Source organism: Kitasatospora sp. NPDC059648 (assembly GCF_042734825.1).
Taxonomy (GTDB): domain Bacteria; phylum Actinomycetota; class Actinomycetes; order Streptomycetales; family Streptomycetaceae; genus Kitasatospora.
In genome coordinates this window covers 1-54,156 of the sequence record NZ_JBHWDU010000059.1, presented here as the reverse complement: position 1 = coordinate 54,156, position 54,156 = coordinate 1, and the positions used below count along the sequence as shown (strand labels likewise).

Here is a 54,156-nt window from a genome sequence, read left to right as displayed (position 1 = left end):
GGTCCGGGAGTCGAGTCCTTGCCGCCGTCCCAGGCGTAGGGGATGTACTGCAGGGTGGCGTTCTGGGCGAGGCTGACGACCGACGCGTAGAGGCCAGTGCCCTGGGAGGGCGGGGTCGCGGGGGCGGGGAGGTTGTACAGCGAGGCCTTGGTCGCGGGGCCGACGTAGCCGTCGGCGGCGAGTCCGGCGGAGGTCTGGTAGTTCTGCACGGCCGTGGTGGTGGCCGGGCCGAAGGAGCCGTCGGCGGTCAGGTTCGCACCGTGCGCGTTGAGCAGGTTCTGCAACTCGGTCACGCAGCCGTCGTGCTGGCCCGCGTGGATGGTCACCGGGCACCGGAGCGAGGTGAGGGTGACCGGCGTCAGCGAGAGTGCGTACAGCGCGCTCTTGGTGGCCGGCCCGACCTGGCCGTCGACGCCCAGCCGGGCAGAGGTCTGGAAGTTCCGCACCGCGGTGGTGGTGGCCGGGCCGAAGGAGCCGTCGACGGTCAGGTTCGCACCGCGCAGGTTGAGCTGGTGCTGCAGCTCGGTGACGCAGCCGTCGGACTCGCCGGCGGACAGGACCGAGGGGCACGAGGGGTAGTTGAGGTTGAGCGCGGGCGGCGGGGTGATGGCCGCGGCGGCCCCGGTCGCCGAGCCGAGGCCGAGGGCGGCGGAGACGAGGAGCAGCGCGACCGCGCGGCGGGCCCGCGCCGGAATCCGATGCCGAGTCCGTGAGGTGACGCGAGAACGCAAGAGTTCCTCCAAGGGGGGATCCGCCGACCGGCGGCGGGTGGACATGGATCAGCCCGTCTGGGCAGAACCGACGATCGATCAACACTGTCTCCTCGCAAGACCCTGGGGTGGAGGCAACCGCCGAAGTCTTCAACGAGCAGCTACCGTTGATCCAACAGGACGGTGTTGTTGCAACGACCGGTTGAACCTGGGGAATACACCAGCGCGGCCTACAACGAGCTGTGTGACCGGCTCGGCGTTGCCCAGTCCATGGGACGGGTCGGGCCGGCGGTCCGCCGCCCCCGCGTGTGGAGGGCGGGGGCGGCGGTGTCAGTGCCGTGCCGGGTGGTTACCAGGTGGTGGGCAGGTACGTGTAGCAGTAGGAGGTGCTGGTGCCGCCGCCCGCGCGGTAGGGCATGTCCGAGCCGGTGTAGGCGGGGTCGCCGTGGGCCATGAGGGCGTTGCCGGTCTGGGGGCCGAGGACGCCGTCCTGCGGGAGACCCATCTCCTCCTGGAAGTCCTTGATGGCCTGCTTGGTCTCGGGACCGAAGCTGCCGTCCTCGGCGGGCTCGCGGTGGTCGGAGCCAGAGGTGTGGAACCAGTAGGAGATGTTGTGCTGGGCGCACCAGACGCCGTGGGGGTTGTTGGTGTAGCCGGCGCCGATGTATCCGGCGCTCGGGCTGGCGTTGGCGGTGCCGGTGCCGAGGGTGGCGGCAAGCAGCGGCGCTGCGGCGACGGCGGCGATCTTGGCTATGCGCTTACGGTTGGCCATTGTGTATGGGCTCCTTTGGTCGGGTGTTGAATGGGCGGATTCAGACAGCAGGGGCGGTTCTCGTCGGGATGTCCATGCTGTGCGCGGCACGGACAGGCTTCCGGGCCGGTGCCGATTTCGTCAGGTCTATGGTGTCTTCGCGAAGTCGTCGGGCGGCTTTGATATGTGACGTCGGCCGCAGTCGGTTCGGTGGTCTTCGGGTGGGCGGCCGGTCATACGTCTCCCGGCCACCGTGCAGTGGAGACGCTATTGCGATATGTGGTGCCGCCAGCGGGGCGCCACACGACAGAAATCGGACCGTGCGCGTCAAATGGACGCATCCCGCAGTGGAGGCTGGCGGCACAATGGTTGAGCCGGACCCGCCTGACTGCGCGGCGGACTGGATCCGTTTCCATTAGGAGTCGGTGTGATCAACAAGAAGGTCGTGTCCCAGATCGGCACGATGGCAGCCGTCGCGGCTCTTGCCCTGGGTGCGTCCGTCGGCAGCGCGAGCGCTGGCGATGTCGGCCGTGTGGGTCCGAACTCGTCCAACGCGGATGCCGTCAGTTTGTCCAGGTCGCGCTGAGCGCGTGGGGCGGCAACGGCGCCGTCGACGTTGACGGTCGTTACGGTCGTTACGGTCGGCAGGCCGGCCGTGATGGACTACCAGAGCGCCAATCACCTGGAGGGTCGCAGGTATTTTCCGTGGGGAGATCGGCCTTCGTTCCGGGCACGGTAGGCTCCCACTGAATTTCGACATCGAGGTCGGACAAGTCATTTACGGCGCTTTCCAGCTGCATCACGGTCACAAGTAGCTCCTCATAGATGAATTGAGGTTTGGCGGACAAGCAGGCTGCTTGGGCGACTCAGAGGATCGACACGGCCTGCCGGTCTGGTCACAGTCGGCTATCCGGGTCGCTTTGCTGCCAGCCGGGAGGATCAGCCCGAGCCGGCGCCGATCCAATCCGATGCCCAGTCCGAGGACGGCGCCTGCGTCGAGGGTGGTGGCAGCGCGAAGCCCCCACTTCTTCCGCATGGTTGAGCCCTCTCCAGCCGCGGCCGTCACGGGAGGGGCGTCTCGCCTCTCCTGTCGCAGCACCAGGGAACCCGATCGCAGGGCGCTGGTCGAATCCTTCGACGAGATTCGAATATGATCATGAAAAAGTCGGGGGAACAACGTGATCCGTATCGGACTGACGGCGGAGGCCGTGGCGCGTACGCGCTTCGCGATCTCGCCGCTCTTCCAGGCCATGCACCTGCTCTTCATCCTGGGGCGGCGGCCGCAAGCCCTACCGCGCGAGCGGCGGTTACGGGCCCGGGACGTCATCGCCGAGCGTCGGCTCTGGCTGCTGGCCGCCCTGGCGGTCGGCCCGCACGGCTACACGCCCGACTTCCTCACTCCGCAGCCAACCGCCTACCGGCCACCGGTCTGCGACGAACTGCACCAGGTCGCGACCGCCGCACCAGGCCAGGTTCGGCAGGAGATGATGATGGTGCTCAACGGGCTCACCGAAGCCGGGCTGTCGGCCCATATCCCGAGCCGGCTGGTGCTCGACGCCATCGATGCCGGCGAGGACCGCTTCGCCGAGCGGCTGGCGGGTGAACTGGACGCCTTCTGGACAGGCGTGTTCCTACCGGACTGGCCCGACCTGTCGGCCCGACTGGAGCGCGACATCGGCCGACGCTCCGAACACACCGCACGCCACGGCCTCAGCGCCATGGCCGCCGGCCTCCACCCACGACTGCACTGGGCGGACGACGCCCTGGCCATCGCGTACGGCGACCACTCCGACTTCCAGATCACCGCGCCGGGCGTCATTCTCGTCCCGGGCGCATTCCAGCGCGGCCTCATGCTGTCCCTCTATCCCGCCGAGCCGCCCATGCGACGCACGCCGGTACTGGTCTACCCCGCACTCGCCGACGAAAAGGCTGCCGCCGACCGCCACCTCGGCGAACTCATCGGCGGCTCACGCGCCTCGATCCTCGCGGACCTGACAGAACCACGGAGCACCGCCGAACTAGCCGACCGGCTCGGCCTCAGCCCGAGCACGGTCTCGTACCACCTCCAGATACTCCACCGCACCGGCCTGGTACGCCGAACCCGCCGCTCCCGCCAGGTCCTCTACCAGGCGGTGGGCGACCCAAGGAGTCGATAGCCGCTACCCGTGACCGGGAACGTCCACCGGGCTGGGCAGCCCCCCCCCGATGCAAATCACCTGGCCGTGCCTTGCGAGGGTGGGTGATCGAGTCAGCGGGGTGACAGGTGATTCAACCAGTCCCGGCCCTTGGATACGTCCGTGGAGATGACGACAGGCTCGGGTTCGCCGTGAGGATCTTGAGGACGACCCCCTTCCTCACGAGAGCTTTGGGGGTCACATGTGGTCGCTGGGGACGACGAGGACGACCTTCGCGCCGAGCGTGTTCGGATCGCCGTCGCCCTACCGACCCGACCCGACTGATGATCACCACCATCGCCAGACACGAGAACAGTGCAGTCGCGGGTCAGCTGGCGACGGTCTTGGCGGTGCGTCCGTGGAGAGCGTTCAGGAGCGCGGACTGCTGCTGGGTCAGCTTTCCGTCTGTGCGCGCCTTGTCCTGCTTGCGCAGCCAGGTGCCGGGCCGGAACTACGGGCCCGCCTCGCCGCCGGTGCGGTTCGCCGACCCAGTCAGGGTTCCGCCGGCGGCGAGGTAGGCGAGCAGGCGCCGCTAGGAGCGGTTCCAGTCCGGCTCCAGGCACCACAGCTCGTCTTCGCCGGGCTGGTCGTACGTATCCTGACCATGCGCCCAGCGACCCGGACCGCCCCGGCCGCATTCCGCGACTATGAGGCGACTCACCAATGGGACGCTGCCGGGGCCGACAGGCCTGAGGACCACACCTGTCGGTCACACCATCACGCCGCCGCACGCTCGGCCAAGGGCCGGCGGCGGGCAGCCGGGACAAGGGACGGCGGGCGCCAGGCGCCATCCGGATGGTAGAGGTTGGTGCCGGACGGGACGAGTTCGTCAATGCGGTCGAGGGTCGCGTCGTTCAGGGTGAGGGCGGCTCCCTTCAGCAGGCCGGTGAGCTGCTCCATGGTGCGCGGCCCGATGATCACCGAGGTGACGGCCGGGTGGGCGATGGGGAAGGCCACGGCGAGTTCGGGCAGAGTGCAGCCGATCCCGTCCGCGAGCTCGATCAGCTGCTCGACCACCTCCAGTTTCCGGACGTTCTCCGCGAGCGCCGGATCGAACCGGTGCGGGGTGAGCGCGGCCCGTCCCGTGGCCAGATCGACCGGACCATCCTTGCGGTACCGGCCGGTCAGGAAGCCCGAGGCGAGCGGGCTCCAGGTGAGCACACCCATCCCGTAGCGCCGGGCGACCGGCAGCACCGAGGTCTCGATTCCGCGGGCCAGGATCGAGTACGGCGGCTGCTCGGTGCGGAAACGCGGCAGCGCGCGCCGCTCGGCGACCCACTGCGCCTCGACGATCTCCTCGGCTGGGAAGGTCGAGCAGCCGAACGCCCGGATCTTGCCCTGCCGCACCAGGTCGCCAAGCACGCCGAGGGTCTCCTCGATGTCCGTGTGGTGGTCCGGCCGGTGGATCTGGTACAGGTCGATCCAGTCGGTACGCAGCCGCCGCAGGCTCTCCTCCACCTCCCGGACGATCCAGCGGCGCGAGTTGCCTCCCCGATTGGGCCCCTCCCCCATCGGGAAGTGCACCTTGGTCGCCAGCACCACCTCGTCACGCCGCCCCTGGAGCGCCTTGCCGACGATCTCCTCGGACTCGCCCGCCGAGTACATGTCCGCGGTGTCGACGAAGTTGATCCCCTGGTCGAGCGCGGCATGGATGATCCGCACGCACTCGTCGTGGTCCGGATTGCCCACCGAGCCGAACATCATGGTCCCGAGGCAGTGCACGCTCACCTCGATGCCGGTGCCGCCGAGTATTCGGTAACGCATGGTCATCTCCTCTTCTCCGATCGGGCTGTGCGGCACTCTAGGAGCTGGAGTCGGGTCTAGCTCAAGTCCTAGGCTGATCGAATGGACACACCGACCTTGAGCATCGGTCAGGTCGCCGAACGCACTGGCCTGAGCGTGCACGCGCTGCGCTTCTACGAGCGCGAGGGCATCCTGGCCAATCCGGTGCAGCGAGCCGTCGGCGGCAGGCGCCGCTACACCGAGGGCGACGTGGAGTGGCTCAACCTGTGCATCATCCTGCGCGCCTCCGGGATGCCCCTGCCCGAGATACGCCGCTACACCGACCTCGTCCGCACCGGCGCCGGTACCGAACCGCAGCGCCTCGCCCTGCTGCGCGACCACGAGCAGCGCGTCCTCGCCCAGATCGCCGATCTCCACCGCAGCCTGGACCTCATCCGCCACAAGGTCGCGGTGTACGTGGACTACCTGGAGGCACAGGGACGACCGTAGTTCCGCGCATTCCCGCACTCCGCCGATCTGCCGCTTCAGCAGCAGCACCGTGGGTGCCGAACGATCATCTGCGCTGGTCATGCGGCAATGTTGGTGCTCGTGGAGTATGCCGCCGAGTCGGTGCCGTCGGCGGATTTCCAGCCTTGTGGCCGGAACCACCACCGCCATCGCCGCGTCGGTGGCCCTGTTCATCGTGCTCGCCACCTTCGCCTTCGTCACCGACCAACGGCGCCGCGAACTCGCCCTGCTGCGCCTGGTCGGCGCGACGCCCCGGCAGGTGCGCGCACTAGGTGGTTCCGAGGCCGTCCCGGTTGGGCTGGGCGCCTCCGTCGTCGGCTGCGTGCTGGGCGCGCTCGGCTCGGGGCGGCTGTGCGACTGGATGACCGGGCACGGGGTGGCGCCGCGCTGGTTCGAGATCGGGGCCGACCCGCTCGCACTGCTCATCGCCTTCCTGCTCGGGACCACGGCCGCGGCCGCCGGCGCCGGGACGGTCGCACTCCGGGCCGCGAGTGTCCGACCGGTGGAGGCGCTGCGCGAGGCCCGGACCAGCAGGCGGCCGATGACTCCGCTGCGCCGGGTGCTCGGCCTGGCGATGCTGGCCGGTGCGGTCGTCACCGGCCAGGTGATCGCCGCGGACAGCCCGGTGGACGCGGTCAACCCGCGCGAGTACGGCATGGTCCCGCTCCTCTTCACGGGTGCGTTCGCCCTGCTCACCCCAGTGGTGTTGCGACCGCTCGCCCGCCTGGCCACCTGGCCGCTCGGACGGCTGGGTGTGGTGCCGCTGCTAGTGCGGCAGAACGTCCTCACCGCGCTGCGCCGCACGGCCGCAACGGTGGCGCCGGTCGCGGTCGCCGTTGGACTGACCGCCACGATGCTCTGCGTGCAACAGGCGGGCGATCGCACCCGACTCGACCAGGCCCGCGAGCAGACCCACGCCGACCTCGTCGTCCTGCCCGACCACGGCGCGAAGCAGCTGAACGCGGCCACGCTCGACGCCCTCGCCGGCATCCCGGGGGCGAGGGTGACCACCGTCGCCACCGCACGGATCTACCTGGGCGGTTCGGACGGCCAGGTGATCGACACCCTCACCGGTCAAGGCCTCACGCCCGACCTCACTCGGCAACACGCTCACTCCGAAGGTGACCGAGGGCTCGCTGGCCACCTGGCCGAGGACTTCCTGGTGGTCGACCAGCACATCGCCCGAAGCGACGACCTGACGGTCGGCCAACGCGTGCCGGCCTGGCTGCCGGACGGCACGCGAACCGAGCTGCGGATCGCCGCCGTCGTCCAGACCGGGATCGGCGGCGACGCGACCTTCCTCTCCGCCGCCCACACGGCGGACGGGACCGCGGCGCACGCCGACCGAGCCTGGGTCACCGTCGAGCCGGGCGCAGACCGGGACGGCACCGCCGCCGCACTGGCCGCCGCGCTCAAAGGCCAGCCGGTCAAGACGGCTCCGGTGAGCGACTACTTCGACGCGCTGAGCGCCAAGCAGCACCGGCAGACCCCGGCCGCAGCTGTGGTGGTCCTCGGGATCGCGGTCGGCTACGCGCTGATCTCGGTGGCCAACACCCTGCTGATGGCGGCTGCCGGCCGCCGCCGTGAACTCGCCGCGCTCGCCCTGGCCGGTGTCACCGGGCGCAGACCCCGCGCGTGGTGGCCGGCGAGACGGTGCTCGCCGTCCTGATCGGCTCGGCCCTCGCCGCGGTGGCCGCCATATCGACCGTCGTTAGCAACGGCTCTCGCTGACCCGGATCGTCACACGGGTGCCGCTCTCGGTGCCATGGGCATCGATCGGCCAGGTCGCGCTCCTCTGCGCGATGACGGCAGTGGTCGCGGCCGTCATCGCTGCCTGGCGGGCAGGACATGGCCGAGCCGTCGAGGTACGCCGCCCGCGAGTGACCACCGCACCCGGGGAGGCACGAGGGTCGGACCCGTCGCGTGTTTGAGACCACCGGCGACGTTCGGACGGCGAGGAAGGCCGCGAACCAGAGCTTCCCGTGGACATCCGCTCGGTCGCGACGACGGTCCGGGGGTAAGGCGAGTCAGTCATCGTACGGGCTCGGAGCACTGGGGCGATTCCGAAGCCACGAGCCGGTGGGCAGGGTGACAGGTCAGGGCGCTGGACGGGGCGGCGAACGCCTCGGCGATGGCGGACGAACCAACCAGCACGACACCGGCGCGGGCCACGCGGACCAAGCCGTCCACGTTCTCGGCCGCAGGGCCGAACGCGCAGCCGGTGTCGACGGTGCCGTAGACCTGGTAGCCGTCCGAGGCGGCGGCCAGGGCCGTGAGCGTCAGGCTGGTCTCGGTGCGAAGGCCCGCGACGACCAGCTCGGAACGCTCGGTGGCCGCAACAGCGGCTCGCACCTGGGGCGTGTCCCAGGCGTTCGCGGTCGCCCGGTCGAGCACCTCGAGGCCCGGCGGCAGCGCGGCGGCGAGGGCGGGCGAGATCCGGCCCGCACCGGAGAGGGCCGCCCGAGTCGTCACGACCAGCGGCACCCCCTCGGCGCGGGCGGACCGGGTGAGGGCGAGGACGTTGCCCATCACCATGCCCGGCGGCACACCGCGAGCGGCCGGGAGCCGGTGGGCGGCAGCGAGCAGACCCACCTGGTAGTCCGCCAGCAGCACGACGGCGTTTGCGGGCGAGAACCGGACGGAGGGCAGACGGATGGGCGGAACGCCGGACACGGGCGCCTCCGGGGGAGGGGTCTGAGGACGTCAGCCACGATCTGCGAAGGGAATCCAGGGCCGACGCTCAACGATTGCCGCAGGCCGGGAACGGTGACAACGGCAGAGATCGCAACACCCGGTAAGCGCGGCTTACCGCACGTGTCCGGCACTGCCGAATGACCTCCCGCCGCCGAAGGTCCGACCGGAACTGAGATCATTCAAGGGGACACCAAAGCTCAGGGGGAACAACGATGGCGGAACGTCACGAGATCGAATGCTTCCTGGCGGTCGCCCGCGAGTTGCACTTCGGACGGGCCGCAGACCGTCTGCTGGTCACCAGAGCCCGGGTCAGCCAGACCATCCAGAAGCTCGAACGCCGCATCGGCGCACCGCTCTTCGAACGCAGCAGCCGCCACGTCCGGCTGACCCCGCTCGGGCAGCAGCTGCGCACCGACATCGAAGGCCACCACCAGGCCATCCTCGACGGCTTCGCCCGTGCCGCCGCGACCGCGCGCGGCATCACCGGCGTGCTGCGGATCGGCGTCCTCGGCTCGTACGGACACCTGATGCTCGACGTCTTCGAGACGTTCCGATCCCGCCACCCGGACTGCGAGATCGACATCCGCGAGGTCCAGCTCAACGACCCCTTCGGGGCGCTGCGCGCCGACGAGCTGGACCTCGTCGTGCCCTGGCTGCCGGTACGGGAGCCGGACCTGACGGTCGGCCCGACGATCGGCACGGAACCGATCGCGCTGGCCGTGGCCCCGCACCACCGTTTCGCGGGCCGTGAGTCCGTCTCGCTGGAGGAACTTGCGGACGAGCGGACGGTCACGGTGGCCACCAAGGCGCCCGATTACTGGCTGGAGGCGCACCGTCCCTCGCACACCCCGAGCGGGAGGCCTATTCAGGGCCCGGCGGTGACCACCTTCGAACAGATCCTCGCGACTGTCGCCACCGGACAGGCGGTCTCCTTCGTCTCGGCGCACGCGCCGGTCTACTTCAGTCGCCCCTCGGTGGTGTATGTGCCCATCAGTGATGCCCCGCTGGTGAGTTGGGGTCTGGTGTGGCGTTCCAGCGGGGTGAACGACCGGATCCGGGCATTCTGCCAGGTCGCCCGGGAGGTGCTGACCGACCGGGACCGGCGGTAAGCACGGCTAACGGGCCGTTCCGATCTCGGCCATTGTTCAAGTCGCCTTCCACCGTGAATGGTTGCGGTCATGGAGACACGCGAAACCGCCCTCCGCGGGCAGTACGGCGGCGTGGCCGGCCGTGATCAGCGCGCCCACCACCGGCCTGCCGTGCTTCATCTCGTCGTGGTCCGCCGTGACTCGTCGGGCTACCAGTACGTCCACTCCCGGCTCGACGGCGACGGCACCTGGCGGGTCGCCGTCCCGCTCGACCGGTCGGCTACCTACCATGCCTTTGCCGATTTCGAGTCCGGGGCCGGGGATCTGTTCACGCTGGGCGTGGAGGTCACCGTGCCCGGCGCGGCCGGGTACCGACCGCTGCCCGAGCCGGCCACGGAGGCCGACACCGACGGCTGCAGCATCACGTTGGACGGGTACCTGGTCGCCGGTGAGGGTGCGCAGCTCACCTTCAGCGTGCACCGCGACGGCCGATCGGTCGCCGATCTACAGCCCCATCTCGCCGCGTTCGGGCATCTGATGACGCTGCGTGGCGGCGATCTGTCGCATCCGTACATGCGCCGTGACGGTGAACCCGGCGATGGTGTCCCTCGGCCCGGCCCCGAGATCACCTTCCGCGCGATCAGGCCAACCGGCGGCGCGTATCGGCTCCGCCTGGACGTCAGGTACGGCGACCAGATGCGCGTGGCCGAATTCGCCGCCGTCGAGCCGGCTGACCTGGATCCGCGGCGGGCTGCATGACGGTGAGATCGGGCGCCAGGTCCGGCCGCGGATCGCCGTTTCGACGTTGCCTTCGTACGACGGGCACAGGCACGGACCGTACGGACGCGTTCGCTGCGGCACACCGAGCACCAGTGACGCGCCGGCCGCCCGGAAGGCGAGGGCAGCGTCGGCTATGGAAAACATCACAACAAACCGTGAGGCAATGATGAACGAGACCAGCGCACCCACCGAGCAGATCCCCGTCAGCGTCTTCGGCGGCCCGAGTGCCCTGATCGAGTACGGCGGTCTGCGGTTCCTCACCGACCCGGCCTTCGACGCCCCGGGCGAGTACCCCCGGGGCCCCGGCTATGCCCTCGTCAAGACCGCACCCGCCGCCGTCGACCCCGCCGACCTCGGCCCCATCGACGTGGTCTTGCTTTCCCACGACGAGCATCCCGACAACCTCGACCACTCGGGCCGCGCACTGCTCGCGGGCATCCCCCTGACCCTCACCACGCGTGGCGGCGCGGGCCGCCTCGGCGGCACCGCCCGGGGCCTCGCCGCCTGGGAGTCCGTCGAGCTGCCCCGCCCCGGCGGCGGCACGCTGACCGTGACCGCCACTCCCGCCCAGCACGGGCCCGAGGGCTGCGAGCCCGTCACCGGCGAGGTGATCGGCTTCGTGCTGACCGCTCCCGGCCTGCCCACCGTCTATGTCAGCGGCGACAACGCCTCCCTCGCCCTGGTCCGGCAGATCGCCGACCGCTTCGCCCCCGTGGACACCGCCGTCCTCTTCGCCGGCGCCGCCCGCACCCCGCTGTTCGACGGCGCCCTGCTCACCCTCGACAGCGCCCAGGCCGCCGAGGCCGCCGGCATCCTCGACGCTCGCCGCGTCGTGCCCGTCCACTTCGACAGCTGGGCCCACTTCACCGAAGGCCGCTCCCACCTCGTCGACGCCTTCACCACAGCCGGGCTGCTGGCCCGCCTGGAGCTGGGCTCGGCCTGAGGCGGAGACTCGGAGAAGGATGATGAATCAGAGCAGCGTGACCCAGGGGTATGCGAGGGCTGTGGGGAGATTGCCCGCTCCTGGGCTGGTGCTGGGTGGCGTGTGCGGAATCCAGTTCGGCGCGGCCTTCGCACCCCGGGTGTACCCGCAGGTGGGTGCCGCGGGCGTGGTGTTCCTCCGGCTGCTGTTCGCGGGTGTGCTGCTGTGCCTGTGGTGGCGCCCACGGCGGGAAACGCTCAGCTCGGTGAAGGGTGCCAGGGGGACGGTGATCTGCGCCGGAACCCTGTTGGCGGGGCATCACCTGGCTTTCTACGACGCGGTGAGCCACATCCCCCTGGGGGCCGTGGCCACGATCGAGTTCCTCGGCCCGTTCGCCATCGCCCTGGCCGGATCACGGCGGGCAGTCGACGCACTGCCCGCATGCCTGGCGGCCGGCGGTGTCCTCCTGCTCAGCGGGGGCGGCGTCCCACTGGCCCCGCGCGGCCTCGTCCTGGCCGCGGTGGCCGCGTGCTGCTGGGCCGGCTACATCCTCGTCTCCGCCCGCCTGGCACGAAGCCTCAGCGGGGGCCAGGGCCTGGCACTCGCGATGCTGTGGGCGGCATTGCTGAGCGCTCCCTACGGCGTGGCCCGCGCCGGGAACGCACTCCTGGACCCACGGGTGCTGTGGGTCGCCGCCGTGGTGGCCACGGCGTCCAGCGTGCTGCCGTACTCGCTCAACCTGGAGGCCCTGCGCCGGATTCCTCCGCGCGTGTTCGGCGTGCTGACGAGCCTGGAACCGGCTGCCGGCGCCCTGTTCGGCCTGGTCATCCTCGGGCAGCGGCTTGCCTGGACCCAGTGGCTCGGCATCGCCGCAGTCGCCTTCGCCTCCGTCACCGCCACGGCCCTGGGAACCGGGGAGCGGCGGAGACCCCGATCTGTCCGCCGCCGACCACGGTTCACTCCCCTCGGGACGGAGGACCGATCCGTCTGCGCGGTCGGGGCCATCAGCCCGCCCCCATCCGCATAGCGCATACCAACGGCATAGCGCCCACATGGCCGTCAGTCAGCTACACAAACAGGCCAATCACCTCGAAGCGCCAAGATCATTAATGGGCCTTCGCGTCCAGGCATAACGCACTACAATCCGTGTCCTGCCAAGAGCCCCAGGCGGCGGTCGCCTCAATCCATCGGCCGCTCGAACGAAAGTTGCTGGTCATGCGCTGGTCTCAGATGCACATTCCTACCCTTCGCGAGAACCCGGCGGAGGCTGACGCGCCGAGCCACCAGCTGCTTCTTCGCGCGGGCTTCATCCGACAGCTCATGGCTGGCCACTACTCGCTGCTGCCACTCGCCATCCGGGTGCGCTCGAAGGTCATCAACATCATCCGCGAGGAGATGACGGCCATCGGAGCGCAGGAGTTCACCCTGCCGGCCATGCACCCCGCCGAGATCTGGCGACGCAGCGGCCGCTGGGAGGTCATGGGCGACGAGATGTTCCGCCTCAAGGACCGCAAGGGCGCTGACCTGGCCCTGGGCATGACCCACGAGGAGATCTTCACGTCGCTGGCCACGGAGCTGAAGTCCTACCGTGAGCTCCCGCAGATGTGGTACCAGTTCCAGACGAAGTTCCGCGACGAGCCCCGTGCCAAGGGCGGCTTGATGCGGACCCGGGAGTTTACGATGAAGGACTCCTACAGCTTCGACCTCACCCAGGAGGGGCTGGACCGCTCGTTCGACCTGCACCGCGAGGCCTACGTACGGATCTTCGCGCGGCTGGGCATCCCCGCCATTCCCGTGGAGGCGTCGAGCGGCAGCATGGGCGGGTCGGCGTCGACGGAGTTCATGTGCCCGGCCGAGGTCGGCGAGGACTTCGTCGTCCATTGCCCCTCCTGCGGTTACGCCGCCAACATCGAGAAGGCCACTTCCCGGCTGGCCCCGGCCGCGGACGCCGCCGACCCCGGCACTCCCGAACGGTTCGACACCCCCGAGGTGCGGACCATCGACGACCTGGCCTCGCGCTTCGGCGCGCCGGCCGACCGGCAGGTAAAGACACTGGTCTACGTCCTGGACGAGCAGTTGACCCTGGTCCTGCTGCGCGGCGACCACGCTCTGGCGGAGCAGAAGCTCGCTGACGCAACCGGCGCGACCGCGCTGCGGCCCGCGCGCCCGGAGGAGATCCAGGAGGCCCTTGGCGCGCTTCCGGGAAGCCTCGGCGCTGTTGGGGTCACGTCGCTCACCGTCCTCGCGGACGATGCGCTGCGCGGGCGCACGGACATGTTCACCGGCGCGAACGTGGACGGGGTCCACCTGCGGGGCGTCAATGTGGAGCGGGACATCGCCGTCTCCACCTGGGCGGATCTGCGCGAGGTCGCCTCCGGTGAGCCGTGCGTGCAGTGCGGGGAGCCGCTGCAGGTGCAGAAGGCGATCGAGGTTGGGCACATCTTAAAGCTCGGCACGAAGTACACCGACGCCTTCGACGTGACGGTCCTGGACACCGACGGAACGCCGAAGAAGATCATCATGGGTTGCTACGGCATCGGTGTCGAGCGGACGATCGCCTCCGCCATCGAGTGCCACCACGACGACAAGGGCATCGTCTGGCCCATGTCCATCGCCCCGTTCGAGGCCGTGGTCACCGTGGCCCAGCCCGACGACGAGGCCACCGCCTCGGCCGGCGAGCAGGTCTACCAGCAGCTCCTCGCTGCGGGTGTGGAGACGGTCATCGACGACCGCGCCGAACGCGTGGGCGTGAAGTTCAAGGACGCCGAACTCGTCGGCATCCCCCTGCGGGTGACCGTCGGCAAGCGCGGACTCGCTGACGGCATCGTGGAGCTCACTGACCGGGCCTCGGGCGAGACGCAGCGGATCCCGCTGGACGAGATCGCATCCTGCGTGCGCAAGGGCATCGACTCGGCCAAGTAGAAGTTCTCTTCAGGAAAAGAGACCGACGATTGGTCGCCCGCTGGTAGCGCCCGGCGGGTGGCCGGTCTATCTGCACGTCGAAGCGCACTGAACGGCCTCTCAAGTCGACTGCAGCTCTTTCGTCAGCCGCAGCCAGGGAACGGGCCGGAGCCAGGCCTGCTCGGCCTGTTCCTGCTCTGGAGCGAGCCCGGCATCGCCGAGCTGTGCGGCCTGCTCCCGCTCGACTTCGTCGTGATCGACATGGAGGCCGGGGCGCTCGGACGGCCCGAGGTGCTGCGGATGACGCAGGCCCTCGCCGACTGAGCGGTATCCGTCCTGGTACGAGTCCCTTCGCACGATCAGCACGCCATCGAGCACGCCCTCGACATCGGGGCCGACGGCATGATGGTGCCCAAGGTCAGCACTAGCGCCGAAGCCGAGGCGGTGGCCGCAGCGACGCGCTTCCCGCCAGCCGGCCTGAAGGGTGTCAAAACTCCGATCAGGCCGCTGAACTGGGGGTTTCCCGCGGGCTGCGAGGCGACTGGATCGGGGCGCCGTGGTACTCGTTGAGGAGTCCGCTGAGTACTTGACGGCGCCGAATGGCCGCAGCGGGCAGCCGGATGACGTTGGGTTCGTCGTCCGGGGCGCGGAGAGCGAGGCTACGGTGGGCGCGGCCGGTGTTGTAGTGCTCGGTGTACTCGGCCAGGATGGTGCGTAGGTGCCGTTCGCCGGTGATGAGCAGTTGGTCGGTGCATAGGGCTGGCCGAGCCGGGTCGGGCGGGTGGTGGCCGTCTGGACGACGAAGTCCTCGTCGTCAGTGCTGAGATGGCGGGGACGGCCTCCCGCCCACCGAGGGTCCAGGCAGGCCAGGCCGATCTCGTTGAACCGGTGGATCACGTCCCGCACCGTGTCCTCGTCCGCCTGCACCAGCTGGGCGATCACCGGGACCCGGTTGCCGCCGGCCGAGGCCAGCAGCATCATCGCCTGCCGGTAGCGCACCGTGCTCGTGCTGCCTCGACGCACGATCCGCTGTAACTGCTGGCCTTCCTGGTCAGTAAGTCTGCGAACCCTGACCGGCTCCGCCACCGTGCCCCCTTCCGAGCTGAACGTCTCGAGACATCCAACCGGCGGGCCCTGCGACGCCAACCCGGTGAACCTATGCGGTCACCGCACTAGAGGCCGTGACTGCGGCCCTGTCCAGCCACGGACGGGACGGGATGCGCAGCGGTACGGACCGCAGCCGCCAGTTGGTGTGCACGGTGAACCTCTCGGCGGACACTGGCCGGCTGACGAGCCAGGACTGGTCCGCTCTGCTGCCGGGGCATCAGGTTGCCTTTCACCAGGCCGGCTCGGCTGCACCCGCCAGCCCCATGTCGGGAGGAACAGCGTGAGCGGGCTTCGCCAGGAGGCGCGGATGGAAGCACCGGCGGTGAGCCGGCTGCTCATGCGGCGGCCATGGCTGCTGGCGGGCCGTGATGACGCGGCCATCGAGGCCGTCCACCGGTTCGAGGATCACGTGCGCTCGCTGGTGCGGGACATGGCACCTGCCTGGCACGGTGGCGCACCCGGGCCGAGGAGCTGGGCCTGCCCGGGGACGTGGAGCGGCTGCGTCGATCACGCTTTTCGCAGGTCAGCGGTGCAACGCGGCGGCCGGGCAAGCTGGTGCGTTGCGGCGTGTTGCACCGCGGCACCCCGGGGCGGGCGCCTCGCTCGGTGCCCGCCCCGGGACGCAGTCAGGACTGCGAGCCCGAGCGGCGGCGCAGGCCGAGGACAGTTGGGTGCCGGAGCGCGCCCGGTCACGCGGACCGGCGCGCGAGCCTCGGGCCAGAGTCCGCACCAACAGCCCGGGCGTCCCACGGGCCGCTGAAGCGGCGAGCATTGTGGTGGCGGCAGCTTCGCCGATCAATCCCTTCCCAGCGCGGCCGGCCAGCGAGCCGCCGGCCTCGCCCACGACGTCCTTGCCGCGCACCCGGGCCCTTCTAAGGACGGCGCCGGAGTGTGGCTGACGGACACTCAAAATGTCCGAAAAAGGACCGGGCGCGGCACCAGGGCACCACCGGGACGATCGGTGATGAACAGTCATGCCAGGATGGGTACCGACTGGTAATCCGATGATGTCCAGTCCGTGAAACCGCACCACTATAGGAGTCATCACCATGCGTCGACGCATCCCGGCTCTCGTCCTGACTGCTGCCCTGGCGGGGGGAGCCCTGGCGACGGTCGCCCAGATTACCGCCGCCCAGCCAGCCGCAGCGGCCTCGATCACCGTTGACCTCAACAAGATGCGCCAGCAGGTCCAGGAACTTCGTCAGAAGGCCAGCCGACTGGACCACATGGGCGAGCGGGACGCGGCGCGCAAGGCCCGCGCCCAGGCCGACGCCCTGCAGCGCCGGATCGACCAGATCGAGAAGGCCGACCGCGACACCAGCCACCACTTCTGATCTGACGGTCGGCGCGTTCTCCGTGCCGCCCATACATCCTGTGCCGCCCGCCCCGGCCAAGCTCGCTCCGGCCGGGGCGGGCGGCGCGGCCGTTCCCGGGGGGCCTCGTTCGGCGCGGTCGGTCTCGGCGGGGCCTTGATCTGCTGCAGGTTGAGCAGGTCGCGCAGATCCTCGTCCGTGACGACCGGGCCCAGGACGCGGTAGTCGGCGAGGTAGCCGTGCTCGATCCCCTGGCCGAGCGTCCAGGTGTAGACGGTCGGGCCGTAGATCGTCTCGTCGTCCATCGAACACAACGCGGGCAAAGGCTCCGCGCCCTCGCGGTCGGCGTCGGCGCCGGTTTCGTCCCGGGGCGTTTTCGGGGCCGGCGGATCGACTGGCACGCCGGGGATCGGCTCGGCGGCGGTGTTCGGCCTTCGACTCGACGCCTGGGTGGCGCGGGTGTTCGGTGAGCGGGCTCGTCGCGGCCGGTCGAGGACCTTCGACGACGGGTAGCCGGCCGCGTCGACCGCGATCGTCGCTGGGGCGAGGAGAGCAGCGCGTCGGGCGCCGGCCCGGCCGTCTCGGTACCGGGCCGGCCGTGGCCCGCTCAGCGGCACAGCCGTGCAACAAATCCCGACGTACGCGGCGCCCGGCCCCAGGCCGCCGGCAGACCGCAGGCGTCCTCGCTCGCGCCGACCGCCGCGCCGCGAACGGCCGCTCCTTCGGCGCCGCGCGCCGTCCTGCCCACCGAGGACGAACTCGCCCGACGCCGAAGCCGCCGTCCGTCTCCTCACGGACGCGCTGGCCCGCGCCAGCCACGACTGACCGAGCACGCGACCGCCCGCACCGGGAGGGGGACGCGGTGCGGGCGATGGCTGGAGAATGGCTCCGACTGGCACGCCAGACGGCGGTGCCGCCCAGTACTTCCAGCCTACGACCGGCCCGGGCCGGCGGCACGCGCACCGGTCATGGCCGGTCGTCGTGGTGCCCGCACAGCCAGGCCAGCGCCGCGTAGACGCCCATCACCCGCTCCGTATCCGCCACCCGCGCCGCCCCCATCCGACCCGCGTCCGTGCGCAGCGCCACCGCCGCGGCCTGACACTCGGCAAGCAGCTGCGCCCGGCACGGCCCCCGCGGGCCGGCGGTGGCGGCGCCGGTCACCGGCGCGGCCATCCGCGTGCCGACCGCCCACCGGTACGCCTGAAGCAGTCCCTGCTCGTAGTCGGTGAACGGCCGGCACCGCTTGTCCAGCCTCCTGCGCCGACCGCACCCCCACCACCGCCGGCCGGATCGGGCCGGACACTCCAGGGGCCGGAGCCAGCCTTCTCGGTCAACCCGGCATCGATCCCTCCTCCCCGCCGATCGAACCCCGGCACGGCCAGCAGCAGACGACGGCAGGCGGCGGCACAAGGGCAGGCGGCACGACGACGGCGGCCGGATGGCGGCTGGGCCGGGCAGCGGCCGCACAACGACCGACGACGGCCGCCAGGCAGGCGGCAGGCGGCAGGCGGCGGGGAACCTGGCGGCGGCCGGACGGCTGACGGAACGGCGACTTGTCAGGGCCTGGACGAGCGCTACGACACGGCACCGGCCGGCGGCGACCGGAGGGGAACGGCAGCCCGGCAGCGGCGCCCGAGCGGCCGGACAGCCGGAACGGCGGCGGCCCGGCACGAGCGGGACCCAGCGACGCGCCCCGGGAGCAGCGCAAGGGGCCGGAGGCGACCGGACAGCGTCCGACGGACGGCGGCCAGGCGGCGGCCAGGCGGCGGCACAACAGCGACCCGCCAGCGGACAGCCAACGAAGCAGGAAGCGGTGAAGCGGCGGCACAACAGCGGCACAACGGCCGGGGCACGGCCGGACGGCGGCGGCACAACGGGCACCGCGGCAGCCGGGCCGGACGGCCGAGCGGAACGGCAGCGGTCCGGCCACGAGCGGACCGGCCGGACAACTGCCGGCGGGCCGCAACGACGGGCGAACAGCGGACGAAACGGCGGCGCCCCGTCAGGACCCGGCCGAGTGCAGCGACGGCCGGGGCGCGGCCGGGGCACAGTGGCACAGTGGCACAGCCGGAACGGCGGCGACCCGCACGGGACCCATCGACATGCCCCGGGCAGCAGCGCTCGCTGGATGCGGCAGCACGACGGCCGCCGGCCGACGGACGGCGACCGGGGAGGGTAGCCGGCGGCTGCCGGGGGCAGACGGCGGACAGAACAGCGGCGGCCCGTCAGGTCCCCGCCGGGCGCAGCGGCACGGCAGCGGCCGGGGTGTGGCCGGACGACGGCATAACGGCGGGCCGGCGGCAGGCGATGGAGCGGGCAGAGGCCGCGTGACAAACCGCTGGCAGGGTCTGTGGATGCGCGTCGATCGCGACCGCTCAGGCGTCCGGGGCTGACCGGCCTGTACTGCCGAGGAAGCGGGTCAGACGGTCGTTCAGCGGGACGGGGTCGGCCATCGGCGCTGCGTGATGCGAGATGCCGGAAAGTACGGTGACCTCGGCATTCGGTAGCAGCCTCCGGGCGCGATCGGCCACTTGGGCACTTTTGTGAGCACGACTGCGCTCCGCCATGAGGACGAGGCTCGGGGTGGTGAGCGATCGCAGTTGCTCGGCGGACGGACGCGGGCCGGTAACGGGCCTGGCGGACGGGAAGTCGGTCATGCCCAGTGCGTACACGCGCGACCAGGCGGGGTCGACGAGTCCGCGGTCCAGAGCGCCGCCGGTTTCCCAGTCGAGGAAGGCGTTGCAGCGGTCGACAGTGGGACGGACCAGCATCGGAAGAGCCCGTAGCAGGTAGGAGGGCCGATACCCGGCGAAGCACAGGTTCGGGTCCAGCAGGGCGAGTTGTTCCACCCGGTGGCGGGCATGCAGCGCGTAGGTGAGGGCAATCCATCCGCCGTACGAGTGGCCGACCAGAGCAGTCGAGTCCAGGCCGAGGTGGTCGAGAACGTGGTCCAGCCACCCCGTCACATCGTCGGCACGCTTGATCGGGCGCCCGTCATGAACGCTGCGGCCCGCGTCGCCGATCAGATCGACCGCGTACACGCGGCGGCTCGCCGCGAGGGCCGCAACGTTGGCGTACCAGACTGTTGAAGTGGCTCCACCGCCATGCAACAGGACCACCGGGCGGCCGCCCTCAGGCCCGCAGGCGTTGATCCGCGTGGTCCCGTACTCCGAAGGAGCGTCGATCGGCGTCACCGGCAGCGGCCAGCAGGCGAGCGCGGCATCGTAAGCGGCGAAGAACGCGGCTTCGCTCTCGGGTGTCCTGAAAGCGGGCCGGCTGGCCGGCTGAGCGGCGTTCGGACTCGTGGATTTTCCCATGGCCTGCCTCCTGATTCGACGAAATCGACTCGCTGAGCGACAATCTCACTGAGAATGACTCTCGCTCAGCGAGATAATAAACGATCGGCGCCCGCGCGGAAGCCGGGAGCACAGAAACGGACGAGACAACGATGGGGACGGAGCAAGGCCTGACGGATGCCGCCGAAAACTCTCTGGAACTGGTGCACCTGCTGCGCGCACTCACCGTCGAACTCGACTTGCTAGGCGGCGAGTTCGCGAGACTGCACGGGCTGCACCCAACCGACCTGCGCGCCCTGATCCAGATGCTGGACGCCGTGCGCGCAGGCACCCACCTGACGCCCGGGCGGCTGGGCGAGCAGCTGCGCCTCAACTCGGCCGGGACGACGGCGGTGGTCGACCGACTGGAACGGCTCGGCCACATCCGCCGGATTCGGGACACCAGAGACCGTCGCCGGGTGCTGCTCGTTATCGAGCAGCAGGCCATGGAACTCGGGCAGTCGTTCTTCGGCCCGCTGATCGACGGGATGGTGACGACCCTCGGAGACTTCGACGCCGCCGAACTGGCGGCAGCCCGGCGCTTTCTCCTGGCGATGACGCGGGTGGTGGCGGCCGCCCGGGAAGGGTAAACCCAACCAGCCACACAGCATGCGCTCCGCTGGAGTCTCCAAGGCCCCCTGGTCTCCTTCGGGAGCACCGTCGCCGAACAGGCCGCGGACGGCCCGCGCACCATCCGCGTGACCACCGACCTGACCGCCGCCGGTTCGTCTCAGGGAGTTTGACCAGGTGGTAGCGGACGACGCGGCATGGACGGCCGGGGATCGGGGCGCGGCGCTGGACGGACCGGGCGGCGCCAGTGGACGGCGGGCAGGGCGGCGTCCGGCGGGGCATGTCGCGGTCGGGTCAGACGACTTCAAGGTTGGCCATCATTCCCATGTCCTCGTGTTCGGCGTTGTGGCAGTGGAAGAGGTAGCGGCCGCGGTAGCCGTCGAAGCGAGTGATGATCTCCGCGGACTCGCCCGGGCGCAGGGAGACGGTGTCCTTGAGACCGGCGTCCTGGGGCAGCGGGGGTCGGGCGCCGCGGGAGAGGATGCGGAAGCCCACCAGGTGCAGGTGGACGGGGTGGTGCACGTCGGCGATCAGCCGCCACACCTCCACCTCTCCCAGGCCCACGGTGACGTCGGGGCGGGCGGGGTCGAAGGCGCGGCCGCCGATCAGCCAGCCGTGACCGCCGTCCGTCCGTCCGGCGCGGAAGGCGAAGTCCCGTACCCGGATGGCGTCCTGGCGGCGCCAGTCGGGCAGGTCGGTGGCGAGGACCGGCGGGATGCGGCTGTCGTCGGGGGCGGTGCGAGCGACGCGGAAGGCGAGGACGTCGCGGGTGCGGCCGGTCCCGAGCCGGTTGCGCACCTGGACCACGCTGCCGGGGCGCAGGCCCGCGAAGTCGACGATGACGTCGTAGCGTTCGGCCGGTGCGATCGGAAGGCGGCGGTGGGTGACGGGTGCGGCGAGCAGGCCCTGGTCGGCGCCGATCTGGACGAGGTCGAGGCGGCGCCCGTCCTCGCAGACCGCCTCGAGCTCGTAGTGGCGGGCGTTGGAGGCGTTGAGCAGGCGCAGGCGGTGGCGGGCGGCGTCCACTTCGTGGACGGGCCACGGGGCGCCGTTGACCAGGATGACGTCGCCGAGGACGCCGCCGAGGTAGGGCTCGGTGACGCCGGGGCGCGTTTGCAGGTCGGGGTCGAGGGAGGGGTAGTGGAGGGTGCCGTCGGCGGCGAAGGCGCGGTCGGCGATCACCAGGGGCAGTTCGCGCGGGCCAGCGGGCAGACCGAGGGCCTGTTCGGCGTCGTCGCGCACGATGTGCAGGCCGGCCAGGCCGCGCCAGATGGCCGGGGCGGTGAAGTCCATCCGGTGGTCGTGGTACCAGAGCATGGTGGGCCGCTGGTCGTTGGGGAAGGTGTACTCGCGGGTCAGAGTGGTGGTGACGGCCCTGGGGTCGCCCATGTGACCCCCGCCCGCCATGGCGTCCATGCCGTCCATGCCCTTCATGCCCTTCATGCCTGGCATGCCGTTCATGCCCGGCACGCTGGGGGACCCGGGCTGCGGGGCGGGCCGGCCGGCGGGCAGGACGAGGTCGGTCGGGTAGCCGTCGGAGTCGGCCGGGGTGCGTCCGCCGTGCAGGTGGACGACGGTGGGCACCGGCAGCTCGTTGCGGTGGGTGACGGTGACCGGGCGGCCGCGCCGGGCCTCGATCGTGGGGCCGGGAAAGGTGCCGCCGTACGTCCACAGCGGGGTCCGGACGCCGGGCAGGAGTTCCGCCGTCACCTCACGCTGGGTGATCTCGTAGCGGTCGACGCCGCCCGAGGTGGCGACCGGCGTCAGGGTGGCGGGCAGCGGCAGCGGCACCTGGTAGGCGGGCGGCAGGGGCACGGCGCTGCGCAGTTCGGCGCCGGTGACGGCCGGGCGGCGGGCGAGCGCGGCGGACGAGGTCAGGGCGCCGGCGGCCAGCAGGCCCAACGCACCGCCGATGCCGAGCAGCCGGCGCCGGGACAGGCCTTCGCCCGAGGTGCGGTCGTGATGGTCGGTCATTGCTGGGCTCCTGCCCGTCGGTACGGCCGTGGGAAGGGCCGGCGCCAGAGGGCGGCGGTCAGGACGACGAGGCCGGCGATGGTCGCGACCCCCAGCGGCAGGTGCAGCCACAGTGCGCCGTCCAGTCCGGCGAAGTACTGCACCGTCTCGGCGGCGACCACGGCGAGGGTAGCGGTGAGGGGCCAGGAGCGGCGTGCGCGGGCCCACACCACGCCGGCCGCGATCAGCTGCGCGTAGCCGAGCGAGGTGGTGGTGTTCGCCCCCAGCTCGTGCCAGCGCAGGGCGTCGAAGTCGCCGCTGAGGTAGACCCCGGCGAAGACCGGTTGGCCGAAGACGGCGGCCAGGTGCGCTGCGGCCAGGGCCCGCAGGACCCACCCGGCGGGCCCGGTCCGCGTTCCCGCCTCGGACCGGGCCGCGGTATCCGGGCGGGGCCGGCCGGCTGCGATGGCCATGGGACGTCCTCTCGTCAACTGCCCTACCGGTCCTCTGTGTTGGCCGGTGCGATGGCACCTCCGACGCTATTACCCAGCGGGTATGATGTCTAAGATCAGTATTGCTATGACGTAATGCCTTCACGGGCATGGAGACCGGGAGCCCGGCGGTGGACCTGAACACGCTCACCCAGTTCCTCGCGGTGGCGCGGCTGGAGCACCTGAGCCGGGCGGCGGTGGAACTGCGCGTCGCCCAGCCCTCGTTGAGCCGCTCCATCGCCCGGCTGGAGGCCGAACTCGGCACCCCGCTGTTCGAACGGGGCGGGCGGCTGAGGCTGAACGCGGCCGGGCACCTGTTCCGCGGCTACGTCGAACGCGCCCTCGGCGAACTGGAGGCGGGCCGTCGGGCGGTGGCCGAGGCCGCCGGCGAGGGGACGGGAACGGTGCGGCTGGCCTCCGAGACGTTCCTGGCCTTCAGCACTCCGCTGGCGGCGTTCAAACGGGCGCACCCCGGCGTGGAGATCGAGCTGCACCAGTTGCCGGCCGCCGAGATGGCCCGTCTGCTGCGCGCTCAGGACGTCGACCTGGCCGTCGCCTCCCAGCCGATCCCCGCCGAGGGCCTGGAGTCGGCCCCGCTGCTCGACGAGGAGGTCGGCCTGGCCGTGCCGCACGGCCACCGGCTCGCCCACCGCAGCTCGGTCGACGTCGGGGAACTCGCCGACGAGCCCTTCATCGCCGCCCGCCCGGGGCACTGGCAGCGCCGACTGCTGGACCGCCTCTTCGCCGCCCGGGGTCTGACCCCGAGGATCGTCTGCGAGGGCGACGAAGCAGGCGCCATCGCCGAACTGATCAGCGCGGGCCTGGGCATCGGTCTGGTGCCCGACATCGCCCGGCGGACCGCCACCCGCGTCCCACTGGCCTGGGTCGGCGTCGACAGTCCCGACTGCCGCCGCGCCCTGACCCTGTACTGGGCCCGCGCCGTCCACCTGCCCGCCCCGGCCCGGGCCCTGCGCGAGGCGATCGCCGGCTGGGACTGGGCCCGGGGCGGGCCCGTGGTGTGAGCTCCCTCTTCGGATCGCGGGGCCGGGATCCGAAGAAAAGTGCCTATGAACGTCACCTCGTGCAGGTCCAGCAGCTGAGCTGCCCCGAGTTTCGTGGAGTACGCGATCGTGTGATCAAGTGGTCTGCGGGACTTCCCCAGGCTCGCCCAGTACGCCCGCTCTTATTCGTCGGGCGGCGTGTAGTCCAGGGCGGAGTGGAGTCGTTCACCGTCGTACCACGTGACCCACTGGAATACGGCTCGCTCGACCTCGTCGAAGTCCCGCCACGGGCCCTGATGCTCGATCAGTTCGGCTTTGAACGTGCCATTCAGTGCCTCGGCCATCGCGTTGTCGTAACTGTCCGCGACGGATCCGACGGACGCGGAGGCGCCGACCTCGGCCAATCGCTCTGTGTAGCGAACGGATACGTATTGCGACCCGCGGTCGCTGTGATGGATCGGCGTCCTTCTTGATCTTCTGCCGCCACAAGGCCATCTCCAGCGCGTCCAGCGGCAGGTCCGTGCGCATGTGGGTGGCGGCCTGCCAGCCCACGATCCGGCGTGAGTACGCGTCCAGGACGAACGCGACGTAGACCCAGCCCGACCAGGTGCGGACGTAGGTCAGGTCGGCCAGCCACAACCGGTTCGGCCGGTCGGTGGTGAAGCGCCGGTCGACCAGGTCCGGTGGTCGTGGAGCGGCCGGCTCGGGGACGGTCGTGCGGCGCCGCTGCCCGCGGATGACGCCCTCGATGCCGAGCTCCCGCATCAGCCGCTCGACCGTGCAACGGGCGACATCGTGCCCGGCCCGGACCAGGGCGCGCGTGACCCGGCGAGCCCCGTAGGTGCGACCGGAGTCTGTTCCCGGGGCGGCGCAAAGTCGCCGCCGGAGTAGGAGCGGCTGTGCCGACCCAGAGGTTCGCCCCGCCGTCGCGAGCGGCCACCCCCGCGCGGGCCGGTCCCCGGTCGACCGCGGGAAGCAGGGCCTGAAACGCTCGATCGCCACCGAGGCCCGCGGCGTCACACTCGGCCTGGTCGCCGCCGGGCCAACCACCACGCCTCGCCTCTCCTCGGGCCGACCCTCGAAGCCGCCATCGAGCAGGTCGGGCCCCTGCCTCAGGACGTAAATGTCAACCTCGACCGGGGCTACGACAACACCAAGTCCCGCACTCTGCTTCGGGAGTTGGGCTTCACCGGCGAGATCGCCCGCAGGGGCGTACCCACCCAGATCCAGGCTGGCAAGCGGTGGACCGTGGAACGAACGCACTCGTGGATGAACGGCTACGGCAAGCTGCGACGCTGTACCGAGAGGAACGGCCCGGTCGTGGAGTTCTACCTCCACCTGGCCGCCGCACTCTCACGCTCCGCATACTGATCCGCCCCTCCACCACCCGCTACCGGTGGGACGGCCGCCCCACCACACGCCGCCTCAAGTGATCCATTTGCCGGTCGGTCTTACAAGAGCGCCTTGTCCGACGAGCGCTGGGCCCTGATCGAGCCCGTGATCACCGCCTGGAAGGCCCGGCACCTCCGTCAGCGGCCGCCAGGGCAACTACGACATTGAGGGCAGACGTCGGCCTGCTGGGCGCACGGTGGCCAGGTGGTTCCCGAATCGGGCCGCCCGGCGGCGCGCCGGCTCAGGACCGAGGAGGCCGGTTCGACCGGAGTGCGGCTGCGCCCGCTTCGCCGGGGTCGCCGCGCGCTGCGATCGACGTCCCACGCCTCCTGCACCCGCCACCGCGGAGTGATAGTTTCTCGCCGGCCGTCGCACCCCGGAGGCCGACTATCCGAGAGTCCACCGCTGGTTGCCGCCGCCGTTGCACGACCACAGTTCGACCAAGGCGCTGTTGGCGGTGGAAGCTCCGGTCACATCCAGGCACAGGCCGGACTGGACGCCCGTGATCGTGCCGTTGGAGTTGATGTTCCACTGCTGGTTGGACTGGCCGTTGCAGGACCAGACGATCGCCTTGGTGCCGTTGGTGGTGCCCCGATCGTTGGCGTCCAGGCACAGCACGCTGCCGCCGACCGTGACCGTCAGCTCGTTCGACGAGGTGTGCGTCCAGGTCTGGTTGGCCCCGCCGGTGCAGCTGTAGATCTGCTGCTGGGTGCCCAGCGTGGTGGTCGAGTTCGGGTCGTCCAGGCACTTGCCCGCATCCACCGCGTGCAGCGCGCCGGTGTTGCCGCCGCTGGAGGTGGTGCCGTCCAGGCCCATGAAGTGGATGGCGTTGGCGGCCATCGCCGTGCCCTTGACGGGCAGTTCGTGCCCGGCGCCGGAGATGCTGTACGCCTCGACCTGGGTGGTGCCCGCGCCGTCGTTGTACCGGGTGCGGGTCCAGTTGGCCGCCGGGGTGTCGGTGGACGACGGGTTCTGGCTCACCCTGAGGACGTCGGTCCACTCCTTGATCTCTTCATCGAGGTTGCGGTAGTTCAGGATGGTGTCGTTGGTCCCGTGCCAGAGCTGCACGCGCGGCCGCGGACCGCTGTAACCGGAGTCCGCCGCCCGCACCAGGCCGCCCCACTGCTGCGGGGTCACCGACACCTGCCCGCCGGCGCAGGGCCCGTTCCAGCCGCGCACCGAGCCGGTGTAGAAGCAGTGGTAGGGCACGCCCATGAACGCCGCGCCCGCCTTGAACACGTCGGGGTAGTCGCCGAGCATCACGTTGGTCATCATCCCGCCGGAGGACTCCCCGGTGACGTACACGGCGTTCGGGTTCCCGCCGTAGTGCTGCTCGGTGTAGGTGATCATCGACATCAGCCCGACCGGGTCGCTTCCGCCGTTGCGGGTCAGCGCCTGGTCGGAGGAGACGTCCCAGCAGCTTCCGCTCGGGTTGGTCGAGGGGTAGATGATCAGGAAGCCGTACTGATCGGCCAGCCCGGCGAAGTCGGTGCTCGAGTACAGGTAGGGGCCGTTGCCCTGACATCCGTGCAGGGCGAGCAGGATCGGCGGGTTGGACTTGACGTTGTTCGGCACGTACAGGTTCATCTGCAGGCCGGTCGGGTTGGCGCCGAAGTTCGTGATCTGGGTCAACGAGGCGACGGCGGCTTGGGGGGCGGCCGGCAGGCCCAGGCCGACCGCGAGGCCGAGCGCGGCGGCGACGCCGAGCAGACGGCGCTTCGGATACCAGGAGCGCAGCGTGGAATCCCTCTTCCTCCGCGGGCTGTTGATAGATGGGCGAGGGAACATGTCGATGCTCTCTTTCAGCCGTTGCCTCTGACCAGACCGCCTGTCCGGACACCACCCAGTTGTCACCGCCCCCGGAAAGGTTGCACCGGACCGCGAAGATCTTTTTGGGCACCGCGCGCCGGCTGACGATCACGTCCTCGGGCGGGGCGGCGGCCGGGCGAAACGCAGCAGACGACCGGTCAGCCGGTTGCCCGGCGCGGCACCGGCCGCACATCCGAGAGTGCCGCTGCGGGCCAGGGCGGCGTGCGAGGCGATCACGCTTCCTGGCCCACCACATCGGCCTCGCCCACCAGGGCCGCGTGGAAAAGCTGCACGGCATCGACGAGCACCGCATCCCCGTGGCCTGCATCAACGCCCCGCTGGCCCCGGGCAGTTACGCCGAGTGGTCCGCCGCCCTCGCCACGTTCCTGGGCTGGGACGTGTACCGGCCAGGCACCGATCACCAGCCCCCAGCCCCCAGCCCCAGCCCCAGCCCCAGCCCCAGCCACGGATGAAGGACCTCACCGGCCCCGTCGTCCACGTCCTGCGACGCGCCCGCACCAAACTCTGCCTCGTCGACGGCATCGACCGCATCGGCCCCGCGGACCTCCAGACCACCTTCGACTACTTCGACCACCTGGGCGACGAACTGGGCGGCCTGACCGTGTTCTGGAACGGCCTGGGCTCCAGCGGCATCCTGCGCGAGGCCCGCACCCGCTCCAGCCCGCTGCGCCGGGTCACCGAGAAGACCGCCGAGATCCGCCCCCGCGCGGTACCCACCCTGTGGGTCAACCGCATCCCAGGACGATCGAAGGAGCACCCCGACGAGTGGGTCAAGGTCCTGGCGTCCCTCAACGAACTGCTCCGCCTGCACCGGCAACCGCCCAAACGCCTCCTCGACCACGAGGAGTTCCTCCACATCGCCACCGACGGCCTCATGGAACACCTCGTCCCACTCACCGGGACAGCCGCGAAACTCGCCATCCTCGAAGGCGACGAGGCCATCACCAGCAATCTCCTCAAAGAGGCCGCCGCCTACCTCGACATCCCCCACCCCACCGACGATCCAGGCACAGCCGAAGGCGACTGAGCCCCGCGTTCACCGCCCAGACCCGCTCTACCGGCCCCGGGCAGGCGTTCGGGCCCCCTGCGACACCCCGGCCACCGCGCCCGAGGCGCTCCGGAACACGGCCCAGCGCGCGCGGTCCACGCCGCGGGTGGGCCACCTCCTCCAGACCACTACCGCGACGCAGACACACGCGGTCAGCCGCAGCCCTCACCCGCGCCACGTTGTACCGGTCCACGTCCTGACGGCCGATGCCGGCACAACCCGGGCCGACACCGAGCACCACGAGCAACCACGACCCAGCAGCCCGATCAGCACCTCACACCGCACCAGGGCCCACACCATGCACGGGCCCGTCCCTGACCGCTCATCCAGGCAGTCTCAATCGATTCACCAAACGTCTCAACAAACCTGCAAACCACGAACACACTTTGATGAACCGCACCAACGCGCCACCACTCAGCAGCCATCCCGTGATCGCCCGACGCACTGCCGTGGGCCCGTCAGCTGTGCGCGCGCTCCCACAGCTCGGTGACCTTCCCGGAGGCGTCGACCGCCACCTTGTAGTCGCCGGCCGAGCAGGGTACGAGCCCTTTCGTTGTACGGGGTGGCGAGGCACTCGTTGATGTGCTTCACCAGGTCGGCCAGGTTGACGTCCTTCGGCGCGACCAGCACCGAGCTCAGGTGGCCCTTGGCGGTCGGCGCGAACGCGGCGGTCTTGTCGGCGCCCACCGGCTCGAAGCCGACGTCGTTGACGCCGCAGACGTCCTTGGTGTCCTCGTACACCAGGGTCGTGGCGGTGGTGCCCTTCCCCGGGTAGATCTACTTCTGGCCGGCGGGCGGCGGCTCGTGGGTACAGAAGCCCTCGGGCTCGCCGGAGGCGCCCGGGGTGCCCGACGGCGCGCGCTTCGCGGTGCCGCCCGGGGCGACCGGCCGGCTGCTGCCGGGGACGGCGGCGGTCGGAGCCGCGCCGGTCGGGGTGTTCGACCCGCTGCCCGCGCCCTGGTCCGACGAGTTGTCCGGGCCGCAGGCCGCGAGACCGAGCGCGGCGGTGGCGACCAGGGCGGCGGCGAGCAGTCTCTCCGGTGGCGTCGCAGGTGTGCGGTCTCAAAAGCATGCGACTTCGCTGGGGCTGTGAGTTGCAGGTTTGCGGATTGGCTGAGGTCCGGCGCGCCCGCAGTCGGCGACCGCCGGGAGCGGCGCCGGTCGGCTCACCTTGTGGTGACCGATTCGGCGCCGCCCGCGCAGCCCAGCTGCTTCCCGGCGGCGCGCTCGGCGAAGCCGCGGGCGAGCTCGTTCATCCGCGCCCGGCCCGGTCCGTCCGCGAGGACCTTTCCGTCCTTGCCGGTGAGGGTGACGACAGCCCGGTAGCCCGTGGGCTTGCCGTCCAGCGTGCATGTGAAGCCGATCGCCCCGGCACTGTTGCCGCCGGGCAGCACGGCGCCGAACGCCGCTTCGGCGGTCAGCAGCCGTCCGTCCTCGCCGTTGACGGAGCACCGTACGGAGGCCGGGTTGGTCTCGTCCGCCGGACGGTAGTCCGTCCGCACGGAGACCCGGGGAGCGCCGCCCAGCACCTCGGCGACGCCCGGGTCGTCGAGCAGGCCCCGGCACTCGCCGTGCGACAGGGTGACGGCCGGCGGGCGGTAGGACGTCTGGTCGAGGTACACGTGCCAGCCGAGCAGGCCGCCGCCGAGCAGCAGCGCGGCCCCGCCCGCGATCAGGGCCCGGGGGTGCCTCATGAGCACTGCTCCTTCCTCGTCTCCGTCAGCGCGGCCCGGGCGAGCTGTTCGAGGTCGGCCTGGACGCCGCCGGGGCCGCCGGAGGTGCGGACGGCCTCCCCGGCGACGATCTCCAGCTCGAAGTAGTCGTACCGCTCGTACTTCCCGGTCAGGCAGCCCGCGGCCGCGGCGGCGCCGCCCGGCCACGAGGCGCCGAGGCCGCCGGCGTCGAAGGTGCGCGCGTCCGGCCGCTTGGCGGCCTCGGAGGCCAGGGCGAGCTCACCCCGGCGTCCGATGGACGTGAGGGTGAGCACGGTGCGCCCGTCGATCCGGATGACGCAGGTCCGCGGGTCGTCGCCGACGACGGACTTCGTCCGGTCCTCGGAGTCCTGGTCGCCGTCCGGCAGCAGCCGCCCGAGCGGGGTGTCGGGGCCGGTGGGCAGGTGGCAGAGGCGGGTGGACCGGCCGACGGCCTCGGCCGGGCGGTGGTCCTGCCAGTCTCGGTAGCCGACGAACCCGGCGGCCGCCACCGCCACGACCAGCACGCCGGGCAGAAGCAGCGGATCCTGCAGGCGCCCGGCCCACCGGTCCGCGAGGGTCCGGGCCCAACGGGCCGGGAGCCCGCTCACGCGTCGCCCTTCGCGTTGGTGCTGACGTTGTTCGCCGTTCCGCGCGACATGCCCTGGAGCGCGCTGTCCCGGGCGCTGTTGGCGAGCCGGTCGAGGTCCTGGCGGGAGATCCCGGTGCCGCCGCCAGCGTCCCGGACCGCCTGGTCGGCCCCCCGGGCCACCCGGCCCTCGGCCTCGGCGGTGTGGTCGCGGCTCTCCTGGCGGCCGTCCTCGGTGGTGTCGTGCTTGTTGGCCTCGATCACGCTGTCGGCGATCTCGTCGAGCAGCGCGCCGGCGAGCTCGCCGCCGAGCGGGACCTTCTCGGTCACGGTGCCGATGACGGCGTTGAAGGCGTCCTTGCCGTAGCCGACGTTCTTCTCCAGCGCGTCGTTGAACTCCTTGTCGGAGACGGCGTGCTGGTTCTGCACCTCGTCCACCCGGGCCTGGTTGAGGTAGCCGCTGACGACTCCGCCGGACTCCGCGTTGTGCTTGGTGTCCGACTCCAGCCGGGCGAAGTCGGACTGCCCGCTGTCCAGGTGGCCGCGGATGAGCGCGGTGGTGTACGCCTGGTTGGCGTTGGCCACCGCGCCGTAGGCGTCCGGGTCGCGCCCGAGGGCGTCGAGCAGGCCCGCCACGGACGAGGCGTTGAGCGTGGCCGGGGAACCGTTGACCGGCAGGTCGTGCCCGTGGGAGAGCGAGTTCTGCACGTCCCCGATGTACTCGGCGGTCATGTGCCCGAGGCTGCCGCGCATCGCGGCGAGCTTGCCGTCGCCCTTGATGTCGTCCAGCGCGCCGTCGCCGCCGTGCCGGCCGAAGGTGTCCACGACCTTCTGCATCAGGTCGGCCTGCTCGGTGGTGTGCCTGGTCGGCGGGACGGGGCCCGGCTCGTCGTACGGGTGGCCGGTGGTGGCCGCCTCCAGGGCGCGGCCGAGCGCGGCGGGCCCGGCCTGCTTGCTCGCGTCCCAGACCTTGGAGTCCCGCGAGGTGGTGTCCGGGATCCAGTCCTTGTCGTGTACGTAGTAGTCGAAGTAGTCGGCCGGCTTGGGCTTGCCGCCCTGGTTGACCGTGCCGTCCTCGTTGTACGCGGTCGGCTTCTCGGTGAAGAACTTGGTGGAGGCCTCCGGGCTGTGCGCGAGTGCCTCCAGCACGGCCGTGGTGGGCCGGAAGCCTGAGCCCGCCTCGTCGCCGCCGGTCAGGTTGAAGCCCTGGATCTTGGAGCCGGGCGGCGGGGCCGGCCAGTACTTGTCCTGGGTGTCGAGCTGGGTGACGTGCTCGGCGATCGGGTTGATGAAGTGGGCGTCGTAGTTCCCGTTCATCAGGATGCCGGAGAGTACCTGGTAGCCGTACGGCACGTAGTCCAGACCGGAGGCCCGGTACGGCTTGTCCCAGACCGGCTGGGAGCCGGCGTTGCGCAGCGCGGCGGACCACTCGTCCGACAGGTGCGGCTCGTTGGTGGTGCGGGTGGCGGTGGCGAGGGTGAGCCCGAGGTTCTTCTGGAGGTCCTGGTAGGCCTTCCAGCGCGGGGACTTGTCGTCGCGGGGGTGCGCCGGGTCGCCGACCATGCCGTTCCAGGACTTGATCAGGCCGTCCGGGCCGAGGTCCTGGTAGAACTTGGTGGAGAACTTCGGGTCGTTGCCGTGCGAGGCCAACAGCGAGTTCAACTCGGTGAGTTCGGGCTCGGTGATGTCCCCGCCCTTGGCCGCGAGCTGGGCGGCGCGCCTGCCGTCCGCCTCGGGGCCGCTGCCGATGGCCTTGTTGTTGAAGGACTTCTGCCCGTCCGTCATGCTGTCGGAGCGCAGTGCCCAGGCGATCCGCTCGTCGGCGGCGGCGGCCTCCGCGACGGCGGCGTCGATCGCCTTGCGGGCGGCCTCGGCCTTGTCGCCCCACTCCTTCTGGTAGTCCCGCATGGCCTCGTAGTCGTGCCGGGTGGCGTTGTCGGCCGGGGGCCAGCTCACGGTGCCGTTGTCGGTGACGGTCAGTCCGGCCGTGCGGGCGTCCGCGACCGCCTTCTCCAGCTTGGTCCTGGCCGCCTTGAACTCGGTGGACGCCTCCTTGAAGGTGGAGGCGAGGGCGTTGGCCTCGGTGACGGCGGCGGTCAGCTGCTCGTTGGTGCGCTGCAGGCCGGGGCGGGCCTGGTCGGCGGCGGGGCCGGTCCAGCAGGCGGAGTTGACCTGGGCGATCACCGTGGTGTCCCAGTCGCCGTCCATCGCCTGGAGCTTCTGGGCCACGGTGGTCCAGGCGGTGGCGGCGGCGTCCAGGACACCGAAGTCGGCAGTGCTGAGCTCGTGGAAGTCGACCATCGCAGCTCTCCTCTCAGGCGCCGAGGTCGTGCTGGACGGCCGACTCGTTCTGGCGGTAGTTGGTGGCGGTGGCGCGCAGCGCCTGGGTGGTCTGCCCGATGGTGCCGCCGAGCGCGGCGACGCACTGGTCCCAGGTGCCGGCGGCGCCCGCGGCGGCCTTGCCGGTGCTCCAGTTGGCGAGCGCGGTGGAGACCTTGGCGGTGGCCTCGTCGGCGCCGCGGCCGTCGGTGTTGAGGCGGGCGTGGATCTGGTCGGAGTTGTTTCCCGCGGTGGTGAGCGCGTTGGGGTCGGCGTTGAAGCCGCCCCCGCCCCCGCCCCCGCCTCCGCCGCCCGACGCCGAGGTCGAGTTGATCCGGGTGCGGGCCGCCTCCTGGGCGCGGGCCTGGGCGGTCAGGTTCCCGTCCGCGTCGTAGGCCCAAGGATTCATCATCCGGTCGAACGCGGTCGCTCGATCAGACATGTCGCTCGCTCCCCCTCCGTGCCGGCACGCTGCTCCGGCACCCCCGTCGGCAAAGATTTAGTCAAGTAAGTCAAGAGTTCGACAAGGGTACAGCTGGGCTACACCTCTGCCGAACCCTGGTAGTACTTCGTTAGGTTGATTTGATCTTGGCGGCTGCGGTGGTGCATGCTGCGGCCTGTGGATCTTGGCGAGGTGGAGGAGCTCCGTGAACACCTCGGCGACTTCGTGGCCGAGGTGTTCGCATCGCTGGCGCGCAAGGATCAGCGCCGGCAGGGGGATTGCTATCTGCGCGGGCTGATGCTGGACGGGCGGCGCAAGTCGATCCAGCCGATGGCCGAGCGACTGCCGGACGGGAACATGCAGGCCCTGCAGCAGTTCGTCAGCCAGTCGCCATGGGACCACACGCCGGTGCTGCGACAGATCGCCGGGAAGATGACCTCCGCCCTCGCGCCGGAGGCGTGGGTGATCGACGACACCTCGTTCCCGAAGGCCGGGGACCAGTCCGTGGCCACCTCGCGGCAGTACTGCGGCGCGCTGGGCAAGCGCTCGCTCTGCCAAGTCGGGGTGAGCGTCCACGCCGTCACCGACCAGGCCTCCAGCCCGTTGTCCTGGCGGCTGTTCGTGCCGCCGGACTGGGACGACCGCGACGATGACCGCCGGCGACGCACCGGCCTGCCGCCGGAGATCGGGCACATCGAGAAGTGGCGGCTGGCCATCGAGACTCTCGAAGAATTGATCTCCTGGGGGCTCGCCCCGCAGGTCGTGGTCGCCGACGCGGGCTACGGCCAGTCCGCGGCCTTCCGTCACGCCCTGCGCTCCCGGGATCTGGACTACATCGTGGCGGTGCGCGGGGACGAGACCGCGCACCGCCACAACGCGCAGCCCGAGGCGCCCGCCTACGGCGGTGCCGGCCGCAGGACGCTGTCCCGCTACCGCACGGACTTCGTCGCCCTGCACGAACTCGCCGCCGAGGGCGGGCGGCGGGCGTTTCGGCACGTCACCTGGCGCCAGGGCAGCCGCGGGGCGATGCGCTCAAGGTTCCGTGTCCTGCAGGTGCGGCCCGCGGGGAAGATCCCCCGGGCGCTCGCCGCCGCCGACGCAGGCGAAAGCGCCTCCTGGGACGGCGTCCTGCCGGCCGAAACCCTGCTCGTCGAATGGCCTGCGGGCGCGAGCGCGCCCACCGAGTACTGGCTCACCAGCCTGCCGCCCGACACCGCGATCCGCCGCCTCGTGCGCCTGGCCAAGATCCGCTGGCGCATCGAACACGACTACCGCGAGATGAAGCATGGCCTGGGCCTGGACCACTTCGAGGGCCGCACCTGGCGCGGCTGGCACCACCACGTCACCCTGGTCACCGCCGCCCACGCCTTCCTCACCCTCCGGCGCCTCGACCCCAAAGTCGAGACGCCGGCCTGACCTTCTACCGAGTCCTCGACGCCATCCAGGACCTGATACGGGCCTGGACCGGCGAATGCCCCACCTGCCACCGCGAGTTACCCACCACACGCCGACCAGGACACACCAGACCCCTTCAGACCTAACGAAGTACTACTAGCAGCTGTCCGGCCGATCATGTGACTGTCGCCTGGTCGGATCGTTGTCCCGTGTCTGGGGCGGGGTGAACGCGGTGATCTGTCGGACGCGGAGTGGGAACCGTTGCAGCCGTTCCTGCCCGTCAGCAATGGTCGGTGCGGGCGGTGGCGCGACCACCGCCAGGTGATCGACGGGATTTTGCACCGGGTGCGGACCGGGGTGCACTGGCGTGTGGGACGTCTGCAACCCCGACAGCCCCGTCCTCGTCGCCCCCATCGCCAACCCGAGCAGCACCTCGATCCGAGCCGTCGCGTTCGTGGCGACTGGACCGACTCTCCTCGTCGCCTCCAACCGGACCGTCGCCCTGCTCGACACCGACCAGGCCCACCTCGCCCCCCGCCTCTGCTCCTACAGCATGGGCTCCCTCACTCCCTCGCAATGGCAGAGGTACGCACCCGAGGTCACCTACCGAGACCCATGCCCGAGTCGATAGGCCAAGTCCTTCCGATCGTACGACCCGTTGTCCAGGAGCCACCGGGGCGGCGGGCCGACCGGTACCCGTGGGCCGTGACTGCCCCCCGTCGGCGGTCTCCTGACCCCGTACAGCCCAGGGGCCCTGCCGCAACGGGTCGCGGCAGGGCCCCTGTGCTGTACGGGGAGGGCGCGGTCCGGCCAGGAGGGCCACGCACTCAGCAGGTCACCCCGTGGCCGTCCGGCAGTTCACGCCGATCTCGGTCAGGTCGGTCCACTCGTGGGTACCGGTGGCGTTGACGATGACGAGCCGGTCGACACGGTTCTCGCCGGTCGGCTTGCACAGGTTCTGTCGTGCCTGGGCGTACCGGGGGCTTTTTAGGAAATTGGTGAGGTAGACCCCGTCGGCGTTGTAGCCGACGGTGCCGACGGACGGTTCGAGGTTGATCTGCAGGACCCGCTCGAAGCCGGGCGGCGCGTTCTCCGGCTTCCGCTTCCCGCTGCCCTTGGTGTGTTCGCCGTTGAGCTGTTCCGCGCCGTCCCCCATCCGCGGCCACAGCTTCCCCCAGGCTTCGATGGTCTTGACCTGGACGGCGCGGCGGAGTTCCTGGCCGTCGCGGTTGCTGGTGTAGATGTAGTCGGTCTTGTACGTCTCGCCGTTGCTGGCTTTGTAACCGCCGTCGTACCAGACCTTCGCGTGGGGATCGGTCTTCACCAGGTGGGCGATCTGCTGGAGGACCCGAACGCCGCCGATCTTGTCGAGGCCGGACAGGCTATCGGCGAGGTCCCCGGGGTTTTGCAGGCGGCCGGAAGCGGCGATCGTCATCAGCAGCGGCAGTTGCCCCTCGTCGTTCGCATCCCGCAGCACCTTGATGGTCTTCTTGTTCACCTCTTCATCGGTGATGGGGGCGTCCTTGGTCATCTGGTCGAGGAGGTTCGCGAGGAGCGGCTTGAGGGGGGTGGCCACGAACACGTCGTCGGGCTTCAGTTCCCGCGCATACAGCCGCTGCCCCACCTCCGGGTCGGGCCCGTAGGTGGCGGAGGAGTACACCCATGAGTAGTCGGTGTGCCGCACCGTCGTGCCCGTGCCCGCCGCGGCGTTGGGGCGGGTGCCGCTGACGCTTTTGGACTGCCCAGGGCCCAGGGTGCCGAGCGGGTGCGCGAGGTCGGGGATGCCGGGGAAGCTGACGTGCAGAACCGCCTCGGCTGCCGCGTCCCCTTCGTTCGTGACGGTGAACGCGTACGAGCAGGGGTTGGACGTGCACAGGTAGGGGCTGTTGAACGTGGTGACGAAGTTCGGGCCCTGCAACCTGGCGGCTCGCGCGTCCGACGAGGGCGGAACGGCGGCCGCCGCGGCCTCGGCTGCCGCGGCCCGGGTCGCATCCGTCTCCTTGTCCGTGGCCGGTTTCGGTACCGCGACGAAGTACGGGTTGAAGAACCTGCCGCCGTCGTCGGCAGGCACCACCCGGTGGCCGGCGCTCACCGCCGGGGCATCAGCACCAGGCTTTCCATGCCAGGCCGCTGTCGTGACCGGCCGGGCACTGGCAGGGTTGAACCCGATCGCAACCAGTGTGTACGGGGCATCCGCGGTAAGAACGACCGTCTGCTCATCCACCGTGTAGGAGATCGCCCGGCGGCCTTGAGGACTGCCCGCATCCTCCTGTACCGCGGCAGGGTCAGAGGTCACCTGCCTGACGATCGCAGCCAGCGACTTCGGGGTCAGCGATCCCGCGTTCACCCCGAAACTGTCGAGCATGTAGTACCCGGAACGCTTCTCCGGAGCCACCCACCGCTCACTACTCGTCAAATCATGTCCGTTTTGCGGACCCTGCTGTGCCCAGAACTCCTTGTCGCCCTTGAGGTAGAGCTGCTCACCGGACCACGCCATGGTGGCCTTGCCGGTCACCGGCTCCTCGAAGGTGCCTGACGCTTTCCCGTCGTCAGTGACGGTCAGCTCGGCCTGGGTGACGGGCTTACCACCGGACGGGGCGTAGGCCGCGGACAGGTGGATGCCGGGCAGCCCGTCCAGGGCGGTGGCGGCCGCGGTGCCGTGGGCCGCGGCAACGGCCGGCGAATCTGCGACCGGCCCACCGGAACCCCTGGCGGAATGGTCCGGACTGCCGGACGAGGAGATGACGGTCAGGATGACCGCCAGGGCGACGCCCGCGGCGGCCACCGACAACAAGGTCTTCTGCTTGCCCGTGGCCCTCCGCCAAGCAGAGGGCCGTACGGGTGCGGCGGGCGGACGGGCGGGCGGCGGCGGGATCGTCGGCGGCGGCCCATTCGGTGGCGTCTGCTGCCCGGACCCGTCATCGGACTGGCGATCGTCCACGCCTTCCCCTCAACTGGTTGTTGGCGGCTGCTTGATCCCGACCACGTTCGCTGGCGAACCAAGCTCCGCCGGCTCTTGGACGTCCGCTCCGACCCGTACACGCGGGATTATTCGGGGGCCGGAGTAGGGAGAGGATCGGAATACGGGAACCTGGGACAGAGCCGGGCCCTCGTGGTAGAGCTACGGGATCGACGCTCAGAGCTTCAAGATCATTCCCCGTTTGAGAGCACGGCGAGGCCCGTTGGATCCAACAGGTCCAACGGGCCTCGCCTCCGTCCCGGGCGCGGTGGGCCGGTCCTCCAACGAAGCGCCGGCGGGAGCCCGGCCCCGCACATCGTGAGATGCCGAGGACGCCGCCAAGAGGGGGCAGAAACACCAGTGCGCCGAGTCGGCCCGGGCGGTCGGACGAACCATCGGTCCGGCCACCGCTGCCGAATTCACGCCCGCAGCCATGCATGCCGGCAGGCCCGGCGGTCCGGGTGCGTGGAATGAGGGTACGTACGGTCCATGGCATCGAAATTCCGCACGAAGGACGGCGGCGAAGTCCGCGTGGGAGACAAGGTGTGGGCCCGGGTCTGGCAGGAGAGCGACAACAACCCCTGGCTCATCACCCAGCACCCGCTCGACAAGACCCACCTCATCCTCAAGGAGATCGGCGGCACCGAGGAACGCGTCCACCACCCGGACGACCTCGCCCTCTACTACTACGCCAACCGGCAAGCGCCCAGTGGCGGATGAGGTGGGCCTCCCCTCAACCGAGCGCCGCAAGCCTCATCCCAGGGCCCCGTGACGGCGATGGCGCGCTCGTCCGGCCTCGCCCCATCCAAACAGCCGATCACCGTCCCGTTCAGCACCACCGCAGACGCGCGGTGAGCAGCTCGGCCCACACCGTCTTGCCGCCGCGCCGCGCAGTGGTGCCCCAGCAGGGAGGCCGAGCGGCGGGCCTGCCACGTGGTGTGGGCCGACGGGTACTGGGCCCAGCTGTCCGGCGAGGACCGGGTCGCTGCCTGCAGCCGGCTCAAGCACATCGACGACGAGCCGGCTGAGGCAGCGGCGGCGTAGCGAAGGCCCACGCCGCTCCGAGCCGGGGCTCGCGCAGGCGGAACCTGCCGTTCGCGTCCACGATGATGGCCTTAGAAATCATTGTCCGCTGACCCACCTCACAGCAGGACCGCTGAACCACCCCAGGAAAGGAACACCCACCATGCCCGAGCCCACCGCACTCGACGCCCTTCGCGCCGCCCTCACCGCCGGTTCCTACGAGCACCCCGCCATCACCGTCGCTCTACCCGCTCTGGTTCATACTGCAGACGGCACTGAGGTGACATAGGTGACATTCCCCTCGTAGCGTGGAGTCGTGACCAGAGGGGAAGTTGAGGGTCATGGCGGGGAAGAGGCGCACCGGCTCGCTGCCGCCCGCCACCGCAATAGACGCCCCGCGCCCGCGCCCAGCGTCCGCACGCCGAGCACCGCCGCGTCCACCGCGATGGTCTTGCCGAAGTCGGCGCCGGCTCCCCTACGGCGGCCACCACATCGGGCATGTCGCGCGGCACGAACCACTCGGCGCCGAACCCGTGCACCAGCGCCTCGTCCCCTTCCCCGGCCAGGGTCACCACGCGCGGGCCGGCAGGGCTGCAGAGATGGGCGCGAAGGTAGGTGGGCTTCAGGTGGTTCGCCTCGGCAAGGCGGGTGATGGCCGGAGCCGAACGCGTCGGCTGACGGCCCGGCCGGGGCGGGTCACCGGACGGTGACCTGGATGCTCTTGGAGATCCTGCCGCATCCGAAGGCCGGGTGGTCCCCCATCACTTCGGGATCGCAGCTACCGTGGTTGCGGAACTCCCAGGTCAGCGTGGTGGTACCGGCGGTGAGGGCGGTGAAGGTGTGGTCGACGCCTGAAGCGCAGCCGACCGCGGGCGGGTTCGCCGGACAGGGGGCGGTGACGACGTCCGGACCGGGCCGCAGCACGGTGCCGTCGCCAGTCGAGCTGAGCTCCCAGGCCCACTGCTTGGCGCCTTCGGTCCCGCTGACACCGAGCCGCTCTCCGACGGCCAGGGTCACGGTGGAGGCCGGGTACGAGGAGGTGGCGTTCCAGGCCTCCGCGTCTGTGGGAAGGGCGATCTCCGTCTTCGGCCGGTTGTTGGCCGAGTCGACCATCGACGCCCAGGTGGACGGCCCTTCGGAGGAGCAGGAGGTGAGCAGGGGCACGGCAGCCAGGAGGGCCGCCGTGCCTGCGATGACGCGACGCATCAGTTCCCCTCCTCCCGGACCCGGCGGCGCATGGTGATGAGCAGCGCGACGGAGGCCAGCCAGCGGGCGAACAGGACCTCGCGCTGGAGGTTCGCCCCGGTGGCCGCTGCCGCGCGCAGCCAGCCGCGGACCAGCTCGGCGGCATCGGGGCCGATCACCGGTTCGGGTAGGTCGAGCGCGGCGGTGAAACCGCCGGCCCGGAGGTAGCGGGCGAGAAGGCTCAGCGGGTAGGGGCCGATGCTCAGGGCCTCGGCCTGGTAGGAGGCGGCGATCACGGCCTCGCTGAAGAGCACCCGGCGCGGGACGCCGTCGATCAGCAGCCCGCGGGTGATGGCGGCCTCGACCTCGTAGCCGGTCATCAGTTCGGCATCCGGAAGGATGGTCGTCATTTCGGCAGCTCCGCGCCATTTGCCGTGTTCATGTCGCTACTGTCGGTGATGTGTCCGGCGTTCATGCGATCGTGGATGAACTGGTCCTCCGTCACCCACTCGGAGCGGCCCCAAGGGTTGTAGACCTGGAGCCGGTCGCCGTCACGGGCCATGATCACCATCTGGTGGCCGTCCTTGCCGCCGTTGCCGTAGACGCTGAACGGCACCGGCTTGCCCTCGTCCACGGCCTTCTCGATCCGGGCGACGGCCGCTCGCCGGTCATCCTCGGTGTTGAGGCTGACGAATTCGTACGTCGTGCCCGTGGCCTTTCCGAGGTCCTGGTTGGACAGGAACGTGCTGCCCTTCGGATAGATGCCGCTGGTCCCCAGCGGGTAGGGCAGGCTGCCGTCGGTCACCAGGGCCTGGTTGTACCGATCGATGTAGAGCTCCTGGAGCCGCTGCCCGAAGTTGCCCGGCGAGTCGGCTCCCGGCACGTCGGGTGTGTTGCCGGTGGTGAGTTGGAGCATCGTCACCGGGTCCAGCTTGAGGTGGGCGACCACGGTGGAGGCGGCGGCGCAGTCGTTGACCCCACCCTGGTTGTAGTTCATGCTGCCGCTGCCGACAGGCCTGCCGTTGCTGTCGTACTCGGTGCCTTGGTAGTTGAGGCTCACGGCCTCCGTGGTGGACTCCTTCAGGTCGCCGTCCTTGCCGAGGGCCGGGACCAGGTGCTGGGCGAGCCAGGCGGGGTCATCCCCGTGGGGGTGGATCAGCGTGGCGAACCGCTGGACGTCGGTCATCGAGTGGCCGGCGGCCAGCGCCTTCCAGAGGTAGGCGGCCTCCTCCGGGGACTTGGCGCCGGACAGCAGGCTCCGGAACGCGGCCTGGTCGGTCCCGTTCATCACGTTCAGGAACTGACCAGCACGGTCGAGCTGGCCGGGTGTCAGGATGTAGTCGCCGTCGGCCGTGCCGCCAGGGCCCTTCTCGTTCGCCAGGACCAAGGCGGCGAGCGGATCGATCGGGCCCTGCCCGGCGCGCTCCGCACGCGCCTTGGCCGCGAGCTGGCTGATCACGCTCGCGGTGTGGGTGCCGCTGCTCTCCGCCCGCTGGGCGGCCGCCAGCCGGGTCGCCAGGCCGGTCTGGGCGGGCCCAAGTGCGGCGATGGCCCGGTCGTTGTCGAAGACGTCGCCAGCGATCGACTTCTCCGCGTTCCGCAGGGACGTCACTCCCTGCTTGTCCGTGTTCTGGGCCCACTCCAGGTCGTCCGCCCACGTGCCCAGCACGCTGGCGGCCTGTTGCAGGGCCTCCTGGGAGACGGTCAGCTCGTTCGCCAGCGCCTGCACGGCCTGACCGGCGTGCTCGGCGACCGAGCCGGTCCAGGCGGCCGGCAGCTGGTTGGTGGCGGCGGTGGCGAGATCGGTGGACGCCTTGCCGTAGGCCTTGGCAGTCTCCGTGTATGCCTTGGCCCGTTCGCGGATCGTGCCCGGATTGCCCACCGGCGCGCCCACGGCCAGGGCCTTGCCGATCGCGTCGAACAGCGCGGCGCCGATGAAGACCGAGCCGATGGACGTCATGGCCTTCTGGGCCTTCTGGAGGTCCGCGACCTTGCTCATCGCTCCCCGCCGGGGGTCATCGACGCGCCGGCCTCGGCCTCGGCGGCACGGTAGTTGGCGTTGGTGGCCGACACCTTCTGCACCAGCTCGTCCACGGCCCGCTGGGTGACGTGCAGTTCCTGCGACCAGTTGCTGTCGAACCCGGACCCCGCCAGATCCGTCCCGAACTCCCCGGAGTCGGTCGAGACGTAGGGCTTCTGCGCGGTGGAGGACTGATTGGCCGACGCGAGGTCGGCCGCCACCTTTCCGGGTGCCCCCGCCACACCGTCCAACGCGTCCGGCTGGACGGTGTACCCGCCCGGCTTGTCGCCCACCTGTTCGCCCTCCCCCATGAGGCTTCCTTGCTCCACGTGACGTATTGAGCACGGTCGACGAGCATAGACACCGTCATGCGGGGCGTGGCTGCGGGGTCTGTTCCGGGCGGGTGGGATCGGGGTGGCTGCGGAGCAGGTGGCGGTGTTGACGGTCAGACGGTCAACGGGGGCTCTGGCGTACATCCCACCCACCGCAACCAGACAGGGCCCTGCTGTGGTGGCTGGACTCCGACGCCCTGGCTGACTGGACGCGGCCGCCCGAGGGCACCGTGCACCAGGGCCAGCGGCTCGGCCGGTGGATACCGGCGCAGCAGGCCGGCTGGGCCGGCCTGGAGGAGGACCAGCGGGACCTCCGCGCAGCGCAGCAGGCGCTGGTGGCCGTGCGAAGTGAGCGCTCCGCTTTCCTCGCAGCTCTCCCCCGGTGGGCGGATCTTGCCGCCGGGGTAGGTGAGGGCGTGAGCGAGGAGCGCGCGCCGAGTCCAGGCGGTTGGAGGAAGCCGAGCGTGTTGCCGCTCTGGCTGTCTACGCGCACCCGTTCTGGGCCGGGCTACCGGCCGGGGATCGGGAGGAGGCCCGAACCCAGCTTCAGCACCTGGACGACGTGGCTGCCTCTGCGGCCTACCTAAAGGCCATCCCCCCTGTCTGGGCGCCCGCCGAGCCCGGCACGTCAGGGCGTGTCGCCGGCCCAGTCCAGCGGGAGGGGTCCGCAGGCCGGGGTTCGTAGTGGGCGCGGCCGTCGGCGCCGTACCGGCCGATCTCGGTGGCCAGCGCGGCGCCGCCGTCGAGTTGCTCGGCATCCCAGCCGGTGACGTCCAGGAGGAGACCGTCGAGCGGCCCGCCGACGAGCTCGCGGTACTCGTGCCCCGGCCGGGGTCCGGGGTCGGGGTCGTCGTGGTCGGCTCCGTAGACCCGGCCTCGCATCAGCGCCTCGTCGTCCATGGCGCCCAGAATCCCAGCCGCCACCGACACCACCTGCGGCTACGCCAGCGCGGCGACGGCCGTCGGCGTCTGCGTGCCGATAACCGCGGCGCCGGACCCGACGGAGCTGACGCCGCCGCTCGCGTCCGGCAGCCACAGCCGGGCGGTGCGCGGGCGCGCCGCCGACCCCCGGCCGAAGGCCCGCACCTCCACCTGCCGGCCGTCGAGCTGCCCCCACCCATCCCCGAGCCCGGACCACCGCCGGCCGGCGACGTCCAGGCGCAGCGCGGAGCCGGGCCAGGGGCGGCCGTGGCAGAGCATGACGGCGCCGGTGCGGCGTAGGTGGGCGTCGATGCGGGCGGTGGTGCGGGGTGCGAGGCGCTCGGGTGGTCGGACCATGAGGACGGTGCCCGACCTCGGGCTCGCCGCCGCAGCAGCGCTCGGCCTGCCACTTGAGCGACTCGTCGTCGCCGACCAGGTCGGCGAGCAGCACTTCGGCGAGGTCGTCACCACCCTGGCCGACGCCTGCGGGCGATGCTGCGGCGGGCCAGTATCCACAGCTGGCGGATGGGTTCGTCACCGTCGAACTCCCAGACCGCCGACCAGGGCACACGGAGAACTCTCACTGGAGTATTAGCCAACGGCGGGAAGGCAAATTCTGGGCAAGGGGCTGCCAAAACAAGCGGTCGCCTCCACTGTTCGATATCATTGAGCGCCTGACTCTTTGCGTTGAGGACTGCGGGGCCACCCCTTTTTTCCATTGGCATGCTGGAGAGCGGTATCCAGTGCACCGAGGTCGTCACCAACAACCTTCGTAAGGTGCGCAGCTCGAACGGCCGAGCCAATGATGGCGGCACGATTGGCGGCGTTTATGGTTTGCTTGCAGACTAGCCGCTCCAGCCCTTGCACTGGAAATGGTGGCACACCTGGTCATATGCTGACGTCATAGCCATAATCTGACTGATTGCCTGGGGCATTTCGCCCTGCCTGCCAGCATTGGTGCCAGGCCGGTCACCTTGATCGCCGCCGAGTATATGGAACTCGGCTTTGCCAGTCGACGTGCCCGAGTTGCTGTTGTCGAGATTCCCGCCACCGCTTCCGTTGCGAGGTGCCGTCTGAACGTAGGCGTTCGCGGGCGGCTGTGAAGCTGCTATGGCTATGGTAGCGCCTGCGGATACGAGGAGTGCGCTGCCGATACAGGAAGCGCAGATAAACCGGGGGATTCGCCTCCGGACCATGGTTGTCATGCTGACTCCCTGGGCGCGGGTTGGTTGCGCTGAATGCGATTCGCTTTGCCCTTAGAGCTAACCTGTTGAAAGAGCTACGATTCGGGGGTCATCCCAACGGGAGGACGGCCCCAGGTCCACGTCCCACTCTTCTCTCACCAGTGCTCTCTTGTAAATGGTCCTCCTGGCTCCATGCGATAGAGAGTTGACCGAACAGACTTCCTGCAGCACCAGGCGCACACAGTGTCATGTGTGGGGACCGCGAGATCAGGGCCGTTGCAAAGTCCCCGATGAGGTGAGTCCCTGGTGACGGCGATGCAGGGCGTCTGGGCTCGGCCGTCACGAACGCAACGAAGCTCCGGTTGAACGGGGTGGCCTTCCCAAGTCGCCTCGTACCGCTGGAGCTTCGATGTGCCGCCAGTCTGCCACCGTCTGCCTGATCAAGTCGCCTCCTGTGGATGGCGTGGCAGGGTTGTCGCTGGTGGAGCGGCTGCGGTTGCTTCCCGATCCGCGTCGGCGCCGAGGGGTACGTCACCCGTTCGTGGCAGTGCTGCTGATCGCCGCCTCAGCGGTGGTCGCCGGCGCGCGATCAGCTGGGCTCCAAGGTCGAAGGCGCGCTGGGCGTTCGCGTCGCACCCAGCGCCGCCACGATCCGGCGGGTCATCGGCGTGGTCTGCCCTGGCGGCCTCGCCGGCCTGACCGGTGCCGATCCGGTCGGCTCGGACTCGATCGCGGTGGACGGGAAAGCCTCTCGGGGCTCCCGGCACGGCACCTCGCCCGCCGCTCACCTGTTGGCCGCGATGACCGGCGACGGCCGAGCCGTCACCCAGCTGCGGGTGCCCGACAAGACCAACGAGATCACCTGCTTCGCCGCGCTGCTGGAGCCCTACAACCTGAGCGGGGTCACGGTCACGGCCGACGCCCTGCACGCCCAGCGCGGCCGTGTGCGCTTCCTGGTGGAGGAGAAGAAGGCGCACTACCTGCTCGTGGTCAAGGCCAACCAGCCCGAATTGCATCTCCAGCTCAGGTCATTGCCGTGGAAGGACGTTACCGCGCGCCGCTACGACCGCGAGCACTGCTCGTCCAGGATGTCCGGCTGCAACTCCACCGGCCGCACGGCTTCCACGGCCTCTGCGGAGACGGTCACGTCTGTCATCAGGTGCTACTTCCTTGATCGGGAGTTACACCGTTCTTTTACAGACCCGCGGGCAGCGCCGGGTAGCCGCGGCAGGGCTCCGCGCGACGTGAACGGCCGGGCCTCGGGAAGGTTGTGCGGGGCGGCGCCGTGCGAGGTCGGGGAGCTCTTGGCATCGGGGGTGGCGTGGGTGGCACAGATTGAGTGGGGCAGTAGCCAGGCCTGGTCCTGGCTGCTGCCCCCGGGTCCTGCTCGGTGTCGCTGATCAGATGCTGGTAAGGGACCACCAGTTCTTGGCGTCGTTGCTGTTGCTGTCCAGCACCACGACCTGGTCGGGCAGGTTCTGGTACGGCGTCATGGCCTGTCGCGTGGAGCGGTTGACGATCTTGTACAGGTCGGTGAACGCCGAGTGTGCCAGCCCCCACTGGAACTCGAAGCTGTCGTTGCAGCTGGCCTGGGTCACGTACGTCTTGCCGAAGTAGGTGAAGGGGGCGGGCTTGAGGCACTTGCCGGTGGCGTTGTTACGGATGAGGTAGTAGCCGCCCTGCAGCTCCTCGAGCGTCCACTGGTCGCCGCGGGTGGCGCTGTTCGCGGCGACCATCCAGATGTTGTCGTCGTGGTCGTCGCCGAATCCCCAGGGGAGAAGGTGGCCGCTAGTGGCGGAGTTGACGATGGTGATCGGGCTGGCCAGGTCGCCCGGCGCGGCGCTCGCGGGCGCGACCGACGTGCCGAGCAGCGCGGTCATCAGGCCGAGCAGGACGGCCAGGCGCGTCACGATGATGCCGTGTCGTGGACGCCCGGCCGCAGCCGGGGCGGGAGTCGTGGGGGTGCCCTGCGTTCCGGCGTGTTCGGGGCCGGCTGCGGCGACGGACGACCCGGCGGCTGTGCTGACGGCACCCAGGGCGCGGTGGATATGCACGGGAAGGCCTCCTGCTATGTAGATGGTCGGGGACAGTGGAAGCCGCCTGGACAGCGTGGCGGCACTGTCAGCAATCTTTCATGTGCAGTGTGTACTCGGCGTTGCCTAAGGGGGATCGTCCCTTTGGGGGGCGCGGGAAGCGTTTCCCACAGCGCGCAATACGAACAACCGGCGGGCGGGCTGATGGTGCGCCCATCAAGCCACAGCGGCTGAACCACCGACACACGGCAGCACACCCGGATCCCGCCACCATTGACCGGCTTCTCGACCTTTCCACCCCGGCGACCACACCCGCTTGAGCACCACCGAGGGCGCGGGCCTCGGCCTGTCCATCGTCCGCGCCGTCACCCACGGCCACTTGACCGCCAGCGCCTGGCCCGAGGGCGGACTGACCATCACGATCTCTTCGCCGAGGGCATCCGAGAAGGGACTCCCGGTCGATCGGACCGGTCGCGGATCAGACGCCGGAGACGTGGGCGATCTGGCCGACGGCCGCGGTGATGGCCATCGCGAGCCCGCCGCCGACCACCACCCGCACCGCGGGCCGGAGAACCCTCGTGCCGGCGGCCCGCGCGGCGAGGACGCCGGCCAGGGCGAGACCGCAGAGCGTGACAGCCACGATCAGCCACAGCCGCGCGGTGGTGGATCCGGCGAACAGACCGAGAAAGGGCACGAGGCCGCCACCGAGGAAGCTGGCGGCGGAGGCGAGCGCGGCCTGGAGGGGGTTGGCGGCGGTGTGCTCGCTGTGGCCGAGTTCGTCGCGCAGGTGGGCCTGGAGCGGGTCGGCCTCGTGCAGGGCCTCGGCGACCTGCCGGGCGAGGTCGGGCGGGACGCCCCGGCCCTCGTAGATGGCGGTGAGTTCGGCGAGTTCGGCCTCCGGTGCCTCGGCGAGCTCGCGGGCCTCCTTGGCGCGGTCCGCAGTTTCGACGTCGACCTGGGAGCTGACGGAGACGTACTCGCCCGCGGCCATCGCCATCGCGCCCGCGGAGAGGCCGGCGAGGCCGCCGGTGACGACGGTGGAGGTGCTCGCGCCGCTGGCGGCCAGGCCCACCATCAGGCTGGCGACGGAGACGAGGCCGTCGTTGGCTCCCAGGACGGCGGCGCGCAGCCAGCCGGCGCGGCCGGCGGCGTGGCTTTCCTGGTGGGGGTTGAGCCTGTCGAAGAAGGTCATCGGGTCGGGTGCTCCTGTCCGGTCTTCAAGATCAGTTTGGTGGGGAGTCGGCCGGCTGTCGTTTCGGGGCGGCCGTCAGGGCACGGCGAGGGTCACCACTCGGACCGTGCGCACGGCGAGTCGTGGGCAGCCCCGGACGGCGCGGTGGGCGGGAGCGTGCAGGTCGGGCGGGATGGTGCCGTCGTGCTGGACGGGGTAGCCCCATTCGTCGAGGGTGAGGAGTTCGGGGAGCAGTTCCGCGCACTGGCCGTGGCCGGTGCAGGCGATCCGGTCGATGCGCAGGGTCTCGCGGTCGGCGGCGGTCATGTCCAGTGCTCCGTTCGGGTGGCGGATGGGACGGGCAGGGTGGTGGGGCGTCGGCAGTGGCCGTGGCGCAGGTGGTGGTCGACGTCGGTGGGGAAGGTGGTGAGGGCGCTGGCGGCGAGGCGGGCGGCGCCGTCGGGGTGGCGGCAGGCGCCGCGTCCGGGCAGCAGGCCGATCCGGTGCTGGAGGCGGTCGAGGAGGTCGGGGGTGAGCGGCGAGGTAGGCGAGGATGCGGACGGTCTCGGCGAGCGGGCAGACGTCCTGCGGCAGGGCGGCGATGACGCCGGCTCCGGGTGTGGACTGTGGGGCGAGACCCTCCTGGCTGAACGGAAGGCCGAGGGCCTGCGGGGCACTGAGCCAGGTGCCGGCGAAGCCGCCGAGCAGGATGGCTTGGAGCGGCTGGTCCGGGCCGCCGGCTTGCCGGAGGAGTGTTCCGACGGGGGTGCCGGGTTCGGTTTCGAGGACACCAGGGCGGTGGACGGCTCCCGCTACGGTGACCAGGGTGGTGCCGGGTGAAGCGGCGGTGCCGGCCTGCCGGAACCAGTCGGCGCCGTGGCGGGCGATCAGGGCGACGTGGGCGAGGGTTTCGACGTTTTGGACGAGGGTGGGCCGTCCCCTGACGCCCTTCTGGTGGGTGCGGGGCGGGGAGCTGGTAGGGCGGGCGGTGCCGCCGCCCAGCCAGTGGACCGGGGCGGTGGATTCGCTGGTGACGTAGCCGTGCGGGAGCGCCTCCACCTGGATGGGGAGCGGATCGAGTCCGGCGCTTCGGCGTTCGTCGACTGCGGCGGCCAGGGTGTGCAGTTGGGTGGCGCGGGTGCGCGGCAGGCACAGGTGGATGCGGTCGGCGCCGACGGCCTGGGCGGCCAGGACCGCGCCGTCCAGGACGAGGTGGGGGACGGTGGCCAGCAGCGTCTGGTCTTTTCGGCTGAGTGGCTCGCTCTCCATGGCGTTGGCGACGACCACGGCCCGGCAGCGCCCCTCGGCGACAGCGCGGGGCTTGCGTCCGGTGGGGAACCCGGCCCCGCCTCGCCCGGTCAGCCCGGCCTCCTCGACGAATTCGATCAGCGCTCGGACCGGCCGGGGTACGGGGCCGTGGTATCGAAGGTACTCGATGAGACCAAGTGGCCTGCCAGTGGCGGACCAGCTGTCCAGCAGCCGCAGAATGGTGCTCGGCTCGGTGAGCGCGCGGGCCGGTGCGGGGTTCATCGGATGCCTCCGAGGACGGTGACGGAGAGGGCCGCGGCGCGGTGGGACCAGCCGGGTTGCAGCGGTCCGGTGGCCAGGAACGCGGTGGCCGGCAGCGGTACGGCCACGACCAGGAGACCGGCACTCAGACGCGCCGCGATGTGGCCGGGCCCAGCCCGGTAGAGCCGCCAGCCTGCGGCGGCGGCCACCGCGGCCAGGCAGACGGCGTAGAGCCACAGTTGCGGCGGCAGGCGGGTGTCGGTGCCGGTGCCGGCCGCGTGGAACAGGCCGACCGGCGGCCGGCCGGCCGTGGCCGACCTCTTCCGGAAGGCGGCCGCCGTGGAGCTGGGCGAGCACTTCGCCCAGGAAGCCGCGCTGAGCGGCCTCGTGGGCGGCAACGAGGCCAACCTCACCAACGCCATCCCCGGCGAGGGGTACGAGTCCACCACCATGTACCCGACCTTCGCCCGCCAGGCCAAGGCAGCCGGCGACACCGCCGCCGCCGACCTCTTCACCGAGATCGCCAAGGACGAGGCAACCCACCAGGCCGCGTACAAGGCCGCACTCGCCGCGCTCCGCACCGGCATGTACCCGACCTTCGCCCGCCAGGCCAAGGCGGCCGGCGACACCGCCGCGGCCACCCTCTTCCAGCACAACGCCACCGACGAAGCCGACCACGCCCAGTCATTCCCGACCGCCCGCAAGGGCCTCGGCTGACAGTGATGAGCACCCCGTCCCGGATGAGTGACACCCCTCCGGGAGCACACCGGACAGTGCCGGACAAGTCGGTGGTGGTCGACCCGAACACCACCGACTTCTCCGTTCGGTCAGCGCGCGAGGAAGAACTACGGGGGGTGAGAACTGGTCGACGGAGGCGGCAAGAGTGAGGACGTCGGCGACGGTGCGGCCGGATGCGGTCGCGATGTCGATGACGCGTGGACGGCCGTGGAGAAACCATCCGCCACGGTCCGCGCACGCCGCCCACGGCCGTTCCGGCGCCGCCTCGCCTCTCCTACGGGCTAGTGACGTCGAGCTCGGTGTACATGCCGGCGGTGTAGTGGCCGGGGAGATTGCAGATCAGCTCGTAGCGGCCGGGTTGCAGGGTCGTCGTGGTCCAGGCCGTCGCGCCGGGGCGGATCCCTTCTCCGGCGCCCGGGCCACAGGTCTGCGATGCCTCGGCGAGGCTGCCCGTCTCGTCGATCCGCCCGTCGGGGCCGACGGGGCGCTCACCGGCGGCTTGGCCCGCGGGGAGGGGTAGGACGATCACCTCGTGGGTGAGTGCGCCCGCGTTGAGCACCAGCAGTGACACCTCGCCCGCCGGGACCGAGTTCGCACTTGCCTGCAGGCGCATCATGGCCATGTGCCTGCCCGGGCCGCCGCTCATCATGCCCGGCCCCCTGTCCCCCGCGGTCACCTCGACCACGCGGCCCGGCAGCGCGGGAGCGTTGCACTGGGCGGCGGGCGCCGGCCACGGCGCGGGTCCTGGACCGTGGTGGCCGCTGGTGGCGGCGATGAGTGCTGTGGTGGCGATGCCCAGTACCAGCGCGGCGACCGCTGCGGCGATGACCAGCCACATTCCGCGCCGGCCTCCCGCCTGGATGCTCACCGGTGCTCCCGCAGCGCCGCCATCCGCCGTCGGTACTCGTCCTCGTCGATCTCCCCGCGGGCGAACCGCTCGGCGAGCAGGTCCTCAGCCCGTCTGCTTCCCGGGCCTGGCTCTCCGGAGGGGGGCGGGCCCGACTGGGGGCCGCGGCGGGCGCCCGTGAGGTAGTGGACGAGCGCGACGATCCCGGCGATCACCAGTGCCCAGAACAGCACCATGAAGACAGCCATCACGAGCCAGCCGCCCCAGCCCCAGCCCCAGCCGCCGTACCACATCATGCCGATCACCTTCCCTCGGCCGGTGGCGCTCCTGGTTCCACGCTGGCTGGTGGCCGACTGCCGGGGCAAGAGGCGTGTGGCTCCCGGTCAGCCCTGTTCCATGGGAAAGAGCGTCTCGGTTGGTTGCCGAGCGGCGGGGAGAGCCGCGGCGCTGGAGGGGTTGCGCAGTGGGGCAGCTCCATCATCAGGGTGATCAGGTCGACTGGCGGGGTGTGGCCTCCGGAGCGCTTGCGGAGGAACTCCTTGAGGTGGACCTTTCGGACCGGGATCGTACGGCCCCGTCCAGAGCACCGCCGGCCAAGAAGTCCGGCATCACCCGTCGGTGGGTGAAGAACGACCGGCTCAACCACGCCGGCTACCTCTGGCAGGGCGACGGCGTGGGGGCGTCCGTGGAGAGCCAGGGATCGCCGTCGGCGGCGTCGATGATCAGGCGGCCCTGGCTGTAGGTGCCCCAGCCGTCGCCGAGCGCCTCGACCCAGCCCAGCAGCCGCCGGTTCGGGTCACGGACGGCGAACAGGTCCGGAGTGCTGCTCCAGCCCTCCACCACCAGGTCGCTCCCGTCGATACTCCACGTGGACGTCGGGGCCCCAGGCCGCGGGCGAGCGGCGAGGAGGAGGTGCGCTCAGGCGCCAGAGCCAGGAGCAGATCCTGCAGCAGGGTGTCGACCAGTTGCGGCCGCTGCGCGACGGGCGCGGCCGGCGCAGCCGGGTCCGTTTCGACGCGCGGGGAAACGGCGGAGCGGGCAGCCGCCGGGCCGGCGCCGCTTGATTCGACGCGCGGGGAAATGATGGCGCGGCCGGCGGGTGCACTGGCGACCGCGCCGGTCTCATCGCCCGCTGCGGCGCCCTGGCCGGCACCGGCGGCCGGTTCGGTGTCCGGTCTCACTGATCACGGCGGACGCGACTGGGCCGAGCTGCGGATTGCCGGATTTGGTGAGACGGATCGGGGATGCCGAGCTCAGGGATCATGGCGCTTCTTCCGGTTTGTCGCCGTCCGGAAGGCGGGCGCGCGGTGCCGTGGCGTCGGGAGATCAGGTGCTGAGCAGGTCGGTCGAGACCGCCCAGAGGCGCTTGGCGAGAGCGGGATCGAGTGCCCACTCCTTGACGCCGTGCGGATGTTGCGCGAGGTCGGCGTCGTTCGGCACGGTGTAGGCCTCCTGCGAATCATCGAGGTAGCGGCCTCCGGAGTGGGCGAACTGCGGGGCGACGGCCGCGACCATCGTGGTGGCGGCTCCCTGCTGGAGCGTCTTGTACGTGAAGACTCCGGCGGCCTCGGCCGCATCGAGTGAACGCTTCTGCTGCGCGGTGAAGTTCCGCTGCAGACCCGTCGCGACACCACCGGGATTCACCGCATTGGCGACGATGCCATCAGACGCCCACAGGCGGGTCGCCTCGACGGCGAACAGGGAGTTCGCCGTCTTCGACTGGGCGTAGGCGATCTGCGGATCGTAGCGGCGCCGCTCGAAGTGGAGGTCGTCGAAGTCGATGCCGGAACGCATGTGCGCCGTCGAACTGACCGAGATGATCCGTGCCCCGTCACGCTCGGACGCTCCGAGGGCCAAGGCGTCGTGCAGGCCCATGGCGAGGGCGAGATGACCCAGGTGGTTTGTCGCGAACTGCAACTCCCAACCTTCGCGGGTTCGTTCGAGGCCGCCCGTCACCACGCCCGCGTTGTTGATCAGCAGATGAAGCGGGCCGCTCCACGCCTCGACGAAGGACGCGACGGTGGCCCTGTCGGCGAGGTCCAGCCGGACAACCCGTGGACGGATCCGTCCGGTCGAGCTCTCGATCGTTGCGGCGACGGCGTCACCCGCGGCCGTGTTCCGCACGGCGAGTGTCACCCGTGCCCCGGCCTCGGTCAACGCGCGAGCCGTCTCGATCCCGATTCCAGAGGAAGCTCCCGTCACGATCGCCCGGACACCGGTGAGGTCAACGTCCCGCACCACCTCGGCGGCCGTGGTGGCGGCGGTGAAGGACGTGGAGAGAGGTTCGCGAGCTGCCATGGCGCCGAGGCTATACACACTTGACTGAAGTTGTATAGCAAGACTCCTGCCCTCTACGATCGCCCCATGAGCAGCCCCGAGGCCGACCCCCTGGCATCGCCGCCCACCGAGGCCGACCGTCGGACCACGGTTTTGGACTCCGCCCTGGCCACGTTCGCTCGATTCGGCTACCGGAAGACCTCGATGGAGGAAGTGGCGCGGGCAGCACACATCTCACGCCCAGGGCTCTACTTCCTCTTCTCCTCGAAAGAAGCCCTGTTCCGTGCAGCGGTCACCCAAGCATTGGAACGCGACATCGCGGCGGTCGAACACGTCCTGAGCGATGTCGACCGCCCGCTTCCGCAACGTCTCCTCGAAGCCTTCGACCGATGGGCGGGCCGCTACGTCGGCCCGATGGCCCGCGATGTCGCCGTGGTTGTCGAGGACAACCCCGACCTCCTCGGAGAGATCGCACAGACCGCTCCACGGCGTTTCGAGGAGCTGATCACGGAGGCGATCGCCGTCGACTCAGGCCAGAAACGGGCCGCCCTCGTAGCGCAGACGATGATCAGCACATCGATCGGCCTCAAGCACCAGGCCGAGTCGCGGGAGTTCTACCTCGAACGCCTGAAGGTCGCCGTCGATCTCCTGGTGCACTGAAGACATGCGGCACGCCGCGTACCCAGAGCCGGAACCTACGGTCCTAGCCGAACATTCGGCCGACGGTGGCAGGAGCGACGAGAAGGCCGCCTGCGAAGCGACACCGAACTGCCTGCGCAAGGCAAAGGCTCACTGTCCCGTCTCATCCGAGTTGGCAGCGGATGGCTCTCCGACCTGCAGAGCTGCCAGGTGGTGTGGGAACGGCGTCGGTGCTGTTCTCAGCCGAGTTGGCTCTCGCGGAACCGGGGTTACGCGGTAGGGACGGCCCACAGCTCCGGAACTGTCCCGTCCCATCGCGGTCTGCGCAGTCTCACCGGAGTCTGAGCGTGGGTGATCGCATCGCTTTGGAAGAGGGGCTCACGTCCCCGCGGCGAGGAACTGGCGGGCGCCGCGGAGCCTGGTCCGGAGCCGGCCCTGGGTGGCACGACTGTCGAGGCGGACGTCGAGTGCTCCGGGAAGTGCGCTGTCGGCCCGCAGGCCGGTGGGGAGCCGGGAGGGGTCGAGCCCGTCGCGTCGGGCAGAGCGCCCCCGGCCGACGCCCTGAGGGGGCG

Annotated in this window: 49 protein-coding genes and 6 pseudogenes; 24 read left to right on the top strand and 31 right to left on the bottom strand. The window is 70.7% G+C overall.

What is annotated here, in order from left to right; translation table 11 throughout:
• Both ACFV1W_RS28230 and ACFV1W_RS28225 read right to left on the bottom strand, forming a co-directional pair.
• Positions 1 to 731 (bottom strand): peptidoglycan-binding protein (locus ACFV1W_RS28230; RefSeq protein WP_380420053.1); only part of this gene is annotated, 731 nt, incomplete at its 3' end.
• 328 nt (positions 732 to 1,059) lie between these two features.
• Positions 1,060 to 1,482, bottom strand: coding sequence for a peptidoglycan-binding protein (locus tag ACFV1W_RS28225; RefSeq protein ID WP_380420052.1), 423 nt, complete (start codon positions 1,480 to 1,482; stop codon positions 1,060 to 1,062).
• Between the two features lie 406 nt (positions 1,483 to 1,888).
• On the opposite strand from ACFV1W_RS28225, the gene ACFV1W_RS28220 reads away from it, so the two are divergent.
• Positions 1,889 to 2,047, top strand: coding sequence for a hypothetical protein (locus tag ACFV1W_RS28220; protein ID WP_380420051.1), 159 nt, complete (start codon positions 1,889 to 1,891; stop codon positions 2,045 to 2,047).
• 592 nt (positions 2,048 to 2,639) lie between these two features.
• Entirely contained in the window at positions 2,640 to 3,617 is a 978-nt protein-coding gene (locus ACFV1W_RS28215) for a winged helix-turn-helix domain-containing protein (RefSeq protein WP_380420050.1), read from the top strand.
• Positions 3,618 to 4,352: 735 nt separating this feature from the next.
• Here ACFV1W_RS28215 and ACFV1W_RS28210 read toward each other — a convergent pair.
• Positions 4,353 to 5,399 (bottom strand): aldo/keto reductase, encoded by a 1,047-nt coding sequence (locus ACFV1W_RS28210; RefSeq protein ID WP_380420049.1) that lies wholly within the window; start codon positions 5,397 to 5,399, stop codon positions 4,353 to 4,355.
• Positions 5,400 to 5,480: 81 nt separating this feature from the next.
• Between ACFV1W_RS28210 and ACFV1W_RS28205 the strand changes: the two genes are divergently transcribed.
• Together ACFV1W_RS28205 and ACFV1W_RS28200 are read left to right on the top strand one after the other, a co-directional pair.
• Positions 5,481 to 5,867 carry a MerR family transcriptional regulator gene (locus ACFV1W_RS28205; protein ID WP_380420048.1) on the top strand — a complete coding sequence of 129 codons (387 nt, stop codon included), beginning with the start codon at positions 5,481 to 5,483 and terminating at the stop codon, positions 5,865 to 5,867.
• 145 nt (positions 5,868 to 6,012) lie between these two features.
• Entirely contained in the window at positions 6,013 to 7,554 is a 1,542-nt protein-coding gene (locus ACFV1W_RS28200) for an FtsX-like permease family protein (RefSeq protein ID WP_380420047.1), read from the top strand.
• Positions 7,555 to 7,916: 362 nt separating this feature from the next.
• Here ACFV1W_RS28200 and ACFV1W_RS28195 read toward each other — a convergent pair whose 3' ends face one another.
• A complete protein-coding gene (locus tag ACFV1W_RS28195) occupies positions 7,917 to 8,558 on the bottom strand; it encodes an isochorismatase family protein (protein WP_380420046.1) in 642 nt (213 codons plus the stop codon).
• A gap of 233 nt (positions 8,559 to 8,791) precedes the next feature.
• Here ACFV1W_RS28195 and ACFV1W_RS28190 point away from each other — a divergent pair, with 233 nt between their 5' ends.
• From ACFV1W_RS28190 to ACFV1W_RS28165, 6 genes are all read left to right on the top strand, one after another.
• On the top strand, positions 8,792 to 9,688 hold the full coding sequence (locus tag ACFV1W_RS28190; protein ID WP_380420045.1) for a LysR family transcriptional regulator: 897 nt from the start codon (positions 8,792 to 8,794) through the stop codon (positions 9,686 to 9,688).
• 69 nt (positions 9,689 to 9,757) lie between these two features.
• On the top strand, positions 9,758 to 10,426 hold the full coding sequence (locus tag ACFV1W_RS28185) for a hypothetical protein (protein WP_380420044.1): 669 nt from the start codon (positions 9,758 to 9,760) through the stop codon (positions 10,424 to 10,426).
• Between the two features lie 187 nt (positions 10,427 to 10,613).
• The gene (locus ACFV1W_RS28180) at positions 10,614 to 11,390 is read left to right on the top strand and encodes an MBL fold metallo-hydrolase (protein ID WP_380420056.1); all 777 of its coding nucleotides are present in this window, start codon (positions 10,614 to 10,616) and stop codon (positions 11,388 to 11,390) included.
• Positions 11,391 to 11,490: 100 nt separating this feature from the next.
• Positions 11,491 to 12,396, top strand: a complete 906-nt coding sequence (locus ACFV1W_RS28175; protein WP_380420043.1) for a DMT family transporter — start codon at positions 11,491 to 11,493, stop codon at positions 12,394 to 12,396.
• A gap of 188 nt (positions 12,397 to 12,584) precedes the next feature.
• A complete protein-coding gene (locus ACFV1W_RS28170) occupies positions 12,585 to 14,291 on the top strand; it encodes a proline--tRNA ligase (protein ID WP_380420042.1) in 1,707 nt (568 codons plus the stop codon).
• Between the two features lie 315 nt (positions 14,292 to 14,606).
• A complete protein-coding gene (locus ACFV1W_RS28165) occupies positions 14,607 to 14,840 on the top strand; it encodes an aldolase/citrate lyase family protein (RefSeq protein ID WP_380420055.1) in 234 nt (77 codons plus the stop codon).
• 183 nt (positions 14,841 to 15,023) lie between these two features.
• Here ACFV1W_RS28165 and ACFV1W_RS28160 read toward each other — a convergent pair.
• A pseudogene (locus ACFV1W_RS28160) lies at positions 15,024 to 15,356 on the bottom strand (transposase); the annotation flags it as partial.
• 1,070 nt (positions 15,357 to 16,426) lie between these two features.
• Here ACFV1W_RS28160 and ACFV1W_RS28155 point away from each other — a divergent pair.
• A complete protein-coding gene (locus ACFV1W_RS28155; RefSeq protein ID WP_063736582.1) occupies positions 16,427 to 16,711 on the top strand; it encodes a hypothetical protein in 285 nt (94 codons plus the stop codon).
• A 2,354-nt stretch (positions 16,712 to 19,065) separates the two neighbouring features.
• On the opposite strand, the gene ACFV1W_RS28150 is transcribed toward ACFV1W_RS28155, so the two are convergent.
• On the bottom strand, positions 19,066 to 20,007 hold the full coding sequence (locus ACFV1W_RS28150) for an alpha/beta fold hydrolase (RefSeq protein WP_380420041.1): 942 nt from the start codon (positions 20,005 to 20,007) through the stop codon (positions 19,066 to 19,068).
• Positions 20,008 to 20,138: 131 nt separating this feature from the next.
• Between ACFV1W_RS28150 and ACFV1W_RS28145 the strand changes: the two genes are divergently transcribed.
• The gene (locus tag ACFV1W_RS28145) at positions 20,139 to 20,615 is read left to right on the top strand and encodes a MarR family transcriptional regulator (protein ID WP_380420040.1); all 477 of its coding nucleotides are present in this window, start codon (positions 20,139 to 20,141) and stop codon (positions 20,613 to 20,615) included.
• A 274-nt stretch (positions 20,616 to 20,889) separates the two neighbouring features.
• On the opposite strand, the gene ACFV1W_RS28140 is transcribed toward ACFV1W_RS28145, so the two are convergent.
• Positions 20,890 to 22,569 carry a multicopper oxidase family protein gene (locus ACFV1W_RS28140; protein WP_380420039.1) on the bottom strand — a complete coding sequence of 560 codons (1,680 nt, stop codon included), beginning with the start codon at positions 22,567 to 22,569 and terminating at the stop codon, positions 20,890 to 20,892.
• The gene (locus tag ACFV1W_RS28135) at positions 22,566 to 23,021 is read right to left on the bottom strand and encodes a hypothetical protein (protein ID WP_380420038.1); all 456 of its coding nucleotides are present in this window, start codon (positions 23,019 to 23,021) and stop codon (positions 22,566 to 22,568) included. Before ACFV1W_RS28135 ends, ACFV1W_RS28140 begins: the two co-directional genes overlap by 4 nt.
• A 128-nt stretch (positions 23,022 to 23,149) precedes the next feature.
• Here ACFV1W_RS28135 and ACFV1W_RS28130 point away from each other — a divergent pair, with 128 nt between their 5' ends.
• A complete protein-coding gene (locus ACFV1W_RS28130) occupies positions 23,150 to 24,061 on the top strand; it encodes a LysR family transcriptional regulator (RefSeq protein WP_380420037.1) in 912 nt (303 codons plus the stop codon).
• Between the two features lie 161 nt (positions 24,062 to 24,222).
• Here ACFV1W_RS28130 and ACFV1W_RS28125 read toward each other — a convergent pair.
• A pseudogene (locus tag ACFV1W_RS28125) lies at positions 24,223 to 24,895 on the bottom strand (IS3 family transposase); the annotation flags it as partial.
• An 88-nt stretch (positions 24,896 to 24,983) separates the two neighbouring features.
• Here ACFV1W_RS28125 and ACFV1W_RS28120 point away from each other — a divergent pair.
• A pseudogene (locus tag ACFV1W_RS28120) lies at positions 24,984 to 25,473 on the top strand (transposase); the annotation flags it as partial.
• 346 nt (positions 25,474 to 25,819) lie between these two features.
• On the opposite strand, the gene ACFV1W_RS28115 reads toward ACFV1W_RS28120, so the two are convergent.
• On the bottom strand, positions 25,820 to 27,220 hold the full coding sequence (locus ACFV1W_RS28115; RefSeq protein WP_380420036.1) for a PHB depolymerase family esterase: 1,401 nt from the start codon (positions 27,218 to 27,220) through the stop codon (positions 25,820 to 25,822).
• 299 nt (positions 27,221 to 27,519) lie between these two features.
• Between ACFV1W_RS28115 and ACFV1W_RS28110 the strand changes: the two genes are divergently transcribed.
• Both ACFV1W_RS28110 and ACFV1W_RS28105 read left to right on the top strand, forming a co-directional pair.
• Positions 27,520 to 27,714 carry a hypothetical protein gene (locus ACFV1W_RS28110; RefSeq protein ID WP_380420035.1) on the top strand — a complete coding sequence of 65 codons (195 nt, stop codon included), beginning with the start codon at positions 27,520 to 27,522 and terminating at the stop codon, positions 27,712 to 27,714.
• Entirely contained in the window at positions 27,711 to 28,289 is a 579-nt protein-coding gene (locus tag ACFV1W_RS28105; RefSeq protein ID WP_380420034.1) for a hypothetical protein, read from the top strand. The genes ACFV1W_RS28110 and ACFV1W_RS28105 overlap by 4 nt, the downstream gene beginning before the upstream one ends.
• Before the next feature lie 435 nt (positions 28,290 to 28,724).
• Here ACFV1W_RS28105 and ACFV1W_RS28100 read toward each other — a convergent pair whose 3' ends face one another.
• Positions 28,725 to 29,051 (bottom strand): hypothetical protein, encoded by a 327-nt coding sequence (locus ACFV1W_RS28100; RefSeq protein WP_380420033.1) that lies wholly within the window; start codon positions 29,049 to 29,051, stop codon positions 28,725 to 28,727.
• 103 nt (positions 29,052 to 29,154) lie between these two features.
• On the opposite strand from ACFV1W_RS28100, the gene ACFV1W_RS28095 reads away from it, so the two are divergent.
• Complete coding sequence (locus tag ACFV1W_RS28095) at positions 29,155 to 29,403, top strand: hypothetical protein (protein ID WP_380420032.1); 249 nt, start codon at positions 29,155 to 29,157, stop codon at positions 29,401 to 29,403.
• 73 nt (positions 29,404 to 29,476) lie between these two features.
• Here ACFV1W_RS28095 and ACFV1W_RS28090 read toward each other — a convergent pair whose 3' ends face one another.
• From ACFV1W_RS28090 to ACFV1W_RS28075, 4 genes are read right to left on the bottom strand one after another with little or no spacing between them, the layout of a single operon-like run.
• On the bottom strand, positions 29,477 to 30,004 hold the full coding sequence (locus tag ACFV1W_RS28090; RefSeq protein WP_380420031.1) for a hypothetical protein: 528 nt from the start codon (positions 30,002 to 30,004) through the stop codon (positions 29,477 to 29,479).
• Positions 30,001 to 30,612 carry a hypothetical protein gene (locus ACFV1W_RS28085; protein WP_380420030.1) on the bottom strand — a complete coding sequence of 204 codons (612 nt, stop codon included), beginning with the start codon at positions 30,610 to 30,612 and terminating at the stop codon, positions 30,001 to 30,003. The genes ACFV1W_RS28090 and ACFV1W_RS28085 overlap by 4 nt, the downstream gene beginning before the upstream one ends.
• A complete protein-coding gene (locus ACFV1W_RS28080) occupies positions 30,609 to 32,891 on the bottom strand; it encodes a hypothetical protein (RefSeq protein WP_380420029.1) in 2,283 nt (760 codons plus the stop codon). Before ACFV1W_RS28080 ends, ACFV1W_RS28085 begins: the two co-directional genes overlap by 4 nt.
• A gap of 13 nt (positions 32,892 to 32,904) precedes the next feature.
• Positions 32,905 to 33,351 carry a hypothetical protein gene (locus ACFV1W_RS28075; RefSeq protein WP_380420028.1) on the bottom strand — a complete coding sequence of 149 codons (447 nt, stop codon included), beginning with the start codon at positions 33,349 to 33,351 and terminating at the stop codon, positions 32,905 to 32,907.
• A gap of 177 nt (positions 33,352 to 33,528) precedes the next feature.
• On the opposite strand from ACFV1W_RS28075, the gene ACFV1W_RS28070 reads away from it, so the two are divergent.
• From ACFV1W_RS28070 to ACFV1W_RS28060, 3 genes and pseudogenes are all read left to right on the top strand, one after another.
• The gene (locus ACFV1W_RS28070) at positions 33,529 to 34,767 is read left to right on the top strand and encodes an IS701 family transposase (RefSeq protein ID WP_380420027.1); all 1,239 of its coding nucleotides are present in this window, start codon (positions 33,529 to 33,531) and stop codon (positions 34,765 to 34,767) included.
• A gap of 192 nt (positions 34,768 to 34,959) precedes the next feature.
• Positions 34,960 to 35,115 (top strand): annotated as a pseudogene (locus ACFV1W_RS28065) (transposase); the annotation flags it as partial.
• Entirely contained in the window at positions 35,114 to 35,377 is a 264-nt protein-coding gene (locus ACFV1W_RS28060; RefSeq protein WP_380420026.1) for a hypothetical protein, read from the top strand. The pseudogene ACFV1W_RS28065 and the gene ACFV1W_RS28060, both read left to right, overlap by 2 nt.
• A gap of 204 nt (positions 35,378 to 35,581) precedes the next feature.
• Here ACFV1W_RS28060 and ACFV1W_RS28055 read toward each other — a convergent pair whose 3' ends face one another.
• On the bottom strand, positions 35,582 to 37,687 hold the full coding sequence (locus ACFV1W_RS28055; protein ID WP_380420025.1) for a hypothetical protein: 2,106 nt from the start codon (positions 37,685 to 37,687) through the stop codon (positions 35,582 to 35,584).
• 507 nt (positions 37,688 to 38,194) lie between these two features.
• On the opposite strand from ACFV1W_RS28055, the gene ACFV1W_RS28050 reads away from it, so the two are divergent.
• Positions 38,195 to 38,425 carry a hypothetical protein gene (locus ACFV1W_RS28050; RefSeq protein ID WP_380420024.1) on the top strand — a complete coding sequence of 77 codons (231 nt, stop codon included), beginning with the start codon at positions 38,195 to 38,197 and terminating at the stop codon, positions 38,423 to 38,425.
• Positions 38,426 to 39,424: 999 nt separating this feature from the next.
• Here ACFV1W_RS28050 and ACFV1W_RS28045 read toward each other — a convergent pair.
• From ACFV1W_RS28045 to ACFV1W_RS28020, 6 genes and pseudogenes are all read right to left on the bottom strand, one after another.
• On the bottom strand, positions 39,425 to 39,934 hold the full coding sequence (locus tag ACFV1W_RS28045) for a hypothetical protein (protein WP_380420023.1): 510 nt from the start codon (positions 39,932 to 39,934) through the stop codon (positions 39,425 to 39,427).
• Positions 39,934 to 40,323, bottom strand: coding sequence for a hypothetical protein (locus ACFV1W_RS28040; protein ID WP_380420022.1), 390 nt, complete (start codon positions 40,321 to 40,323; stop codon positions 39,934 to 39,936). The genes ACFV1W_RS28045 and ACFV1W_RS28040 overlap by 1 nt, the downstream gene beginning before the upstream one ends.
• Positions 40,320 to 41,912, bottom strand: a complete 1,593-nt coding sequence (locus ACFV1W_RS28035; RefSeq protein WP_380420021.1) for a hypothetical protein — start codon at positions 41,910 to 41,912, stop codon at positions 40,320 to 40,322. Before ACFV1W_RS28035 ends, ACFV1W_RS28040 begins: the two co-directional genes overlap by 4 nt.
• Positions 41,909 to 42,244: a type VII secretion target gene (locus ACFV1W_RS28030; protein ID WP_380420020.1), complete on the bottom strand. Its 336-nt coding sequence runs from the start codon at positions 42,242 to 42,244 to the stop codon at positions 41,909 to 41,911. Before ACFV1W_RS28030 ends, ACFV1W_RS28035 begins: the two co-directional genes overlap by 4 nt.
• 649 nt (positions 42,245 to 42,893) lie before the next feature.
• Positions 42,894 to 43,165, bottom strand: a pseudogene (locus ACFV1W_RS28025) (hypothetical protein).
• Positions 43,166 to 43,204: 39 nt separating this feature from the next.
• Positions 43,205 to 43,543, bottom strand: a complete 339-nt coding sequence (locus ACFV1W_RS28020; RefSeq protein WP_380420019.1) for a hypothetical protein — start codon at positions 43,541 to 43,543, stop codon at positions 43,205 to 43,207.
• Positions 43,544 to 45,038: 1,495 nt separating this feature from the next.
• Between ACFV1W_RS28020 and ACFV1W_RS28015 the strand changes: the two genes are divergently transcribed.
• Positions 45,039 to 45,770, top strand: a complete 732-nt coding sequence (locus ACFV1W_RS28015; protein ID WP_380420018.1) for an ISAs1 family transposase — start codon at positions 45,039 to 45,041, stop codon at positions 45,768 to 45,770.
• On the opposite strand, the gene ACFV1W_RS28010 is transcribed toward ACFV1W_RS28015, so the two are convergent.
• The 4 genes from ACFV1W_RS28010 to ACFV1W_RS27995 all read right to left on the bottom strand — a co-directional run bounded on the left by ACFV1W_RS28010 (position 45,771) and on the right by ACFV1W_RS27995 (position 49,481).
• Positions 45,771 to 46,424, bottom strand: a complete 654-nt coding sequence (locus ACFV1W_RS28010) for an RICIN domain-containing protein (protein ID WP_380420017.1) — start codon at positions 46,422 to 46,424, stop codon at positions 45,771 to 45,773.
• Positions 46,425 to 46,881: 457 nt separating this feature from the next.
• Positions 46,882 to 47,595 carry a VIT1/CCC1 transporter family protein gene (locus ACFV1W_RS28005; RefSeq protein WP_380420016.1) on the bottom strand — a complete coding sequence of 238 codons (714 nt, stop codon included), beginning with the start codon at positions 47,593 to 47,595 and terminating at the stop codon, positions 46,882 to 46,884.
• Positions 47,596 to 47,670: 75 nt separating this feature from the next.
• Positions 47,671 to 49,104: a ferredoxin gene (locus ACFV1W_RS28000; RefSeq protein WP_380420015.1), complete on the bottom strand. Its 1,434-nt coding sequence runs from the start codon at positions 49,102 to 49,104 to the stop codon at positions 47,671 to 47,673.
• Positions 49,101 to 49,481, bottom strand: a complete 381-nt coding sequence (locus ACFV1W_RS27995; RefSeq protein WP_380420057.1) for a hypothetical protein — start codon at positions 49,479 to 49,481, stop codon at positions 49,101 to 49,103. The genes ACFV1W_RS28000 and ACFV1W_RS27995 overlap by 4 nt, the downstream gene beginning before the upstream one ends.
• Between ACFV1W_RS27995 and ACFV1W_RS27990 the strand changes: the two genes are divergently transcribed.
• The gene (locus tag ACFV1W_RS27990; RefSeq protein ID WP_380420014.1) at positions 49,393 to 49,800 is read left to right on the top strand and encodes a ferritin family protein; all 408 of its coding nucleotides are present in this window, start codon (positions 49,393 to 49,395) and stop codon (positions 49,798 to 49,800) included. The genes ACFV1W_RS27995 and ACFV1W_RS27990 overlap by 89 nt on opposite strands.
• 295 nt (positions 49,801 to 50,095) lie before the next feature.
• On the opposite strand, the gene ACFV1W_RS27985 is transcribed toward ACFV1W_RS27990, so the two are convergent.
• The 4 genes from ACFV1W_RS27985 to ACFV1W_RS27970 form a co-directional block, all read right to left on the bottom strand.
• On the bottom strand, positions 50,096 to 50,689 hold the full coding sequence (locus tag ACFV1W_RS27985; protein ID WP_380420013.1) for a sulfocyanin-like copper-binding protein: 594 nt from the start codon (positions 50,687 to 50,689) through the stop codon (positions 50,096 to 50,098).
• Positions 50,686 to 50,964 carry an SHOCT domain-containing protein gene (locus ACFV1W_RS27980; RefSeq protein ID WP_380420012.1) on the bottom strand — a complete coding sequence of 93 codons (279 nt, stop codon included), beginning with the start codon at positions 50,962 to 50,964 and terminating at the stop codon, positions 50,686 to 50,688. The genes ACFV1W_RS27985 and ACFV1W_RS27980 overlap by 4 nt, the downstream gene beginning before the upstream one ends.
• A gap of 355 nt (positions 50,965 to 51,319) precedes the next feature.
• On the bottom strand, positions 51,320 to 51,511 hold the full coding sequence (locus tag ACFV1W_RS27975; RefSeq protein ID WP_380420011.1) for a hypothetical protein: 192 nt from the start codon (positions 51,509 to 51,511) through the stop codon (positions 51,320 to 51,322).
• Between the two features lie 483 nt (positions 51,512 to 51,994).
• Positions 51,995 to 52,966 (bottom strand): SDR family NAD(P)-dependent oxidoreductase, encoded by a 972-nt coding sequence (locus ACFV1W_RS27970; RefSeq protein ID WP_380420054.1) that lies wholly within the window; start codon positions 52,964 to 52,966, stop codon positions 51,995 to 51,997.
• Positions 52,967 to 53,032: 66 nt separating this feature from the next.
• On the opposite strand from ACFV1W_RS27970, the gene ACFV1W_RS27965 reads away from it, so the two are divergent.
• A complete protein-coding gene (locus ACFV1W_RS27965) occupies positions 53,033 to 53,605 on the top strand; it encodes a TetR/AcrR family transcriptional regulator (protein WP_380420010.1) in 573 nt (190 codons plus the stop codon).
• Between the two features lie 357 nt (positions 53,606 to 53,962).
• On the opposite strand, the pseudogene ACFV1W_RS27960 reads toward ACFV1W_RS27965, so the two are convergent.
• Positions 53,963 to 54,156: pseudogene (locus tag ACFV1W_RS27960) on the bottom strand (hypothetical protein); the annotation flags it as partial.

What these genes read in the sequence shown, in the direction of transcription:
- ACFV1W_RS28040 (WP_380420022.1), bottom strand. Translation starts at nt 40,323, where the DNA reads ATGACGACCATCCTTCCGGATGCCGAACTGATGACCGGCTACGAGGTC.
- ACFV1W_RS28090 (WP_380420031.1), bottom strand. Translation starts at nt 30,004, where the DNA reads ATGAGGCACCCCCGGGCCCTGATCGCGGGCGGGGCCGCGCTGCTGCTC.
- ACFV1W_RS28180 (WP_380420056.1), top strand. Translation starts at nt 10,614, where the DNA reads ATGAACGAGACCAGCGCACCCACCGAGCAGATCCCCGTCAGCGTCTTC.
- ACFV1W_RS27970 (WP_380420054.1), bottom strand. Translation starts at nt 52,966, where the DNA reads ATGGCAGCTCGCGAACCTCTCTCCACGTCCTTCACCGCCGCCACCACG.
- ACFV1W_RS28105 (WP_380420034.1), top strand. Translation starts at nt 27,711, where the DNA reads ATGAAGGACCTCACCGGCCCCGTCGTCCACGTCCTGCGACGCGCCCGC.
- ACFV1W_RS28225 (WP_380420052.1), bottom strand. Translation starts at nt 1,482, where the DNA reads ATGGCCAACCGTAAGCGCATAGCCAAGATCGCCGCCGTCGCCGCAGCG.
- ACFV1W_RS28210 (WP_380420049.1), bottom strand. Translation starts at nt 5,399, where the DNA reads ATGCGTTACCGAATACTCGGCGGCACCGGCATCGAGGTGAGCGTGCAC.
- ACFV1W_RS28045 (WP_380420023.1), bottom strand. Translation starts at nt 39,934, where the DNA reads ATGCGTCGCGTCATCGCAGGCACGGCGGCCCTCCTGGCTGCCGTGCCC.
- ACFV1W_RS28155 (WP_063736582.1), top strand. Translation starts at nt 16,427, where the DNA reads ATGCGTCGACGCATCCCGGCTCTCGTCCTGACTGCTGCCCTGGCGGGG.
- ACFV1W_RS28020 (WP_380420019.1), bottom strand. Translation starts at nt 43,543, where the DNA reads ATGGTCCGACCACCCGAGCGCCTCGCACCCCGCACCACCGCCCGCATC.
- ACFV1W_RS28000 (WP_380420015.1), bottom strand. Translation starts at nt 49,104, where the DNA reads ATGAACCCCGCACCGGCCCGCGCGCTCACCGAGCCGAGCACCATTCTG.
- ACFV1W_RS28035 (WP_380420021.1), bottom strand. Translation starts at nt 41,912, where the DNA reads ATGAGCAAGGTCGCGGACCTCCAGAAGGCCCAGAAGGCCATGACGTCC.
- ACFV1W_RS28140 (WP_380420039.1), bottom strand. Translation starts at nt 22,569, where the DNA reads ATGACCGACCATCACGACCGCACCTCGGGCGAAGGCCTGTCCCGGCGC.
- ACFV1W_RS28135 (WP_380420038.1), bottom strand. Translation starts at nt 23,021, where the DNA reads ATGGCCATCGCAGCCGGCCGGCCCCGCCCGGATACCGCGGCCCGGTCC.
- ACFV1W_RS28170 (WP_380420042.1), top strand. Translation starts at nt 12,585, where the DNA reads ATGCGCTGGTCTCAGATGCACATTCCTACCCTTCGCGAGAACCCGGCG.
- ACFV1W_RS28075 (WP_380420028.1), bottom strand. Translation starts at nt 33,351, where the DNA reads ATGTCTGATCGAGCGACCGCGTTCGACCGGATGATGAATCCTTGGGCC.
- ACFV1W_RS27980 (WP_380420012.1), bottom strand. Translation starts at nt 50,964, where the DNA reads ATGATGTGGTACGGCGGCTGGGGCTGGGGCTGGGGCGGCTGGCTCGTG.
- ACFV1W_RS28190 (WP_380420045.1), top strand. Translation starts at nt 8,792, where the DNA reads ATGGCGGAACGTCACGAGATCGAATGCTTCCTGGCGGTCGCCCGCGAG.
- ACFV1W_RS28205 (WP_380420048.1), top strand. Translation starts at nt 5,481, where the DNA reads ATGGACACACCGACCTTGAGCATCGGTCAGGTCGCCGAACGCACTGGC.
- ACFV1W_RS28130 (WP_380420037.1), top strand. Translation starts at nt 23,150, where the DNA reads ATGGAGACCGGGAGCCCGGCGGTGGACCTGAACACGCTCACCCAGTTC.
- ACFV1W_RS28150 (WP_380420041.1), bottom strand. Translation starts at nt 20,007, where the DNA reads ATGGGAAAATCCACGAGTCCGAACGCCGCTCAGCCGGCCAGCCGGCCC.
- ACFV1W_RS28050 (WP_380420024.1), top strand. Translation starts at nt 38,195, where the DNA reads ATGGCATCGAAATTCCGCACGAAGGACGGCGGCGAAGTCCGCGTGGGA.
- ACFV1W_RS28115 (WP_380420036.1), bottom strand. Translation starts at nt 27,220, where the DNA reads ATGTTCCCTCGCCCATCTATCAACAGCCCGCGGAGGAAGAGGGATTCC.
- ACFV1W_RS28145 (WP_380420040.1), top strand. Translation starts at nt 20,139, where the DNA reads ATGGGGACGGAGCAAGGCCTGACGGATGCCGCCGAAAACTCTCTGGAA.
- ACFV1W_RS28005 (WP_380420016.1), bottom strand. Translation starts at nt 47,595, where the DNA reads ATGACCTTCTTCGACAGGCTCAACCCCCACCAGGAAAGCCACGCCGCC.
- ACFV1W_RS27965 (WP_380420010.1), top strand. Translation starts at nt 53,033, where the DNA reads ATGAGCAGCCCCGAGGCCGACCCCCTGGCATCGCCGCCCACCGAGGCC.
- ACFV1W_RS28080 (WP_380420029.1), bottom strand. Translation starts at nt 32,891, where the DNA reads ATGGTCGACTTCCACGAGCTCAGCACTGCCGACTTCGGTGTCCTGGAC.
- ACFV1W_RS28030 (WP_380420020.1), bottom strand. Translation starts at nt 42,244, where the DNA reads ATGGGGGAGGGCGAACAGGTGGGCGACAAGCCGGGCGGGTACACCGTC.
- ACFV1W_RS28185 (WP_380420044.1), top strand. Translation starts at nt 9,758, where the DNA reads ATGGAGACACGCGAAACCGCCCTCCGCGGGCAGTACGGCGGCGTGGCC.